The sequence below is a fragment of the Robertmurraya sp. FSL R5-0851 genome, from assembly GCF_038002965.1.
Lineage (GTDB): Bacteria > Bacillota > Bacilli > Bacillales > Cytobacillaceae > Robertmurraya_A > Robertmurraya_A beringensis.
This window is the reverse complement of the sequence record NZ_JBBOOE010000001.1, coordinates 1,381,029-1,437,731: the sequence shown is the minus strand read 5'-3', so window position 1 is coordinate 1,437,731 and position 56,703 is coordinate 1,381,029. Positions and strand designations below refer to the sequence as shown.

General features: G+C 36.8%; 64 protein-coding genes and 1 pseudogene (2 of these 65 running past the window's edge). 23 read left to right on the top strand and 42 right to left on the bottom strand.

Annotated elements, in window-relative coordinates; genetic code table 11:
* A protein-coding gene (locus MKX65_RS07495; protein ID WP_160548572.1) for a peptidyl-prolyl cis-trans isomerase crosses the window boundary here: on the top strand, window positions 1–122 show its end. The gene continues 376 nt to the left of window position 1, outside the view; 122 of the gene's 498 nt are visible here — the last part of the coding sequence; its start codon lies beyond the left edge, outside the window; its stop codon occupies window positions 120–122.
* Window positions 123–197: 75 nt separating this feature from the next.
* On the opposite strand, the gene MKX65_RS07490 is transcribed toward MKX65_RS07495, so the two are convergent.
* A complete protein-coding gene (locus tag MKX65_RS07490; RefSeq protein WP_340903082.1) occupies window positions 198–1,577 on the bottom strand; it encodes a PhoH family protein in 1,380 nt (459 codons plus the stop codon).
* A 120-nt stretch (window positions 1,578–1,697) separates the two neighbouring features.
* Here MKX65_RS07490 and MKX65_RS07485 point away from each other — a divergent pair, with 120 nt between their 5' ends.
* A complete protein-coding gene (locus tag MKX65_RS07485) occupies window positions 1,698–2,297 on the top strand; it encodes a YhcN/YlaJ family sporulation lipoprotein (RefSeq protein WP_160548570.1) in 600 nt (199 codons plus the stop codon).
* Between the two features lie 28 nt (window positions 2,298–2,325).
* Here MKX65_RS07485 and MKX65_RS07480 read toward each other — a convergent pair whose 3' ends face one another.
* A complete protein-coding gene (locus MKX65_RS07480) occupies window positions 2,326–2,781 on the bottom strand; it encodes a pyridoxamine 5'-phosphate oxidase family protein (RefSeq protein WP_160548569.1) in 456 nt (151 codons plus the stop codon).
* A gap of 142 nt (window positions 2,782–2,923) precedes the next feature.
* On the opposite strand from MKX65_RS07480, the gene MKX65_RS07475 reads away from it, so the two are divergent.
* Window positions 2,924–3,124 (top strand): YlaI family protein, encoded by a 201-nt coding sequence (locus MKX65_RS07475; protein WP_119707401.1) that lies wholly within the window; start codon window positions 2,924–2,926, stop codon window positions 3,122–3,124.
* 55 nt (window positions 3,125–3,179) lie between these two features.
* Here the strand turns inward: MKX65_RS07475 and MKX65_RS07470 are convergent, their stop codons facing one another.
* Genes MKX65_RS07470 through typA form a run of 3 tightly spaced genes read right to left on the bottom strand, consistent with a single transcriptional unit; the run spans window position 3,180 to window position 5,653 of the window.
* Window positions 3,180–3,467: a hypothetical protein gene (locus tag MKX65_RS07470; RefSeq protein WP_160548568.1), complete on the bottom strand. Its 288-nt coding sequence runs from the start codon at window positions 3,465–3,467 to the stop codon at window positions 3,180–3,182.
* Between the two features lie 4 nt (window positions 3,468–3,471).
* A complete protein-coding gene (locus tag MKX65_RS07465; RefSeq protein ID WP_340903078.1) occupies window positions 3,472–3,792 on the bottom strand; it encodes a YlaH-like family protein in 321 nt (106 codons plus the stop codon).
* A 22-nt stretch (window positions 3,793–3,814) separates the two neighbouring features.
* Window positions 3,815–5,653: a translational GTPase TypA gene (gene typA / locus MKX65_RS07460; protein WP_160548587.1), complete on the bottom strand. Its 1,839-nt coding sequence runs from the start codon at window positions 5,651–5,653 to the stop codon at window positions 3,815–3,817.
* Between the two features lie 181 nt (window positions 5,654–5,834).
* On the opposite strand from typA, the gene MKX65_RS07455 reads away from it, so the two are divergent.
* On the top strand, window positions 5,835–6,020 hold the full coding sequence (locus tag MKX65_RS07455) for a YlaF family protein (protein WP_160548567.1): 186 nt from the start codon (window positions 5,835–5,837) through the stop codon (window positions 6,018–6,020).
* 32 nt (window positions 6,021–6,052) lie between these two features.
* On the opposite strand, the gene MKX65_RS07450 is transcribed toward MKX65_RS07455, so the two are convergent.
* From MKX65_RS07450 to MKX65_RS07440, 3 genes are all read right to left on the bottom strand, one after another.
* On the bottom strand, window positions 6,053–6,517 hold the full coding sequence (locus MKX65_RS07450; protein WP_340903074.1) for a GNAT family N-acetyltransferase: 465 nt from the start codon (window positions 6,515–6,517) through the stop codon (window positions 6,053–6,055).
* The gene (locus MKX65_RS07445) at window positions 6,504–7,301 is read right to left on the bottom strand and encodes an inositol monophosphatase family protein (RefSeq protein ID WP_340903072.1); all 798 of its coding nucleotides are present in this window, start codon (window positions 7,299–7,301) and stop codon (window positions 6,504–6,506) included. Before MKX65_RS07445 ends, MKX65_RS07450 begins: the two co-directional genes overlap by 14 nt.
* 181 nt (window positions 7,302–7,482) lie before the next feature.
* Window positions 7,483–7,677, bottom strand: coding sequence for a hypothetical protein (locus MKX65_RS07440; RefSeq protein ID WP_066059919.1), 195 nt, complete (start codon window positions 7,675–7,677; stop codon window positions 7,483–7,485).
* A gap of 198 nt (window positions 7,678–7,875) precedes the next feature.
* On the opposite strand from MKX65_RS07440, the gene MKX65_RS07435 reads away from it, so the two are divergent.
* A complete protein-coding gene (locus MKX65_RS07435) occupies window positions 7,876–8,496 on the top strand; it encodes a DUF1054 family protein (protein WP_160548564.1) in 621 nt (206 codons plus the stop codon).
* Between the two features lie 80 nt (window positions 8,497–8,576).
* On the opposite strand, the gene MKX65_RS07430 is transcribed toward MKX65_RS07435, so the two are convergent.
* A complete protein-coding gene (locus MKX65_RS07430) occupies window positions 8,577–8,846 on the bottom strand; it encodes a UPF0223 family protein (protein WP_160548563.1) in 270 nt (89 codons plus the stop codon).
* Window positions 8,847–9,032: 186 nt separating this feature from the next.
* On the opposite strand from MKX65_RS07430, the gene MKX65_RS07425 reads away from it, so the two are divergent.
* Window positions 9,033–10,502, top strand: a complete 1,470-nt coding sequence (locus MKX65_RS07425) for an aminotransferase class I/II-fold pyridoxal phosphate-dependent enzyme (protein ID WP_160548562.1) — start codon at window positions 9,033–9,035, stop codon at window positions 10,500–10,502.
* A gap of 76 nt (window positions 10,503–10,578) precedes the next feature.
* Here the strand turns inward: MKX65_RS07425 and MKX65_RS07420 are convergent, their stop codons facing one another.
* Window positions 10,579–10,707: a GapA-binding peptide SR1P gene (locus MKX65_RS07420; protein WP_160548561.1), complete on the bottom strand. Its 129-nt coding sequence runs from the start codon at window positions 10,705–10,707 to the stop codon at window positions 10,579–10,581.
* Window positions 10,708–10,885: 178 nt separating this feature from the next.
* Window positions 10,886–11,185 carry a DUF3055 domain-containing protein gene (locus tag MKX65_RS07415; protein ID WP_119707390.1) on the bottom strand — a complete coding sequence of 100 codons (300 nt, stop codon included), beginning with the start codon at window positions 11,183–11,185 and terminating at the stop codon, window positions 10,886–10,888.
* Between the two features lie 170 nt (window positions 11,186–11,355).
* On the opposite strand from MKX65_RS07415, the gene MKX65_RS07410 reads away from it, so the two are divergent.
* Window positions 11,356–11,790, top strand: coding sequence for a DUF1885 family protein (locus tag MKX65_RS07410; protein ID WP_340903065.1), 435 nt, complete (start codon window positions 11,356–11,358; stop codon window positions 11,788–11,790).
* Window positions 11,791–11,842: 52 nt separating this feature from the next.
* Here the strand turns inward: MKX65_RS07410 and MKX65_RS07405 are convergent, their stop codons facing one another.
* Window positions 11,843–12,085 carry a hypothetical protein gene (locus MKX65_RS07405; protein ID WP_160548559.1) on the bottom strand — a complete coding sequence of 81 codons (243 nt, stop codon included), beginning with the start codon at window positions 12,083–12,085 and terminating at the stop codon, window positions 11,843–11,845.
* A gap of 171 nt (window positions 12,086–12,256) precedes the next feature.
* Between MKX65_RS07405 and MKX65_RS07400 the strand changes: the two genes are divergently transcribed.
* Complete coding sequence (locus MKX65_RS07400) at window positions 12,257–12,634, top strand: small peptidoglycan-associated lipoprotein (RefSeq protein ID WP_160548558.1); 378 nt, start codon at window positions 12,257–12,259, stop codon at window positions 12,632–12,634.
* 33 nt (window positions 12,635–12,667) lie between these two features.
* Here the strand turns inward: MKX65_RS07400 and lpdA are convergent, their stop codons facing one another.
* The 5 genes from lpdA to MKX65_RS07375 all read right to left on the bottom strand — a co-directional run bounded on the left by lpdA (window position 12,668) and on the right by MKX65_RS07375 (window position 18,691).
* Window positions 12,668–14,077, bottom strand: a complete 1,410-nt coding sequence (lpdA, locus tag MKX65_RS07395) for a dihydrolipoyl dehydrogenase (protein WP_160548557.1) — start codon at window positions 14,075–14,077, stop codon at window positions 12,668–12,670.
* 4 nt (window positions 14,078–14,081) lie between these two features.
* The gene (locus MKX65_RS07390; RefSeq protein WP_160548556.1) at window positions 14,082–15,395 is read right to left on the bottom strand and encodes a 2-oxo acid dehydrogenase subunit E2; all 1,314 of its coding nucleotides are present in this window, start codon (window positions 15,393–15,395) and stop codon (window positions 14,082–14,084) included.
* Between the two features lie 92 nt (window positions 15,396–15,487).
* Window positions 15,488–16,465 (bottom strand): alpha-ketoacid dehydrogenase subunit beta, encoded by a 978-nt coding sequence (locus MKX65_RS07385; protein WP_160548555.1) that lies wholly within the window; start codon window positions 16,463–16,465, stop codon window positions 15,488–15,490.
* A 3-nt stretch (window positions 16,466–16,468) separates the two neighbouring features.
* A complete protein-coding gene (pdhA, locus tag MKX65_RS07380; protein ID WP_160548554.1) occupies window positions 16,469–17,584 on the bottom strand; it encodes a pyruvate dehydrogenase (acetyl-transferring) E1 component subunit alpha in 1,116 nt (371 codons plus the stop codon).
* A gap of 438 nt (window positions 17,585–18,022) precedes the next feature.
* The gene (locus MKX65_RS07375) at window positions 18,023–18,691 is read right to left on the bottom strand and encodes a YkyA family protein (protein WP_160548553.1); all 669 of its coding nucleotides are present in this window, start codon (window positions 18,689–18,691) and stop codon (window positions 18,023–18,025) included.
* Window positions 18,692–18,938: 247 nt separating this feature from the next.
* Between MKX65_RS07375 and def the strand changes: the two genes are divergently transcribed.
* The 3 genes from def (at window position 18,939) to rnjA (ending at window position 21,888) form a co-directional block, all read left to right on the top strand.
* Window positions 18,939–19,493, top strand: a complete 555-nt coding sequence (gene def / locus MKX65_RS07370; RefSeq protein ID WP_160548552.1) for a peptide deformylase — start codon at window positions 18,939–18,941, stop codon at window positions 19,491–19,493.
* Window positions 19,494–20,004: 511 nt separating this feature from the next.
* Entirely contained in the window at window positions 20,005–20,217 is a 213-nt protein-coding gene (locus tag MKX65_RS07365) for a DNA-dependent RNA polymerase subunit epsilon (protein WP_160548551.1), read from the top strand.
* 3 nt (window positions 20,218–20,220) lie between these two features.
* Entirely contained in the window at window positions 20,221–21,888 is a 1,668-nt protein-coding gene (rnjA, locus tag MKX65_RS07360; protein WP_160548550.1) for a ribonuclease J1, read from the top strand.
* Between the two features lie 41 nt (window positions 21,889–21,929).
* Here rnjA and MKX65_RS07355 read toward each other — a convergent pair whose 3' ends face one another.
* The 10 genes from MKX65_RS07355 to MKX65_RS07310 all read right to left on the bottom strand — a co-directional run bounded on the left by MKX65_RS07355 (window position 21,930) and on the right by MKX65_RS07310 (window position 31,994).
* Window positions 21,930–22,589, bottom strand: coding sequence for a potassium channel family protein (locus tag MKX65_RS07355; protein WP_160548549.1), 660 nt, complete (start codon window positions 22,587–22,589; stop codon window positions 21,930–21,932).
* 682 nt (window positions 22,590–23,271) lie between these two features.
* Window positions 23,272–25,098, bottom strand: a complete 1,827-nt coding sequence (locus tag MKX65_RS07350; RefSeq protein WP_340903058.1) for an ABC transporter ATP-binding protein — start codon at window positions 25,096–25,098, stop codon at window positions 23,272–23,274.
* Between the two features lie 10 nt (window positions 25,099–25,108).
* On the bottom strand, window positions 25,109–26,863 hold the full coding sequence (locus MKX65_RS07345; protein WP_340903057.1) for an ABC transporter ATP-binding protein: 1,755 nt from the start codon (window positions 26,861–26,863) through the stop codon (window positions 25,109–25,111).
* A 146-nt stretch (window positions 26,864–27,009) separates the two neighbouring features.
* Entirely contained in the window at window positions 27,010–27,465 is a 456-nt protein-coding gene (locus tag MKX65_RS07340) for a redoxin domain-containing protein (protein ID WP_160548723.1), read from the bottom strand.
* Window positions 27,466–27,546: 81 nt separating this feature from the next.
* Window positions 27,547–28,089 (bottom strand): peroxiredoxin, encoded by a 543-nt coding sequence (locus MKX65_RS07335; protein WP_340903054.1) that lies wholly within the window; start codon window positions 28,087–28,089, stop codon window positions 27,547–27,549.
* A 186-nt stretch (window positions 28,090–28,275) separates the two neighbouring features.
* Window positions 28,276–29,397 carry an N-acetyldiaminopimelate deacetylase gene (locus tag MKX65_RS07330; protein ID WP_340903052.1) on the bottom strand — a complete coding sequence of 374 codons (1,122 nt, stop codon included), beginning with the start codon at window positions 29,395–29,397 and terminating at the stop codon, window positions 28,276–28,278.
* 61 nt (window positions 29,398–29,458) lie between these two features.
* A complete protein-coding gene (gene dapD / locus MKX65_RS07325) occupies window positions 29,459–30,169 on the bottom strand; it encodes a 2,3,4,5-tetrahydropyridine-2,6-dicarboxylate N-acetyltransferase (RefSeq protein ID WP_119707373.1) in 711 nt (236 codons plus the stop codon).
* Between the two features lie 73 nt (window positions 30,170–30,242).
* Window positions 30,243–31,121, bottom strand: coding sequence for a LysR family transcriptional regulator (locus tag MKX65_RS07320; RefSeq protein ID WP_340903049.1), 879 nt, complete (start codon window positions 31,119–31,121; stop codon window positions 30,243–30,245).
* A 68-nt stretch (window positions 31,122–31,189) separates the two neighbouring features.
* Window positions 31,190–31,633: a cyclic-di-AMP-binding protein CbpB gene (gene cbpB, locus MKX65_RS07315; protein WP_340903048.1), complete on the bottom strand. Its 444-nt coding sequence runs from the start codon at window positions 31,631–31,633 to the stop codon at window positions 31,190–31,192.
* Between the two features lie 124 nt (window positions 31,634–31,757).
* Window positions 31,758–31,994: a YkuJ family protein gene (locus MKX65_RS07310; protein ID WP_340903047.1), complete on the bottom strand. Its 237-nt coding sequence runs from the start codon at window positions 31,992–31,994 to the stop codon at window positions 31,758–31,760.
* Window positions 31,995–32,171: 177 nt separating this feature from the next.
* Here MKX65_RS07310 and MKX65_RS07305 point away from each other — a divergent pair, with 177 nt between their 5' ends.
* Both MKX65_RS07305 and MKX65_RS07300 read left to right on the top strand, forming a co-directional pair.
* Window positions 32,172–33,128 (top strand): MBL fold metallo-hydrolase, encoded by a 957-nt coding sequence (locus MKX65_RS07305; protein ID WP_340903046.1) that lies wholly within the window; start codon window positions 32,172–32,174, stop codon window positions 33,126–33,128.
* A gap of 14 nt (window positions 33,129–33,142) precedes the next feature.
* Complete coding sequence (locus MKX65_RS07300) at window positions 33,143–33,388, top strand: glutaredoxin family protein (protein WP_340903044.1); 246 nt, start codon at window positions 33,143–33,145, stop codon at window positions 33,386–33,388.
* A gap of 14 nt (window positions 33,389–33,402) precedes the next feature.
* On the opposite strand, the gene MKX65_RS07295 is transcribed toward MKX65_RS07300, so the two are convergent.
* The 3 genes from MKX65_RS07295 to MKX65_RS07285 all read right to left on the bottom strand — a co-directional run bounded on the left by MKX65_RS07295 (window position 33,403) and on the right by MKX65_RS07285 (window position 35,796).
* Window positions 33,403–34,038 (bottom strand): DUF3993 domain-containing protein, encoded by a 636-nt coding sequence (locus MKX65_RS07295; protein ID WP_340903043.1) that lies wholly within the window; start codon window positions 34,036–34,038, stop codon window positions 33,403–33,405.
* A gap of 231 nt (window positions 34,039–34,269) precedes the next feature.
* Window positions 34,270–34,500: a hypothetical protein gene (locus tag MKX65_RS07290; protein WP_160548716.1), complete on the bottom strand. Its 231-nt coding sequence runs from the start codon at window positions 34,498–34,500 to the stop codon at window positions 34,270–34,272.
* Window positions 34,501–34,581: 81 nt separating this feature from the next.
* On the bottom strand, window positions 34,582–35,796 hold the full coding sequence (locus MKX65_RS07285) for an EAL domain-containing protein (protein ID WP_340903042.1): 1,215 nt from the start codon (window positions 35,794–35,796) through the stop codon (window positions 34,582–34,584).
* 189 nt (window positions 35,797–35,985) lie between these two features.
* Between MKX65_RS07285 and MKX65_RS07280 the strand changes: the two genes are divergently transcribed.
* Window positions 35,986–36,609: a C39 family peptidase gene (locus MKX65_RS07280; RefSeq protein ID WP_340906177.1), complete on the top strand. Its 624-nt coding sequence runs from the start codon at window positions 35,986–35,988 to the stop codon at window positions 36,607–36,609.
* 40 nt (window positions 36,610–36,649) lie between these two features.
* On the opposite strand, the gene fadH is transcribed toward MKX65_RS07280, so the two are convergent.
* A complete protein-coding gene (gene fadH / locus MKX65_RS07275) occupies window positions 36,650–37,414 on the bottom strand; it encodes a 2,4-dienoyl-CoA reductase (RefSeq protein ID WP_340903040.1) in 765 nt (254 codons plus the stop codon).
* 191 nt (window positions 37,415–37,605) lie between these two features.
* Between fadH and MKX65_RS07270 the strand changes: the two genes are divergently transcribed.
* Complete coding sequence (locus MKX65_RS07270; protein WP_340903038.1) at window positions 37,606–38,487, top strand: metallophosphoesterase; 882 nt, start codon at window positions 37,606–37,608, stop codon at window positions 38,485–38,487.
* A 13-nt stretch (window positions 38,488–38,500) separates the two neighbouring features.
* Here the strand turns inward: MKX65_RS07270 and MKX65_RS07265 are convergent, their stop codons facing one another.
* The 3 genes from MKX65_RS07265 to ppx form a co-directional block, all read right to left on the bottom strand.
* Complete coding sequence (locus MKX65_RS07265) at window positions 38,501–40,612, bottom strand: putative bifunctional diguanylate cyclase/phosphodiesterase (RefSeq protein WP_340903037.1); 2,112 nt, start codon at window positions 40,610–40,612, stop codon at window positions 38,501–38,503.
* 146 nt (window positions 40,613–40,758) lie between these two features.
* The gene (locus MKX65_RS07260; RefSeq protein WP_340903035.1) at window positions 40,759–42,849 is read right to left on the bottom strand and encodes an RNA degradosome polyphosphate kinase; all 2,091 of its coding nucleotides are present in this window, start codon (window positions 42,847–42,849) and stop codon (window positions 40,759–40,761) included.
* A 14-nt stretch (window positions 42,850–42,863) separates the two neighbouring features.
* Window positions 42,864–44,384 carry an exopolyphosphatase gene (gene ppx, locus MKX65_RS07255; RefSeq protein ID WP_160548709.1) on the bottom strand — a complete coding sequence of 507 codons (1,521 nt, stop codon included), beginning with the start codon at window positions 44,382–44,384 and terminating at the stop codon, window positions 42,864–42,866.
* Window positions 44,385–44,573: 189 nt separating this feature from the next.
* Between ppx and MKX65_RS07250 the strand changes: the two genes are divergently transcribed.
* Window positions 44,574–45,038 (top strand): YkyB family protein, encoded by a 465-nt coding sequence (locus tag MKX65_RS07250; RefSeq protein ID WP_160548708.1) that lies wholly within the window; start codon window positions 44,574–44,576, stop codon window positions 45,036–45,038.
* 39 nt (window positions 45,039–45,077) lie between these two features.
* Here MKX65_RS07250 and MKX65_RS07245 read toward each other — a convergent pair whose 3' ends face one another.
* Window positions 45,078–45,983 carry a chemotaxis protein CheW gene (locus MKX65_RS07245; RefSeq protein WP_160548707.1) on the bottom strand — a complete coding sequence of 302 codons (906 nt, stop codon included), beginning with the start codon at window positions 45,981–45,983 and terminating at the stop codon, window positions 45,078–45,080.
* Window positions 45,984–46,267: 284 nt separating this feature from the next.
* Between MKX65_RS07245 and MKX65_RS07240 the strand changes: the two genes are divergently transcribed.
* A complete protein-coding gene (locus MKX65_RS07240) occupies window positions 46,268–47,422 on the top strand; it encodes an aminotransferase A (protein ID WP_160548706.1) in 1,155 nt (384 codons plus the stop codon).
* Between the two features lie 38 nt (window positions 47,423–47,460).
* Here MKX65_RS07240 and MKX65_RS07235 read toward each other — a convergent pair whose 3' ends face one another.
* The gene (locus MKX65_RS07235) at window positions 47,461–48,336 is read right to left on the bottom strand and encodes an NAD(P)-dependent oxidoreductase (RefSeq protein ID WP_160548705.1); all 876 of its coding nucleotides are present in this window, start codon (window positions 48,334–48,336) and stop codon (window positions 47,461–47,463) included.
* A 67-nt stretch (window positions 48,337–48,403) separates the two neighbouring features.
* Window positions 48,404–48,853 (bottom strand): hypothetical protein, encoded by a 450-nt coding sequence (locus tag MKX65_RS07230; protein ID WP_160548704.1) that lies wholly within the window; start codon window positions 48,851–48,853, stop codon window positions 48,404–48,406.
* Window positions 48,854–48,988: 135 nt separating this feature from the next.
* Here MKX65_RS07230 and MKX65_RS07225 point away from each other — a divergent pair.
* A pseudogene (locus MKX65_RS07225) lies at window positions 48,989–49,665 on the top strand (GNAT family N-acetyltransferase).
* A 24-nt stretch (window positions 49,666–49,689) separates the two neighbouring features.
* On the opposite strand, the gene ptsP reads toward MKX65_RS07225, so the two are convergent.
* Both ptsP and MKX65_RS07215 read right to left on the bottom strand, forming a co-directional pair.
* On the bottom strand, window positions 49,690–51,405 hold the full coding sequence (ptsP, locus tag MKX65_RS07220) for a phosphoenolpyruvate--protein phosphotransferase (RefSeq protein ID WP_340903032.1): 1,716 nt from the start codon (window positions 51,403–51,405) through the stop codon (window positions 49,690–49,692).
* 2 nt (window positions 51,406–51,407) lie between these two features.
* On the bottom strand, window positions 51,408–51,671 hold the full coding sequence (locus tag MKX65_RS07215; RefSeq protein ID WP_160548702.1) for a phosphocarrier protein HPr: 264 nt from the start codon (window positions 51,669–51,671) through the stop codon (window positions 51,408–51,410).
* A 467-nt stretch (window positions 51,672–52,138) separates the two neighbouring features.
* Here MKX65_RS07215 and MKX65_RS07210 point away from each other — a divergent pair, with 467 nt between their 5' ends.
* The gene (locus MKX65_RS07210) at window positions 52,139–52,522 is read left to right on the top strand and encodes a PilZ domain-containing protein (RefSeq protein WP_340903030.1); all 384 of its coding nucleotides are present in this window, start codon (window positions 52,139–52,141) and stop codon (window positions 52,520–52,522) included.
* A gap of 29 nt (window positions 52,523–52,551) precedes the next feature.
* On the opposite strand, the gene MKX65_RS07205 is transcribed toward MKX65_RS07210, so the two are convergent.
* Together MKX65_RS07205 and MKX65_RS07200 are read right to left on the bottom strand one after the other, a co-directional pair.
* The gene (locus MKX65_RS07205; protein ID WP_340903028.1) at window positions 52,552–53,283 is read right to left on the bottom strand and encodes an SDR family oxidoreductase; all 732 of its coding nucleotides are present in this window, start codon (window positions 53,281–53,283) and stop codon (window positions 52,552–52,554) included.
* A 15-nt stretch (window positions 53,284–53,298) separates the two neighbouring features.
* The gene (locus MKX65_RS07200) at window positions 53,299–53,469 is read right to left on the bottom strand and encodes a hypothetical protein (protein ID WP_445677947.1); all 171 of its coding nucleotides are present in this window, start codon (window positions 53,467–53,469) and stop codon (window positions 53,299–53,301) included.
* Window positions 53,470–53,683: 214 nt separating this feature from the next.
* Between MKX65_RS07200 and MKX65_RS07195 the strand changes: the two genes are divergently transcribed.
* The 3 genes from MKX65_RS07195 (at window position 53,684) to MKX65_RS07185 (ending at window position 55,374) form a co-directional block, all read left to right on the top strand.
* Complete coding sequence (locus tag MKX65_RS07195; protein ID WP_066058257.1) at window positions 53,684–53,872, top strand: YkvS family protein; 189 nt, start codon at window positions 53,684–53,686, stop codon at window positions 53,870–53,872.
* A gap of 155 nt (window positions 53,873–54,027) precedes the next feature.
* Complete coding sequence (locus MKX65_RS07190) at window positions 54,028–54,639, top strand: CPBP family glutamic-type intramembrane protease (protein ID WP_160548698.1); 612 nt, start codon at window positions 54,028–54,030, stop codon at window positions 54,637–54,639.
* Between the two features lie 78 nt (window positions 54,640–54,717).
* Window positions 54,718–55,374: a hypothetical protein gene (locus MKX65_RS07185; RefSeq protein WP_340903021.1), complete on the top strand. Its 657-nt coding sequence runs from the start codon at window positions 54,718–54,720 to the stop codon at window positions 55,372–55,374.
* A gap of 23 nt (window positions 55,375–55,397) precedes the next feature.
* Here the strand turns inward: MKX65_RS07185 and MKX65_RS07180 are convergent, their stop codons facing one another.
* Window positions 55,398–56,444: a YkvI family membrane protein gene (locus tag MKX65_RS07180; protein ID WP_340903019.1), complete on the bottom strand. Its 1,047-nt coding sequence runs from the start codon at window positions 56,442–56,444 to the stop codon at window positions 55,398–55,400.
* Between the two features lie 210 nt (window positions 56,445–56,654).
* Here MKX65_RS07180 and MKX65_RS07175 point away from each other — a divergent pair, with 210 nt between their 5' ends.
* Window positions 56,655–56,703, top strand: partial view of an ATP-dependent Clp protease ATP-binding subunit gene (locus tag MKX65_RS07175; RefSeq protein ID WP_340903018.1) — the 5' portion only. It continues 2,093 nt past the right edge of the window; 49 of the gene's 2,142 nt are visible here — the first part of the coding sequence; it begins with the start codon at window positions 56,655–56,657; the stop codon falls past the right edge of the window.

Genomic DNA, 56,703 nt, shown 5'->3' with positions numbered 1-56,703 from the left:
TCTTGGGTTTTTCAAAGGATGGTAAGCCATTAAAAGAAGATGGCCCCGTGTATGCCTTTTACGGAGATGGATCTAATAAACATCAACCAATAAAAAATATTCGTGCGGTGGCTATCGAATAAAAGAAGGGCGCGCCTTCTTTTATTCGATAGCTTGTTAATGCTTGTGCTACTTAAGGGTAAAAAAAATCACTATTCTTATAAAAGGTCAGCTGCTAGTTGTGCAAGACCAGACCTCTCTCCCTTAAATAACTTCACATGGCCGGATATCGATTGGTCCTTAAATCTCTCGACTACATATGTAAGGCCATTGTTATATGCGTCAAGATAAGGATGATCAATTTGCTCAGGGTCCCCCATCAATACAATTTTGCTTTTTTCGCCAACTCTCGTAAGAATGGTCTTCACTTCATGTTTTGTTAAATTTTGAGCTTCATCAATAATAATAAATTGTTCCGGTATACTTCTTCCCCTAATATAAGTTAGAGCCTCTACTTCAATTGAACCCATGCCTGCTAGAATCGCATCAAGCTCCCCAGGCTTTTTCACATTAAACAGATATTCTAAATTGTCATAAATTGGCTGCATCCATGGCCGAAGTTTTTCTTCCTTTTCACCAGGTAAGAATCCAAGATCCTTCCCTACAGGAACAATCGGTCTAGCCACCAATAACTTCTTATACTCCCCATAATCCTCGGTTTGCATCAACCCTGCTGCAAGAGCAAGAAGAGTCTTCCCTGTTCCCGCCTTACCAATTAAAGTCACTAGCGGAAGGTCTTTTCTCAAAAGCAACTCAATCGCCATAGTCTGTTGAACATTTCTTGACCGAATTCCCCATATATGATCATGATCGAATACAAGCTTTTTTATCTTCTGTCTCTTTGAATCGACCATACCAAGTGCGGATTGAGAAGATCCCATTGCATCCTTAAGGACTAAGAACTGATTTGGATAAAAAGAATAAGTAGAAAATAATGATATAGGAATTTCTCCCTTTTCGTAAAACTGATTTAATACTTCTACGGCTACAAATAACTCTGCATACCCAGTATAAATGGCATCATTTTCAATTACACGATCACTTAAAAAATCCTCTGAATTCAAACCGATTGCATCAGCTTTCACTCGTACTAATGCATCTTTACTGACCAAGATCACTAAGCGGCCGTTTTCTTTTGTTTCCTCTTCTAACGATAAATTTTTGGCTACTGCGAGTATTCTGTTATCATTTGTTTTCTCAACAAAAATATCCTGGAGTTGATGAAAGGATCGGTGATTCAATTCAATTCTCATCACTCCACCATTTTCTAGTGGAATTTTTTCATGTAATTTTCCAGTTTGTCTTAAATTATCAATGAGCCTTGATACTTGTCTTGCGTTTCTTCCAATTTCATCCATATACCTTTTTTTCGAATCCACTTCCTCTAGAACTACGGCTGGTATTACTACCTCATTGTCCTCAAAGGAAAAAATGGAATATGGGTCTTGTAACAAGACATTGGTATCTAATACGTAAATTTTACTCAAACTGATGCCTCCTGCTCCTCTTAATTCTATAGTAATTTGAATTAACCACATGTCCTTGCCAAAATTTCTGCTTAAGAAAAGAGCTTTGGTAAACTATATGTTTTCTTGTATAAAGATAGAAGAATTTTTGCACAATAAACGGTAACCAAACATTATTCGGAGGTGTACTTTATGAAGAAAACCCTTGTTATACTGACATTCAGCTTATTACTTTCCGCGTGCGGTACTCAAGATAATACGACATCTAAAGCAAACCAGAACGAAGAACCACGTACCATAAATGTCAAAAATAGTACCATACCTAATATTGATCGTGAAACAGGCCAAGAAGTTTCAAAACACTTAGTTGATTTAGCTACTTCCATTCCAAGTGTGAATGATGCAACTGCAGTTGTTTTGGGAAGATATTCGATTGTTGGTATCGATGTAAATGAAGACATTGACAGATCAGAAGTAGGATCGATTAAATATACTGTTGCTGAAAGTTTAAAGAATGATCCTCATGGTGCAAGAGCAGTGGTTATCGCCGATCCGGACATGACCGCGCGATTAAGAGAAATACAAGAAGACATACAGAGTGGTGCGCCTATTCAAGGCATTGTAAATGAATTAGCTGATATATCCGGACGCTTAATGCCAGAGGTTCCAGCAGATATTATCGATCCAAATGCAAATAAAGCGACCGAAAAATCAAAACGTAAGCTGGATGAAGGAGAAACGAAAGAATTAGATAAAACACAGGAAAAACAATCACATGGCCATAAGGACTAAAAAAACAACAAAAGCTTAGCCCATTAGGCTAAGCTTTTCTCATTGCATCCATTACTTGATTATCTAGACGTGTTGCTGCCGCTTTATCATAGGTTTTATCGTATTCTGGCTCTACAGTTATTTTTGAACCGTAGAACATAACATCACGCACTTCTTTAATGGAGATTTCAATTAAAGCAAGCTTTAGGGGTACATCGTTTAGCTTTTCCATCTTAACACTTGCTTCTCCACTTATTGAATAAGTCGATTCATTCACAATTAGGTTTACAACGACCTGATTGTTTTTTTGAATGTTTTGCACAATTCTCGAGCGATTATCCACAGCAAAATAGATTTTTTCATCCGTCTTTGCTAAAATCCAAGAGATAGCACTTACATTCGGTCCCCCTGTTTCAAAGTCTACTGTTGAAAGAGTCACAAAACGCTCTTTTTGCAAAGCATCAAAAAGTGGCTGAATTAATTTTTGTTCAACTTGGTTAGGCATACCATTCCCTCCTTATATTTCTATCTTATAACTACTTAATGGTAGTTTCAACCTTGAAGCCTATTTTGTACTGCTGGTCCTATCCATATAGATAATTTTACTATACAATATAGAGAGAAGATAAACTTTGAGGTGTACGATTATGAGAGTAAAATGTGTAATTTGCGATAAAATTGAATCATTACCAGGCGACTCCTTTCAAGCAAAAAGACTTCGAAATCGTCCGATACATACCTTTATGTGTAAAGAATGTGAAGAAAGAATTGCTACTCGAACTAAAGAAAGAATAGCTACCGGAAACTTTAGGTTATATAAACCGAAGGATGAAGAGGATGATTGGTAAAAAAAGTTAATATCACGAAAAAATCCGCCCCGTTATTAGTAACGGAGCGGATTTTTTATTCTGGGTAATTGGCGTATCTTTCTGGAGACTCATTGATTTGGTTAAGCATGACTTCAATGAGCTCTCTTGGGAAGCGGTTTGACTTTCTTTCCCCATCTAAATCGTAATGAACGTAATACATAACTGCATCAGTCGTAACCTCAATATTTTGTATACCTTGGTCTTCAACAAGCATATCATAAAACATTTTCTCTGTATCAACTGCAGCAGAGTCGTCCGGACGTTCATCAACCACAACTTTAATCGTTAGCCAGTTATAGAGTGTATCTTGTAATGATTTCATCTGATTACTCCTCTACATCCACTTGAGTATGCTTTTTCTCTTGATGAAGGCGGATTTTATATATGATGAGAATGAGCGCTGCTACAGCTAATCCCTCCACAATTGGAAGCCCGTAGGAGAATATCAACAAAACAAAGCAGCCTAAAACTAAACAAGTGTAAATGACAACATTTTTTAAAATTGACAATTTCTTTGCAAAACCTAATTTGTAAACAATAATTGTCAAAATAATTAATGTCACAAACTGAAGCCATGTACCCGTTTTTACATCAGTTAGTTCGATAAAAAATCTAAGACTAGGTGAAAACCCTTGTAGTTCTTCCACGCTACCCCTCTCCTTTAATAGCTTAGCTCATTTCCGCCATTTTTTTCTTTTTAGCGATTCTTTCTCTCTCGTTCTTATCAAGAATCTTTTTGCGGAGACGAATTGATTCAGGAGTTACTTCACAATACTCGTCTTCATTTAGGTATTCAAGTGATTCTTCAAGTGTCATTATTCTTGGCTTCTTCATTGTTGTTGTTTGATCTTTATTGGCAGAACGAATATTTGTTGCTTGCTTTACTTTCGTGATATTAACCGTAATGTCATTTTCACGAGTATGCTCACCTACAATCATTCCTTCATAAATTTCCGTACCTGGTTCAACGAAAATTGTACCACGGTCTTCAACACCCATAATACCGTAAGAAGATGCTTTACCTGATTCCATAGAAACAAGTACTCCTTGACGTCTTCCACCTACTTGACCTTGTGCCATTGGTTGATAGCTGTCAAAGCTATGGTTGATGATTCCGTAACCGCGAGTTAATGTTAAGAATTCAGTTGTATAACCGATTAATCCTCTAGCAGGAACCATAAATATTAAACGTACTTGTCCGCTACCATTGTTAATCATGTCTACCATTTCACCTTTACGAGCACCCATTGATTCCATAATCGCACCAGTATGTTCCTCAGGTACGTCAATTTGAACACGTTCTACCGGTTCACAACGGACACCATCTATGTCTCTTACGATTACCTCAGGCTTTGATACTTGTAGCTCATAGCCTTCACGACGCATGTTTTCAATCAGAATAGAAAGGTGAAGCTCCCCACGACCAGAAACAACCCATGCATCAGGTGAATCGGTGTTGTCTACTCGTAAGCTCACATCTGTTTGAAGTTGTGCACGAAGTCTTTCTTCAATTTTACGAGCAGTAACGAATTTCCCTTCTTTTCCAGCAAATGGACTATTATTTACAAGGAAAGTCATTTGAAGTGTTGGCTCGTCTATTCGTAACACAGGAAGTGGCTCTTGATGCTCTACTGGACATACCGTTTCTCCGACGTTAATATCTTCCATACCTGAAACAGCGATCAGATCTCCTGCGAAAGCTTCTTGGATTTCCTGACGCTTTAGCCCGAAGAAACCAAAGATTTTTGTAACGCGGAATTGCTTTACTGAACCATCAAGCTTCATAAGTGCTACCTGTTGTCCAACCTTCATCGTCCCACGGAACACACGGCCGATACCAATTCTTCCAACATAGTCATTGTAATCTAATAGTGCTACCTGGAATTGAAGAGGTTCCTCACGGTTGTCAACTGGAGCAGGAATATTCTCAACAATTGCCTCATATAAAGATTCCATGTTCTCATCCTGCTTGTCAGGATTTACACTTGCTGTTCCATTAATGGCTGAAGCGTAAATAACAGGGAATTCTAATTGTTCTTCTGTAGCTTCTAATTCAATAAATAAATCAATTACTTCGTCAATAACTTCAGCTGGACGAGCGAAATCACGGTCAATCTTATTAACAACTACAATTGGTGTAAGATTTTGCTCTAATGCTTTTTTCAATACAAAACGTGTTTGCGGCATACAACCTTCATATGCGTCAACAACAAGTAGTACACCATCAACCATTTTCATGATACGTTCTACTTCTCCACCAAAGTCAGCATGTCCTGGTGTATCAAGGATATTGATTCGAGTATCTTTATATTGGATTGCTGTATTTTTAGCAAGGATCGTAATACCACGTTCTCTTTCTAAGTCATTTGAATCCATCGCACGCTCTTCCACGTGCTCATTTGTACGGAACGTTCCTGATTGTTTTAATAATTGGTCAACCAGTGTTGTTTTCCCGTGGTCAACGTGGGCAATAATCGCAATATTTCTAATGTCTGTTCTTAAATTCAACATGTTCACTCCTACATTTTTATATAAACTTTATTTAGCTTTTTAAGTCATAACTGAAACATTATATCATATTCGAAGTGGAAACCTAGTAATATTTTGTGTAAAATAATGAATGGAGCGTATATCTTTTATTTTTTACAAAACAAATACATTCTAATACCTCGCCCGAGGAGGTTTTATCTTGAAATCAATTAAGTGGCCCTTATTATTTTTTGCTTTAGCTTCAGCAGCCTGCATGATGGGGACAGGAATAGCGATCAGTTACCGTAGTATAGGGGGTATCCTTGCTTCGTTAGCTGCACTTGTAATCGTAATGGGATTTGGATTTACGACAAAGAAAAAAATGCGAGAACAAGGAAAACTTTAAAAGGGCTGGCATATTTTGCCACCCCTCCTTTTTTATTGCAACGGAGAAACCATAATTAAGAACATTTGATTTTGGTCGTCTTTTTCAATCTTGAATTGCTCGAAATAACAATCGGACATAAATTGAATCCAAATATCAGCCTCAACTGGTACTCCAGCAAAAATTGCCTTATGGCCTTTTTCTCGCAATTCTTTTTTTAAATGTTTTACTACTTGTGTACCTAAACCTTGCCTTCGCTCGTTTGGGTTAATAATAACCGTACCTAACCATGGTTTATTGTTTGATGGTGCATGATCCAAATGATAAGTAATTGCTACATCCTTATTATTTTGCTGCCAAACTCTCCATTCCCCGAGAATATATTTGTTTATATATTCTTTTGCTGTCAATGCATCCATTTCAATTGATTTCCATAAGGAATCAAACGTTGTAAAAGCCTTTAATAATGAAACATCCGATTCAATCATTTTTCGGTATTGAAGATTACCAGTTGCCATTATGCAAAAAATCCTTTAGCACCGCATCGTGGAAGCTTGCATTCGCTATAAAAACAGAATTTTCTCCGAGCAAGTTAAGCTTTTCTCCCTTTAAAGTCGTACACACTCCTCCAACCTCTTCTACCAATATAATACCTGCTGCGAAATCCCAGGGAGATAACCGAAGAGTCATATATGAATCCAGTCTCCCAGCAGCCACATAAGCCATCTCTAACGCTGCTGAACCGTATGATCTCGTTCCTCTCACCGCTCTGACAAGTGGAGACAGAATACTGCTATCAATTCTTCGGTTCTGAGTGACCCACGTACTATTTATCCCAATGACTGCCTCCTCTACCTTCACATGTGGAAGGGGAGAAAGTGGTTTATCATTAATGTAGGCACCTTGCCCCTTCTTAGCATGATACAATTCGTCATGGACAACATCATATATGAGCCCAATCTTACCCACACCATCTTCATAAATACCAACAGATATAGCAAAGTTTCTTTGTTGATGAATAAAATTCATCGTACCATCAATCGGATCAATGATCCAAACGACACCAGAGAGTTCTTTTGGATTACTGCCTACTCCCTCTTCTCCTAATACACGATGGTCTGGAAAATGACTATTAAGCTTATGTATGAAATATTCTTCGATCTCCTTATCCATATTTGTAACTAGATCGTTTGCATGCGATTTGGTTTCAATGTTTAATACTTTAGAGAACGATTTTTTTATGATTTCACCGGCTTCTTTAACCAACTCTTTTGCAAATATATCTACTGCATTAATATCCATTTTAATCATCTCTTTCCTATGTAAATATCTTATTCTTATAGAGTAAAACAATTACTTTCAACAAACAACTGATAAGAATGTGAGAAATAAAATAGGCGATCACAAGTATGCACTTAATGTTCGCCTTTATGATTCCCATAGTATTTTTTTAAATCCATCCATCTATACCGTCCTTACAAAATTACAATGCCTTTAACTTTACCAGTTCCATTCTAATTCTTTCTAGTTTTTCTTTCACTTGGGTTTTCTTTTTTTCATTTTTCTCCGTCATTGCTTCAAATAATGTAGCAAGTTCATAATCCATTTCCAAACGTAGAACAGCCGTTCTTTCTCTTTCTGCGTTATTCTTTTTCGCTGAGCCAATCAGCTGTTTCATAGTAATACACCCCTTTTGTTAATGATAATTTTCAGATAATTTTTACTATTATAATATGAACAAAATGCTTTTGATGCAACTAATTTGCGCTTTTACCTATCTTTTTTTATTTTTCACACAAAAGTCAACATATTTCTCGTTTTTTCTACCATATGCTACAATTATCTACAGAGAGATTTATTTATGGGAGGAAAAACAATGGAATTTACTGGATTTACTGAAGAGGACTTTGAAGTTTTTACCATAGATGGTTTAGATGCAAGAATGGATGCTTTAAAGACCACAATTAGACCAAAACTTGAAGCGCTAGGAGAACATTTTTCTCCTACATTATCTGCTTTAACCGGAAATGAAATGTTCCCACATGTAGCAAAGCATGCAAGGAGAACGATTAATCCTCCTAAAGATACGTGGGTAGCCATTTCAAGTAGTTCAAGAGGGTATAAAATGCTTCCACATTTTCAAATTGGTCTCTGGGAATCTCATGTTTTTGTTTGGTTTGCCATGATTTATGAAGCGCCAAATAAAGCTGATTTCGGAAAGACATTAGAGAAAAAACTGTCTTCCATTTACAAAAATACTCCTAAACATTTTGTTTGGTCTGAGGACCATATGAAGCCCGGTGCTATTACACATAAGCAACTAAAAAAAGAAGACCTCCGACTATTGTTCGAGCGATTACAGACGGTCAAAAAGGCAGAAATACTATGTGGTATCCATATAGAGAAAAATGATGCGATTAACATGTCAGCTAACGAGTTCCTAACAGAAGTTGAGGGCGTCTTTAACACATTATTACCCCTGTATAAATTAGCGTAAACAGCTTCAGGAAAAATGGGCAAGTTTCATTAAAAAGGGAGCCATGAATGAGTTGATTTCTCCTCAATGGCTCCCTTTGCTTATTTCATTCTTATTTTTTCTGAGTTGCCCTCTTTTGCTTTTTTTACCGTTAAATATGTAGAATATCCACTTGACTCGGCAAATTCATCACAAATCTTCTTTTCTTCTGATTTACTCGGAACAATCTCCTTAAACCTACGATACGATTTCATAAATTCGTCTCGATCTACTCCTTTTTCATATGCAGCCTCAACGAACTCAAAAAATTTAATCACATCGATAATTTCATCAGTTGACCATGTATGGTCAATCGGGTATTGATATTCCAAAATACATTCACTCCGTTACATTTAATTTCTCTTAAAGTGTAACCTAAAAATAAGTTACTTAGCAATCTGACATAATAATGAAAGAAGGATAGGTTTTTCTATGCAACGAAAGTGAATAATGCTATAATTTCACTTGTTTTACAGGTGAAAAAACCTAACTATTAATTAAAGAGGTGTGGAAATACGTTGTCTCAATACGAAACACCGTTATTTAGCGGACTTATAGAGCATGCAAAAAAGGATCCAGTTCAATTCCATATTCCTGGACATAAAAAAGGAACAGGGATTGATCCGGAATTTAGAAATTTTATAGGTGATAATGCGTTGTCGATTGACCTAATAAATATCGGTCCACTCGATGACCTACATCAACCAAAAGGAATGATTAAGCAAGCACAAGACCTCGCCGCTGAAGCATTTGATGCGGATCAAACATTCTTTTCCGTTCAAGGTACCAGCGGAGCTATTATGACAATGGTCATGACGGTTTGTGGCCCTGGAGATAAAATTATTGTACCTAGAAACGTTCATAAATCTGTTATGTCAGCGATTGTTTTCTCTGGTGCAACACCAATTTTTATCCATCCAGCGATCGATGAGAAGCTAGGGATCTCACATGGTATTACAACAGATTCGGTTGCACGTGCGCTAGAAGAGCACCCCGATGCAAAAGGTGTTTTGGTTATTAACCCAACCTACTTTGGAATGGCTGCGGATCTTAGGAAAATTGTTGAAATAGCACATTCATACCATGTACCAGTGCTTGTGGATGAAGCCCATGGGGTACATATCCACTTCCATGATGAGCTTCCTTTATCAGCCATGCAGGCAGGCGCGGATATGGCTGCAACGAGTGTTCATAAGCTCGGAGGTTCCATGACACAAAGCTCTATTCTGAATATAAAAGGTAATCTTATTAATCCAAAACGAGTGCAATCTATTTTAAGTATGTTGACGACTACTTCAACTTCTTATTTATTGTTAGCATCCCTAGACGTAGCGCGTAAAAGACTTGCTACCGAAGGCAATGAGTTGATCAGCCAAACAATTGAGTTGGCTCAATATATTCGTCGAGAAGTCAATACGATCGAACATCTTTTATGCGTTGGAGAAGAAATTCTTCAATTGGATGCTGTGTATGATTACGACCCTACAAAGCTAATTATCTCTGTTAAGGAGCTCGGGCTATCTGGTTTTGATGTAGAAAAATGGCTTCGCGAAAACCATAATATAGAAGTGGAAATGTCTGACTTATACAATATTCTCTGTATTGTCACACCTGGTGACACGAAAAGAGAAGCCGATCTATTGATAAACGCATTAAGAGATCTGGCATCTCAACCAATTAAGAATAATGACTTGGTAAAAGCAGAAGTATTATTACCAGATATACCCTTATTAGCATTGACACCACGTGATGCTTTTTACGCAAAAACAGAGCTAGTACCTTTTGACGATTCAGAAGGTAGAATTATCGCCGAATTTATCATGGTCTATCCACCTGGTATTCCAATCTTTATTCCGGGTGAAATCATTACCGAGGATAACCTAACATATATCCGAAAAAATATGGAAGTAGGTCTTCCAGTACAAGGGCCCGAAGATTTTGACCTTCGATATTTACGAGTAATTAAGGAACAGAAGGCAATTAAATAATATGAAAAGAGAGCGAGGGATTATCCCATCGCTCTTTATTTAATATCACATATTCTTGTGTGTTTTGACATATACTTTACTTCTCTTCTTCCCCTTGAGTATGACAGCAATCTCTACAATGTGACTTCGCATAAAGAACGGTTACTTTTTCATCCTCAAAATGATCAATCGTTGAATTACAAGCCTGACATACGATAATTCCCATTTTCCCATTCCCCTTTATTCGTAATTAATCACAAGTATTGAAAACGCTTTAGTATCTTTATATTCATAATAATATAACATTATTAATTTATCAACCCCAAATTGTATAACACATTAAAAATTTATGTTGAATATATAAACAAAAAAATTACAGACCTAACTGGTCTGTACAAGTCCATTTATTCATATTGTGTTTGAAAAGGGGTTTCTGGCAAAGCCTCAGAAAAGAATTCAACCAAATCTTTTGCTTGTTGGAGATCTTTTATTCTAAATGCTGACTGAATGTATTCGATATCATCGAGGTCTTTAGGGTCGAGGAGTGTTGAGCGGCCAGTTTGCATACAAATCACGAGAGGCTTACCAAAAAACATATCTGTGTAAACAATTCCAAAGTCATAGCGCGTTTGTTCTGTAGCAAAACCGACAAATCGAACTCTGACCTTTTCGTGCTCATCATAGAGCTTATCAAAAAAGTCCATTATTGCCACCTCCAATATTTTCTTAATATTTAGAATTTTATTATATCTTAGCCACCCAGAGAAAAGCAACCACAACTTAATATCTTGTTGTACTTTAATTTTATACAATGCTAGAATGAAGATGAGCAAAGAAATATGTATATTTTCGTACAAATAATGGGGGGATTATGGTGGCTACTAACGCATACATAAAGCTCGTGCCAGCATCATTAAAAGAAAACGTTACCACTGATGAAATAAAGGAGCTCTTTCACTATTATAAGGACATTACTGCAAAGACAGGGAAGCAACTTGATTGGCAGTACGAGGCATCAGCCTTCCCTTATGAAATAAAGGAAGAGCCATCAGGTAAAGGAACTTGGTTTTATTTGTATTCCAATCAGGACAGGTATCATGCCATATTATTAGGAGTTGACCACGAAACCTTAGTAGATTCTGATGGAAATGAGAACATACAAACTTATATTCAAATAACTCTCCCAGAATCATCAACTTTTGGTGATAAAGGAAAAGCAAATGAGTTTTGTAAATTCTTAGCTAAAAAGCTTCAGGCAGAACTTCATTTGTTTAATGGTCGAATCATGTATTATTACCCAAGAAAATAAGAGAAAATGTAAGAGCAAGTAGCTATCCAATTAGCCACTTGCTTTTTAATCATTAATAGACGAAAAAAGACATAGTCAAATGGAAAGAACTATATAGCATCAAGCTAATCATCGTTACAATCATTGTCTTTTTAGGTGAACGAATAATATGGTTTCCAGTTGAAATTGCTATGTAGAAAAAGACAAAAAACATTAAGATATTGTAAATCAGTTGATCATGCTTTGAAAGCCATTCAGTAAGAGTATATCCACTCCAAATCATCAATTGTATGATGATTACAACGTAAATCTTCATACTATTCACCACCGAATCTATTCTTCTAAGCTTACTTGTCCTACCTTATCTTATGTTTAAACTTCTTATTCTATTTTTCATTTCTGTAACAAATAGATAACATTGAATAAAATTTCCCAAATCCATGGTAAAATATGTACGAAAATTACTAAAGAAAATGGAGGCGATAAAATGAAAGGGTTCTCAACGCTAATAGTAATTATGCTCTTACTGATTATCGTCTCCTGTGATTCTTTAAAATCTAGTGATGTTTTACCCTTTGATAAAAATGTCAAACAACTCATTTTTCTTTCTGATGAATCAGAGTATCAATATGAGGCCGCCTATTATGATGCGTTAATAGAATTGAAAAAGACCTACCCTGAGGCCGTAAAAAACATGAAGACGATTAATCCAAATCGCTCTGGAGAGTATCTCGACTTTCTAACCATAAAAGAAAATCCAGCCATAATCGTAGTTTATAATAATGAAATAGTAGCCACTGTGAATGGGGAAGAAACTGTTGAAGAAATTGTCCAGCCCATAGCAAAAGTTCTGGAGGATCAATAAGACCTGCATCCCAATGGAAGCAGGTCTTATTTTTTATTTTACAATATGAATTGGATTTCCAAGTGCCACTTCAGCAGCTTCCATCGTAATCTCACCTAATGTTGGATGAGCGTGGATCGTCATTGCTAAATCTTCTGCGGTCATTCCAGCTTCAATAGCAAGACCTAATTCAGCAATCATATCAGAAGCGCTAGGTCCAGCGATTTGCGCTCCGATAACTAAACCATCTTCCTTACGAGTTACAAGCTTTAAGAAGCCTTCTGCAGCTTCAAGTGCAAGTGCACGACCGTTTGCAGCGAATGGGAATTTCGCAGCAATAATATCGATTCCCTCATCCTTAGCTTGCTTTTCTGTATAACCAACAGAAGCTAATTCAGGATCAGAGAATACTACAGCCGGAATTCCAAGGTAGTCAATCTCAGATGGATGACCAGCAATTGCTTCTGCAGCAATCTTCGCTTCGTATGATGCTTTATGCGCTAAAGGTGGTCCTGGAACAACATCACCAATTGCATAAATATTGCTTACATTTGTACGACATTGCTTGTCAATATTAATGATTCCTCTTTCACCAATTTCAACACCAGCTTGTTCTAACCCAAGCTCATCAGTGTTAGGACGACGACCAACCATTACGAACACATAGTCCGCTTCAACTGATTGCTCTTCTCCTTTTACTTCGTAAGTAACTGTTACGCTGTTTTCTGTTTCCTGTACACCTTTTGCAAGTGCCTTTGTAATAATTTCCGCACCCTTTTTCTTTAGGTTGCGCTTTACGATAGCCGACATTTGCTTTTCGAAACCATTCAGGATTTCGTCTGTACCTTCTAAGATCGTTACTTTTGTACCAAAGTTAGCGTATGCCCCACCAAGTTCTGTACCGATGTATCCTCCACCGATAACAACGATATGGTTAGGGATTTCTTCTAGAGCAAGAGCTCCCGTTGAGTCAAGTACACGCTTTGTGTATTTAAATTGTGGTAACTCAATTGGGCGTGAACCAGTTGCAATAATTGCATTTTTAAACTTATATGTTTGTGCTGAATTTTCATCCATTACACGAACCGTTTCGTTGTCTACAAAGTATGCTTCACCACGAACGATTTCAACTTTGTTTCCTTTTAAAAGCCCTTCAACACCGCCAGTAAGCTTTTTAACAACTCCAGCTTTCCATGCTTGAACTTTAGAAAAGTCAACTTTTACATTATCTGCTGTAATCCCCATTGCATCAGAGTGCTTTGCTGTTTCATAACGGTGACCAGCTGCAATTAATGCTTTTGATGGGATACATCCAACATTCAAACAAACTCCACCAAGAGTTCCTTTTTCTACAATTGTTACTTTTTGTCCTAATTGCGCCGCACGAATAGCTGCTACATAACCACCAGGGCCAGCCCCTACGACAAGAGTATCTGTTTCAATCGCGAAATCTCCAACTACCATTTTTTTACGCCTCCATTAACAATAGTTCTGGATCGTTCAACAAGCGCTTAATATGGTTAAGTGCGTGCTGAGCTGTTGCTCCATCAATCATACGATGGTCAAAGCTTAAAGATAATGCTAATACTGGTGCAGCAACAATCTCACCATTTACAACGATTGCTTTTTCTGCGATACGACCAATTCCTAGAATTGCTACCTCAGGGTGGTTAATTACAGGAGTAAACCATTGTCCACCAGCTGAACCGATATTTGTGATTGTGCAAGATGCACCTTTCATTTCATCAGGAGCAAGTTTTCCATCACGTGCTTTTCCAGCAAGTTCATTAATATCATTTGAAATCGTGAAAAGTGATTTACGATCTGCATCCTTCACAACAGGAACAAGTAATCCTTTTTCTGTATCTGCTGCGATTCCAATATTGTAGTAGTGCTTGTGAATGATTTCGCTTGTTGCATCATCAATTGATGTGTTTAAAGCAGGGAATTCGCGTAATGCACTTGTTAATGCTTTAACTACATAAGGTAAGAATGTTAATTTAATTCCTTTATTTGCTGCCACATCTTTATACTTCTTACGGTGTGCAACAAGTTTCGCTACATCAATTTCATCCATTAATGTCACGTGTGGAGCTGTGTGTTTAGAGTTAACCATAGCTTTTGCAATTGCTTTACGAATTCCACTCATCTTCTCACGAGTTTCTGGATATTGACCTTGTGGAATTGGTGTTGCTGCTTGTTTAGCTGTTTCTTTAGCTGCTTCAGTTGCAACTTCAGTAGCTGCCGCCGGTGCAGTTTCTACTGCAGCTGGTGCTGCTCCACCATTTAAGAATGCTTCGATATCGTCTTTTACTACGCGGCCGTTTTTACCAGAACCAGCAACTAAAGCAATATTTACACCTTTTTCACGAGCATATTTTCTAACTGATGGCATGGCAACCACACGACGATTAGGGTCAACTGAGGCCTGCGTTTCTGCTACACCATTGTTCGTTGTGCTAGCTTCTGCAACAGGAGCTTGCTCTTCTTGCTTTGGTGCTTCCTCTTCGTGATCGTCACCTTTAAATTTAAGGTTTTCATATCCAGGAGCATCAAATGTAATAAGCACTTGACCTACTGTTGCAACTGTTCCTTCACCTACTAGTACTTCTTCAACTGTACCAGCAACTGGTGATGGAATTTCTACTACTGCTTTATCGTTTTGCACTTCACAAAGTACATCATCTTCTTGAACTTTATCGCCAGCTTTTACAAACCACTTAACGATTTCACCTTCATGGATACCTTCACCGATGTCAGGTAATTTAAATTGGAATGACATGTATTCACCCTCCTATAGATACGAGCTTATTCAGATCTTTTCAAATAAGGAAAGGGAAAATGGTGACCCATTCCCCTCTTTTATTAATAATTTTAGAAGCTTAAAACTTTCTTAGCTGTTTCAATTACATCTTTGTAATTTGGTAACCATACTGTTTCCGCTTGAGAGAATGGGTACACAGTGTCAGGACCTGCAACACGTAATACAGGAGCTTCTAAGCTAAGAATTGCACGGTCGTTAATTTCAGCAACCACTTGAGCAGCAATTCCTGCTTGCTTTTGTGCTTCCTGAACAACAATAGCACGTCCAGTTTTCTCTACAGATGCGACGATAGCGTCAATATCTAATGGTGCAAGTGTACGTAAGTCAACTACTTCAACTGAGAAACCTTCTTTTTCAAGCTCTTCTGCAGCTTTTAATGATTCGTGTACCATTGCTCCGTAAGTAATAATAGATAAGTCTTTCCCTTCACGCTTCACGTCAGCTTTTCCTAATGGAATTGTGTACTCCTCTTCAGGAACCTCTTGACGGAATGAACGGTATAGCTTCATATGCTCAAGGAAAATAACTGGGTCATTATCACGAATAGCTGATAATAATAAACCTTTTGCATCATAAGGAGTAGCTGGGATAACAACTTTTAATCCTGGTTGTTGTGTCATTAAACCCTCTAAACTATCAGCATGCAGTTCAGGGGTATGAACGCCACCACCAAATGGAGAACGGATCGTAACTGGAGAATTGTAACGTCCACCTGAACGATAACGCATACGAGCCATTTGACCAGAAATAGAGTCAATTACTTCATAGACGAAACCGAAGAATTGGATTTCCATAATAGGACGGAAACCTTGTAAACCAAGACCGATTGCTAAACCACCGATACCAGATTCAGCAAGTGGTGTATCGAATACGCGCTCTTCTCCGAATTCCTTTTGAAGACCCTCAGTTGCACGGAATACTCCTCCGTTATTTCCTACGTCTTCACCGAATAGTAACACGTTCGGATCATTGCGCAATTCAATACGTAACGCATCCGTGATTGCTTGAATCAATGTCATTTGCGCCATGGCTTACTTCGACTCCTTTTCTTTATAAATAGCATATTGTTCTTCAAGGTTCTTAGGCATTTGCTCGTACATATTTTCCATTAGGTCTGTAACCTTCTGTTTAGGTGCCTCGTCTGCCTTTTTGATTGCTTCTTTAATATCTTCTTTTGCTCTTTCGATTACTTCGTTTTCTTTCTCTTCGTTCCAGATTCCTTTTTTCTCAAGGAATTTACGGAAGCGTACGAGTGGATCCTTTTTCTCCCACTCATTATCTAGATCAGAAGTACGGTATCTTGTTGGATCGTCTCCTGCCATTGTGTGTGGACCGTAACGATATGTTAATGTTTCGATAAGTGTTGGACCTTCACCGTTAATTGCTCTTTCACGAGCCTCTTTTACTGCAGAATAAACAGCAAGTGGATCCATACCGTCTACTTGCACCCCAGGAATACCAGCTGCTACTGCCTTTTGAGCAATTGTCTTAGCTGCTGATTGCTTTTCAACTGGTGTAGAAATTGCAAAACGGTTATTTTGAACAACGAAGATAGCTGGTGCCTTGAATGCACCTGCAAAGTTAATTCCTTCATAGAAATCACCTTGAGAAGCTCCACCGTCACCTGTGTAAGTAATCGCAACAGATTTAGCTCCACGCTTTTTCATACCTAAAGCTACACCAGCAGCTTGGATAATTTGCGCACCGATAATGATTTGTGGAGAAATTACATTTACACCTTCTGGAATTTGATTTCCGTGGAAGTGCCCACGAGAGAATAAGAATGCTTGATACAATGGAAGTCCGTGCCAAATCATTTGAGGAACATCACGATAACCTGGAAGGATGAAATCTTCCTTTTCTAATGCAAATTGTGAAGCAAGTTGTGATGCTTCTTGCCCAGCTGTTGGAGCATAAAATCCTAGACGTCCTTGTCTATTTAAAGAAATGGAACGCTGATCAAGAATTCTTGTATACACCATACGGCTCATTAATTCTTGTAGCTGCTCGTCAGATAGATCTGGCATCGCAGCTTCATTAACTACTTCCCCTTCTTCGTTTAACACTTGAATAGTTTGAAACTGCTCAGAGATTTGCTCGAGTTGCTTCGTTGCATCGAACCCTTGATTCTTCGTTTTAGAAGCCATCGGAGTCACCAATCCTTTCTTTGGTAGAAAAATAATAATAAAAGCTAAAAATACGCACAAAAATTAGGATACCCAAAATCAAATCATCTTAGAAATAATCATCATTCTAAGATTTGACCTGTTCTAAACAGAGAGAAGCTATTATTTATTAAGTAGTTTCCCACAAATCTCGTTTTAAAAAACAAAAATTGTAGATTCAATGCTTATGATATTCTGTATCACTAACTTATGCAACTAAATTGATACAATAAATTGACTCGTTTCTTAGTTTACATCATTAAAAATACCCGCGTCAAATATAAAATCTGTAAGTTTTTAAATATATCCATAGTAATTATTATTTAAATCACATTCACTTTCTGTATCATTCAATAATCCTATCTGTACTATATAACATCTTCCTTTTAACCATCCTGTTATAAAGCAAAAAAGCCGACCTTATTTGGTCGACTCTTCTATATCAAGTCCTGAAAGCTCGTAAAAGGAATGCTTCGTAACATTATACTCCTTAGTAAGCTCATTAAATTTTTCATTTGCTGCGATAACCTGTTCATATATTTGATTTATTTTAACAATTTGTTGCTCTAGTTCTCCTAAAGACCGTTCCTCTGCTTTTAGCATATTATATAGATTTTTGTCCTGCTCGAGGCCTTGAGTATATGCATGATAAAGCTCATCATGGGTCCGATATCTTTCAGTCATTACCGAGTATAATTTATCTGCTTTACTTTTTACTTGTTTCTCATCAATTTTCTCAATTAAAGGTTTCAGACGTTTAAATTCTTCTTCTGATTCCTCAAGGCTTTTTTGTTCATTTTCCATGTGAACTTTTCTTTTGTCTACTGTTTCTATAGCTTCATTAGCCTTATTTACAATATCCTCAATATTCTTAGTTCCAAGTTCCATAATCTCTCCATATATTCGTTGTTCATCCTTTTCTAACTGGACTAATGGTTCCTGCTGTTCTTCAAACAAAGCTTCTTTTTCTACCACATCTTCTAATACTTCGTGAATTTTTTCGGGAGTTGATTGAAAAGGACTACAGCCTGACAAAAATAAGATAAAAGCAAAACAAAAAAGACCTAATAATCGTTGATTTATACGCACAATTTAGCCCTCCTATATCAAATTAACTATATCTAGTAGTGGGATGAATGACAATACTAATACAATGTTTTGTGTTAAAAATGGCTACGCTTGTCCGTTATATTACATCATATTTCTAAACATTCATAAATATGTATTAAATAAGCAAAATCCTGAATCGAATGATTAACTTTTGTTTCAATCTTTGATAGACTATTATCGATAACAAAGGACGAGTGAAAGTCTTGTAACTTAGGAGCGTGTATTTATGATTACAATGGATGATATCATACGGGATGGACATCCAACCTTACGTAAAGTAGCTGAGGAAGTTTCCATGCCTCCCTCTCAAGAAGATATTGAACTGTTAACAAGTATGCATGAATACTTAGTAAACAGCCAAAATCCAGAAACGGCAATGAAATATCAGCTACGAGCTGGAATAGGCATTGCAGCACCACAAATAAACGTTTCTAAAAGAATGATTGCCATTCATGCAAAAGATGAAAAGGACCAACAGCATAGCTATACATTATTTAACCCGAAAATTATTAGTCATTCAGTAGAAAAGGCCTACCTTACTTCTGGCGAGGGATGTCTTTCTGTAGATGAAGCATTCCCTGGGTTTGTGCCAAGATATTCAAAAATTACTGTTAAGGCAATGGATCTTCAAGGAAAAGAAGTTAAGCTTCGATTAAAAGGGATTATGGCAATTGTTTTCCAACATGAAATCGACCACCTTAACGGAGTGATGTTTTATGATCATATTAACAAAAAAGACCCCTATTATGTACCTGACCATTCAATTGCGGTAGAGAGATAAAGTAGCTGCTGGTAAAACTACCAGCACTTTTTTTATGAATTCACTAAAATTCCAACTTTATCCACGAGAAATATTGTAAAAACATCATATAATATAAATAGAAGAAATGCTTCCGGGACAAATTTTCTTTACTTTGGACAAGGATCGTTTAAATATTATTTGTAAGGAGATGATCCACCATGTTAAAGAAGCTTAGAAAAAAGCTTGTTAGGCAGTGGAACGAATTATTACGTAAAAAAACAATTGCTTAGTTTTTAACCTTCCTGGCTTGGGGCTTCCCCAAGCCAGCTCTTATACTGAATATTTTTTCTCAGGAGAAAGCCCTTCTAAACTTGCGAAGGGCTACTTCTTTATTGTAAAGTTAATCATTGTCACTACATATTCTTTTGCAATAATGTAAAAGAATGGTTAATTACACATAATCCTACTATTTAATGAGAAAAAACATGAAATACATGTTATTTTTAGATATAATAGAAAAAGTTACTATCGGAACAAGGAGAGATTTTAAATGATATTTAAAGTTTATTTTCAAGAAGACAAATTACAGGTACCTGTAAGAGAAAAAACTAAAACGGTTTATGTTAAAGCGGATTCAGAACGAGAAGTCCGTACAAAATTGGCAGACCGACCATACAATATCGAGTTTGTTACACCAGTAACGGGTGCTTTCTTAGAGTATGAACAACAAAATGAAGATTTTAATGTATTGGAGATTGATTAATTTATGAAATTCGTTAAAAACGATCAAACGGCCGTGTTCGCCCTTGGCGGCCTTGGGGAAATCGGAAAGAATACGTATGCAGTTCAATTTCAAGATGAAATTATCTTGATTGACGCCGGTATTAAGTTTCCAGAGGACGAGCTACTTGGAATTGACTACGTTATTCCTGATTACACCTACCTGGTGAAAAATGTAGACAAAATTAAAGGCCTTTTCGTTACACATGGACACGAGGACCATATTGGTGGTATTCCTTACTTACTAAGAGAAGTAAATATTCCTATTTATGGTGGAAAACTTGCACTTGGCCTAATTAAAAATAAACTTGAAGAACATGGATTACTTCGCACGGCAAAATTAATCGAGATTAAAGAAGATGACATCATCAAGTTCAGAAAGACATCGGTTACTTTCTTTAGAACTACTCATAGTATTCCGGATTCATATGGAATAGTCGTGAAAACCCCGCCAGGACAAATTGTCCACACAGGAGATTTTAAATTCGATTTCACTCCAGTTGGGGAACCAGCTAATTTAACAAAAATGGCTGAGATCGGTAAAGATGGCGTACTCTGTTTGTTGTCTGATAGTACCAACAGTGAAGTCCCTGATTTTACCATGTCAGAGCGACGTGTGGGTGAAAGCATTCAGGATATTTTTAGAAAGGTAGAAGGGCGTGTTATTTTTGCCACCTTCGCATCTAATATCCACCGCCTTCAACAAGTAACAGAAGCTGCTGTTGCACAAGGCAGAAAAATCGCTGTATTTGGTAGAAGTATGGAAGCAGCGATTCGTATTGGACAAGAATTAGGTTATATTCGTGCACCGAAAGATACATTTATTGAGCCACAACAAATTAATCGAATTCCAGCTAACCAAGTAACGATACTTTGTACAGGAAGTCAAGGGGAGCCTATGGCAGCTCTTTCACGTATTGCCAATGGAACTCACCGTCAAATTCAAATCATTCCTGGAGACACTGTTGTGTTCTCATCTTCGCCAATTCCAGGAAACACGGTTAGTGTAAGTCGTACGATCAACATGCTTTTCCGAGCAGGAGCAGATGTGATTCATGGATCATTAAATGATATTCATACTTCTGGTCATGGTGGACAACAGGAACAAAAGCTAATGTTACGACTGATTAAACCTAAGTTCTTTATGCCAATCCACGGGGAATATCGCATGCAAAAAATGCATGCAAAACTTGCAGTAGATTGTGGAGTAGAAGAAGAAAACTGCTTTATTATGGATAATGGTGAGGTTCTAGCTTTAAGTGAAGATACTGCACAAGTTGCTGGAAAGATTCCATCAGGTAATGTTTATATTGATGGAAGTGGAATCGGTGATATCGGTAATATCGTTTTAAGAGACCGTCGAATCCTATCTGAAGAAGGACTAGTCGTTGTTGTTGTAAGCATTAATATGAAGGACTTTAAAATTGCTGCTGGTCCTGATATCATCTCACGCGGGTTTGTGTATATGAGAGAGTCCGGTGATCTGATTAACGATGCTCAATCACTCATTTCTAAGCACTTAAATAAAGTAATGGAAAGAAAAACAACACAATGGTCGGAAATTAAAAATGAAATTACCGACACCTTATCTCCTTTCCTATATGAAAAAACAAAACGCCGCCCTATGATTTTACCGATCATAATGGAGGTATAAAACATAAAGCCACTCTAAAAATAGAGTGGCTTTTATTTGTATCATTGGATGACTTTCTTCTCAAAACGATTGATATCAACATCCGCCCCAATAACGATTAGGACGTCATTTTCTGCAATGGGTTCATTTGCTTGTGGTGATACAATGATATTATTTCCTCGCTTAATAGCAACAATGTTAATACCGTATTTCGCACGAATATCCAAATCGATAATAGTATTCCCGACAAGACGATCACTTGCAACAATTTCGACAATACTATGTTCATCTGAAAGCTCCAGATAATCTAATACACTGTTCGATATGATATTATGAGCAATTCTTTTCCCCATGTCTCTCTCAGGATGAACCACATGGTCTGCACCAATTTTTCTAAGTACCTTCTCGTGATAATCATTTTGTGCTTTTACCGTAATATTATTTACGCCAAGCTCTTTTAGTATAAGCGTAGTTAAAATACTTGCTTGAATATTATCCCCAATGGCAACAATCACGTGGTCAAAATTACGTATACCAAGACTTTTTAATACTGATTCATCAGTTGAATCCCCTACTACGGCATGAGAAGCAATCATTGAAAACTCATTCACACGGTCCTCACTATTATCAATTGCCATAACCTCCATACCCTCTTCAGCAAGAGCACGGCAAATACTTCCTCCAAAACGACCGAGTCCAATGACAGCAAATTCTTTTTTCATAAAAAGGTTCCTCCGAATACTATTGAAGTATTTTACCATTTTAGCACAAAGGACTAAAAGGAAAAAGCCCCCATCTCAGGGTAAAGAGTTCCGTTTTGAAGTACTTTTCTTAAAATACGTACCGAAATGACGGTCGTATTGGAAAATAAGCGGAGAATTTCCGGTTATTAGTGAAATGGAGCCTTGTTTGGGGGTAAGTAAGGGGAGTTTTTCCGCTTATGCAAAGCAAAATCTCCTATTTTCGAAGTTTTTTAGCCGATAGGCGGAATCTCTCCGTCTATTTAAGCCTTTTTTATTAAAAATTACTAATTAAGCGGAATATCTCCGTCTATTTTGCAGCTCGGGTACTTAACCTGATCCCCAACAGATAAGTGCTTAACCCTCTTGAACCTAGATGTGGAAAACAGTAGCTTTTTATCGAAACGCTTATTTAGATAATAAAATCGGTACTTAAAACGGCACTGCAAATGACATAAGTTTTGAACCTTATTTTTAATTGTACAATACTTATTGTCCATCTTAATAGTGTTGTCAATTGCTAGGTAAAAGTTAATGGGATTTTGTAGAAACGCTAATAAATAAAGAAAGACGTATGCAATTCATACGTCAATTCTTGTGTTTTAATAAGAAAGTACCCGAAAACAGAACCCTTTAATCTCAGGGTGAGCGATAACTAACTCCATTAACTCGCTGTGTTCATGGTAAATTGTGCTCTTACAAGAGAATAGTATTCCCCTTGTAAATTCATTAATTGTTCATGATTACCTTGTTCAATGATTTCACCATGGTCAAGTACAAAGATTTGATCAGCTTCACGTATCGTAGATAAACGGTGAGCGATAATAACAGCTGTACGGTTTTTTAATAAAGTCTTTAGGGCATTTTGAATCTTCTGTTCAGATTCTGTATCTATACTTGCCGTAGCTTCGTCTAGTATAAGAATTTTAGGGTCTGCAAGCAAGGCTCTGGCAAAGGAAATTAACTGTCTCTCCCCTACTGAAAGGACATTTCCTCTCTCTTCTACCTCAGTTTCATACCCATTTGGAAGTCTTTCAATAAACCCATTAGCACCAACAGCCCTTGCAGCTTCTTTTGCCTCTTCCTCCGATGCCTCGGGGTTTCCAAACAATATATTTTCCATAATCGTACCGGAAAATATGAATGTGTCTTGTAGCACTACACCTATTTGTTTTCTTAAGCTCTTTAGCGAAACGTCCTTTAAATCAGTCCCATCAATAGATATAGTGCCACTTGTCGGGTCGTAAAACCGGCTAATTAAGTTTGCAATCGTTGTTTTTCCTGAGCCAGTATGGCCTACAAGGGCAACAGTCTGACCGGCTCTCATTTCCAAGGATATGCCTTTAAGGGCTTTACGATTTGAATCATAGGCAAACTCAACTTGATCAAACTCAATTTGTCCTTGAATATTTTCGAGTTCAATGGCTGTCTCCTTCTGAGACACAATCGGCTTTTCGTCCAAGAATTCAAAAATACGCTCAGAAGATGCCATTCCCATTAACAATTGATTATAAACTTGACCAAGCCTTGAAATGGGCTCCCAAAACATTCCTAGATAAAAGGCAAAGGACACAAACTCACCGATCGTTATTGATTCGTTTTGAATCAAACTTGCTCCAAACCAAATGAGAACCGCAGTCCCTACTGCATTCGTTAATTCGACCATCGGACGGAACATCGCATTTTTTCGAGAAGCTTCTCTCCAACTTTGAAAATTCTCTGTGTTCACACCATCAAAAAACGCCATGTTTTCCTGTTCCTGTGTAAAGGACTGAGTGACTCTTATTCCTTGTATACTTTCATTCAGATGAGAATTTAGTTTTGACTGCTTGAGTCGTACTACCTGCCATGATTTTCTAATATTCCTTCTAAGACTTGTAGAAATAAAGAACATGATTGGTAAAATAACCATAATAGCTAATGTTAATTCTGGACTTAATGTAAATAATATAATCATTACACCTATCAAAAGAATAACATCCATTAATAGATTAATAACTCCATTCGTAAATAGCTCCTGAAGAGAATTGATATCATTCATAATTCTCACAAGAATGGAACCTGCTGATCTCTGGTCAAAGAAGCGATGTGAAAGATTTTGCACATGGGTAAAGAGGTGTTTTCTTAGGTCATATATGACATTTTGTCCAAGCTGATTCATCCATTTTATCCGGAAGAAATTCGCTATGTAAGAAGCCACATATAAACCAGAAATAATAACTACAAGTGTAGTTAGGAGTTTCGCATCCTTATTAACGATTGCTCGATCTAACGTGTACACCCCTATCAACAATGGGATAATGAGTCGTACAGCTGTGTTAATCAGTACCATAATCATGGAAAAGGGAAGTAAATTTTTCCGATATGGTTTCATATAACTGAACAATCGCAGCATCTGACCCCAGTTAAACGGTTTATCAATTATCTGGTCTTGTGAATACTCAAATCTTTTTATTGCATTTTCACTAACACGTGGTTGTTTCTTACTCATATGATCCCCCCTATCCGATATGCGATTGCATAATTTGCTTCTGATCTTGGTATTGAATATCATATACGCGTTGATAAAGTCCGTTTTGATTTACTAGTTGTTCATGGACTCCGCGTTCTACAATTTTCCCTCTATCTAGAACTAGTACTTCATCAGCATGCTTAAGCGATGAAATTCTATGGGCAATGATAAATGTTGTTCTCCCTTTCATAACCTCATGAAGCGCTTGCTGTATTTTATATTCGGTTTCCATATCAACAGCACTTGTCGCATCGTCTAAGATAAGAATACTTGGATTCACACAAATCGCCCTTGCAATAGCAATTCGCTGTTTTTGACCTCCTGATAATCCCATTCCACGTTCTCCAAGCATGGTGTCGTAGCCATCGGGAAGCTCCATAATAAATTCATGTGCTTGAGCCCTTTTCGCTGCTTCAATGATCTCTTCCATTGTTGCCTCAGGTCTTCCATAGGAGATATTTGCTTTAATGGAAGACGAAAACAGAAAGGATTCCTGTAACACAAACCCTATATTGCTTCTTAAAGATTTAAGTGCGTAATTGTTTACCTTCTCACCGTCAATTATTACTTCTCCTTCTGTAACGTCATAAAATCTTGTGATAAGCTGTGTAATGGTGGTTTTACCTGACCCAGTAGCTCCTAGAAGCCCTATTTTCTTTCCAGGCTCAGCCACAAAAGAAACATCGTATAATGCCTCAGAATCATCCACAGTATATTTAAAGGTAACGTTCTTAAATTCTACCTTTCCTAGCAATCTATCAACCATTAATTGCCCATCATTCTCCTCAATCTCTCCCTCTTCTTCAAGGATCTCCAATAGCCTTTCTCCAGAAGCTTTCGATTGAGAAAATAAATTAATCACAAACCCAAGGTTCATAATTGGCCACATAATGTACCAAACCAAACTGTAAAAAGCCACCAACTCTCCAGGTTTAAGCTCCTCCTGAATGACGAGATATCCCCCGTAAGATAGCAATAGGACAACGCTAATATTTCCAAGCAACTCCATTAGAGGAAAATACTTTGCCCAAATATTGGAAGTGAAAATATATTTATCCTTATAGTCACCATTTGAATGGTTAAACTTTCCGATTTCAAAGTCCTCTCTTGACAATGACTTCACCGTATTAATACCACTAATATTTTCTTGAACTTTTGTGTTTAATTTCCCAAAGGATTTTCGAATTCCTCTAAATGCAGGATGAACTGCTTGATCGAATTTATAAACAACAATCGCTAAAAACGGAAGTGTGATCAAAGTAACAATGGTTAGTGGAACAGAGTAGTAAAACATGACACCAAAAGTGATACCAATTAAAACAATAAAGCGAATTAATTCTGAAAACCCAAATGAAAGAAAAAAACGAAACCCTTCTACATCTGCAGTTAACCTCGACATAAGATCTCCCGTTTTAGCATTATCGTAATAGCGGAACGGTAAATACTGCAGCTTCTCGTAAAGACGATTTCTCAATTTATAAACGGAGGTTATTCCAAACAAGTCTCCTGTATATTGGTGAATATACGTTCCAACCCCCTTGATCACCATCACACCAACAAATCCTAAACTAACGATTGGAATCCATTCGTACCTTCCCCCCAGCACAATGTCGTCAATCGTTATTTGAAGAATAATTGGGTATATTACAGTGATCCCTGTAATAAGTAATAGAAATGACATTGACCATAAGAAATAGCTTTTATAAGGCCAGTAAAATTCTTTCAGCTTTTTAAAAACCTCCATGAAAATCCCCCTTCATTTGTCAGAATTTCTAAAATATTCATGAGCATAGTAATAAATATATCGGTTTTCGAAATAAATTTCCACCCTTTTACAACATTTTTTCATATTAAAAAAGACTAGGGAAAATCCCTAGTCTACTAAAAAATCTACTCTGCTTTTTCCATTTCATCTAAAACACGATTGACGCGTTTTTCTAACATTTTCATTCCGCTTCCACCAGCTTGGAAATGACGAAGATTTCCATCTTTATCAAACACATAGTATGCAGGTACATACTGATTTTCAAATGCTTCGGTTAATTTATGTTCACTGTCAACAAAAATTGGTTGTGTAATACCGTGTTCGTCAGCCGTTTTCTTGATTGCTTCAAGATCTAGATCTTCTTCGCTTCTTGGCATATGAACAGCGATAACATTTAATTTATCTTTATAATCATCACGGAATTGATTTACTTGTGGCATTGCCTCTTTACATAAGTAGCAGCTTACTGACCAAAAGTGAATTAGTGTAGGTTTTTCCCCAACTAAATCAGCTTTCGTGATTTCACCATTTAACCATTCGGTTGCACCAGTTAATTCTGGCATTGGCGCTCTAAGTTTCATTTTACAACTCTCCCTGCTCATAAATTTCATAACTTAAAGAAAAGACCTAACTTTACGTTAAGGCCTTTTCCACTTTATTGATTAAAGAGTTTTTTGACCTGGTTTCCAGTTTGCTGGGCAAAGACCACCAGTTTGTAGTGCTTGAAGTACACGTAATGTTTCATCTACGTCACGACCGATATTGTTATGGTTAACAACTGAGTACATCATTTCACCTTCTGGGCTGATGATGAATAGACCACGTAATGCAATACCTTCTTCTTCAATTAAAACTCCATATTCGCGTGAAACAACATGGTTTGTATCAGCAGCTAAAGGATACTTAAGGTCACCAAGTCCGTTTTCTTTACGGTCTGTATTGATCCATGCTAAGTGAGTGTGAATGGTGTCAGTAGATACACCAATTACTTCTGCATCAAGATCTTCGAACTCATCATAACGATCAGACAATGCAGTGATTTCTGTAGGACATACGAAAGTGAAATCCATTGGATAAAAGAAAAGGACAGTCCACTTATCGTTTTTCATGTTTTCTTCAAGACTTACTTTTCCGAATTCCTTATTTGGAAGTACAGCATCCATCGCAAAGCGTGGAGCTTGTTTTCCTACCATACGTTCTGCCATTATAAATCCCTCCGTGTAAAAATATGTAGATATTGTGAAAAAAAATACAAATACAATTATAGTAGTAACTTAATGCTAGAGTCAATTGTTATGAAGGAATAGATGTTAAAAAAGAGTTATTATTAAAATAACACCTAACCCACTATATGGTTTGCCCTTTTTTTTCGTAAAATAAACTCTGTTATTTTAATTTCCTTTATAATTTAAGTAAGCGGTTAGAAGCATAATCGCTTTCTCAATTGCATCTTCATTAGGATTTAATTTTGAATGATGAAGTCCAAACTCAGACTCAACTCCTAGCCAAAACATGAAGCCAGGTATCTTTTCTAACATGTATCCGAAATCTTCTCCTGTCATCGCTTCCTTACATTCAATCACGCGAACTAAGGATTGTTCCTCAACATAATTCATAAATTCTCTTGTTAACGAGTGGTCATTGTATACTTGATGATACATACTACCGTAATCGATCTTTACCTCGCATTCGTATCCAGTAGCTATCCCTTGTACGATAGACTCGATTCTATTCTTTACTTTTTTCATCGAATCAACCGAGAGGGTCCGTATCGTGCCTTCTAGTCTAGCCTTCTCAGCAATAACATTTTGAACGGTGCCTCCAGTAATTTTCCCAATTGTTATAACGGCGCTATCCAATGGGTCAATATTTCTACTGATAACCGTTTGTAGTTGACTTACAAGGCTGCAAGCAGCTATGACCATATCATTCGTTTGGTGAGGATAGGCGGCATGTCCACCTTTACCGACTAAGTCAATAAAGAGTTCAGATGTATTAGCAAATAATAGACCTTCTCTTGTCGCAATTGTACCAACAGGATACTCAGGCGCAATATGAAGGGCAATAATCATATCAGGCTTCCACTCTTCCATTTCCCTAGACTTCAGCATAGGTTCTGCTCCGCCGGGGCCTTCTTCAGCAGGTTGAAATATAAACAGCATGTCATCCTGTATGGGGTGGTGGACGATGTGAGTTAATACTCCTAATCCAATACTCATATGAAAGTCATGGCCACAGGCATGCATTTGTTCCGCGTGAGTAGAGTGAAAAGGAAGCTCAGTTTCTTCTTTTATTGGTAACCCGTCAATGTCAGCACGATAACCTATTATTTTTCTTGGATTTAACCCATGTACCTTTACGAACAAACCCGTTTCCCATTTTCTTACTTCTAATCGTTCTTTTGGTAACGATTCAATATATGATAATAAATATTTCTGCGTTTTAAACTCCTGAAAGCCAAGCTCTGGGATTTGATGCAAGTCTCTCCGAATTTGAACAAACGGATTACTCATTACTTCTCCCCCTTTATTAAGGAGAAAGCGTGGATAGAAATCCACGCTTTCAAAAAATGTATTATAGTTGACGTAATGCTTGGATTACTTCCGTTTTTGATAATGTCTTCTCGTCTGCTTGTTTAATGACACGAGCAGGAACACCGGCAACTACTGCACCAGCGGGAACGTCCTCGATAACAACTGCACCAGCAGCTACACGAGCACCTTTACCCACACGAATTCCTTCAAGTACAACAACGTTTGCGCCAATAACAACATCATCTTCAATTACTACAGGGCTAGCAGAAGGTGGTTCAATAACGCCTGCTAACACAGATCCAGCACCGATGTGACAGTTTTTACCTACAGTAGCTCGTCCACCTAAAACAACGTTCATGTCAATCATTGTTCCTTCACCAACTACTGCACCAATGTTAATAGATGCGCCCATCATGATAACGGCATTGTCACCAATCTCAACCTGATCACGAATGACAGCACCTGGCTCAATACGCGCTTTAATATTTTTCATATCTAAAAGTGGAATGGCTGAGTTTCTTCTGTCATTTTCAACAACATAGTCCTCAATTTTTCCTTTGTTTGCTTCTAACGCTTCACTAACTTCGCTCCACTCACCAAATACAACTCCTGTATTTCCAGTGATAAAGGCCTTTGCACTTGCACCAAAGTCAATTCCTTCAAGATCACCTTTTATGTATACCTTAACTGGTGTCGCTTTTTTGCTATTTTGAATAAACGAAATGATTTCGTTTGCATCCATCATTTTCATATGTTTCCCTCCAATTTATACAATCTAAAAATTACTTTAACAAACAACCGCATTCAAGACAAGTGGGAACCCTTTAGCTTTCGTTAATAAATTCTTTAATAATTTCCACAAATGCTTGAACCTGTTTTAACTTAAAGGATGATTCATATCCCATAAGCCAAGTGTCCCGTTTTAAAGGCATTCCAGCTTCGTCAAGTAACGGAATTTTAAAGATATCCTTATCCATTTGATTCAAAGTAATAGCAGGTAATATCGCAAAACCAATCCCATTCAAGGCCATTTGTTTACATGTTTCAATTTGATCCACGACTAAAGTTCTCTTTGGTGAGGTTTGAAAATTCCGATACCACCAATCTTGGATTTCCTGAAAATAATTGGAATCGCTTTTAAACTGTATAAAAGGGCGATCTGTTTTCAATACCTGCTCCGGGCTAGTGATCACCTTGTCGACTAAATAAAGGCTATCTTCGAACAAGTGCATCTTTACACCCTTCCATTCAGGAGTTCCGCGAATAATTCCAATATGTGCTTGATCTTCATAAAGCGCCTTAGAAATCTCACTGCTCCAGCCAGTTATTAGAGCGATTTTTGCATGAGGATATCTGTTCATGTACTTCTTTAGTACTTTGGGAAGCCAGTTTTGACCTACTATGGAAGCTACAGCGATCTTTAATGTGCCATATACCTCTAAATCAAGACCGTGAATCGCTTCTTTTACTTTTTCTTCTTTCCCTAATACTTCGTTGGCAAACTCAATAACAAGTTCTCCTGCTGGAGTAAGTGTTAATCCCTTTTGTGAACGAATAAATAGCTTAGTTCCCCACTCTTTCTCTATCGTTTGTAATCTTTGGGAAAGAGCAGGCTGAGAAACAAATAATCGCTCTGCGGCTTTTCTCATATTCATTTCAGTTGCTAGTACGGACAATAATTGAAACTCTGATAGTGTAGACACAACATCCCTCAGTTAATAAGTTTTACTTATATTATAATTGAAAAAAGCCCCCAAAAGGGAGCATATCTTTATTTATTTAATTTTTTTACATGCTTATTTAAGTGAAACAACACCGTTCTACGAGTTAAAATTCCTTCAAAAATCCCATCTGCACTTTCAATACAAATAAACGGGTGATCGATAAGAGTTTCAAGAGAGCTTTTGATACTAGCATCAATTGATATCCGAGGAACCTCTTTATTCATGACCTCTTCAACCTTCTTTTCCTCAAGTTTCTCAAACTCAATCCGCTCTAAACCTAATATGGACTCCATAATAATTGGCGTACTTATTAATCCATGAAGCTTATAATGTGGATCCAGAACAGGTATAGCCGTATATCCACTTTTCGTTAACACCAATAAAGCATGCTCTAAATTGTTTTGAACTTGCACATGTGCCACGCGTTCGGATGGTATCATCAAATCTCTAATATTAATTTCTAAAAATTCCCCACTGTGAAGACTTATCATGTCGAAAACTCCTCATCTCTTGTTTTCAGCTATATTTATTTTATCACAGTTTGAAAGGGTTTGCTCTTTTTAACTTCTTTACATACAAAAGGGACCAATAAATGGTCCCTCTATGTATAGGTGGTTACTGTATGAGATCAAAGATTTCAATAGTAATCATATCGATGTTGTCGAATTGGTATCTCTTCGATTTTTCTTTGTCATTGTATACTTCTAGTTCAAATGTTTCTGTTTTTGGGTGAAAAGTAACCTGACACTTTCTTTCTCCATTAACTTCAAAAAAGCGTTGAGCTGGCTCACCTGAACTCGCTTGCTCTTGAAGATTTTTTAAACGTGTAATGATTCCTTGAAGCTGCGACATACTCTCTCTCCTTTCGAAACAAACCTATTGATACTCCTAGGTTTCTCTTTTGACATGTTTCTATACGAAAAAAGAAATCAGAAAATTCTTGCCATCCTTCTTTACATGCCAATATTAACAGCATAAAATAATGATGGGTGTTTGTACAAGGAAAAGTATAAAAAAGGAGGTTTTTTTTTGAAAAATGTAGTGAAACTCCTCGAAAATTTGTACATTATTGACGGTCATGACTTAGGACTTGATAATAGAACGGGTAGCTACCTGCTCGTTGCCGACCAACTTACTATTATCGAAACAAGCGCTAGCCCTTCTGTCCCATTCATCCTTGCTGGATTACAGGAATTAGGATTCACTCCTATTCAGGTCAAGAACATTATTGTAACACATATCCATCTTGATCATGCTGGTGGTGCTGGACTTTTACTACAATCCTGTCCGAATGCAACTGTATACGTCCACCCTGCCGGTAAAAGGCATTTAATTGATCCTACAAGGTTAATTGCGGGAGCAAAAGCGGTGTATGGAGATCGATTCGATAATCTATTTGATCCAATTGTTCCTATCCCTGAAGATCGCATAAGGTCGATGGAGCATGAAGAAAAGCTTCAAATAGGTCCATATCATGTACTTACCTTCTATCACTCACCGGGACATGCGAATCATCATGTTAGTATTTTTGATGAATCCACTAAGGCTCTCTTTACGGGAGATACTGCCGGTATCTGCTATCCGGACTTAGAGGGTACAGGGGTTAAGCTTTATTTGCCATCAACTTCGCCAAATCAATTTCATCCTGACAAAATGCGTCAGTCTCTTAAAATGTTCAAGGAGCTAAAACCTCATTTCCTCTGTTTTGGACATTATGGAATGACTGAGCAACCAAATGAAGTGTTTATACAAGTCTATAGCTGGCTCGATCGTTTTGTAGAGCAGGGAAATAAAGCATATGGAGCCCGTACTTCTTTTGAAGACAGAGTTCAATTAGCCATTAAATACTTATCTGAAATGATACAAGATCATTTAGAATCTTATTCTATTTCAAGAAACCATAAAGTAAATGAGGTCATTTCTTTAGACTTGAGCATATGCGCTATGGGATTAATTGATTTTATCGACAAACAAAAATATACCTAGAATAGAGGAATACAATGAACAAAGTTACCTTATACACCCAGCCAGGCTGTCCCCCTTGTGAGTTTACGAAAAACTTTTTTAATGAACAAAATATCTCTTATGAACTTAAGGATATTAAAAAAGATTCTTCCGCTCGAGATGAATTAATTAAGCTTGGTTCATACTCTACGCCAACCATTGTTATTAATGGAGATGTGATTATTGGATTTGAACAAGAGCGAATTATAGAAGCACTTGGTCTATCAAACAAAAACGAGTAGAGTTTTGTTTCACTCTACTCGTTTCCAAATGCTATATAATGGTTAAAAAAACTCGCGGTCAGTTTTATATGATGAAGAGTGCTAATCATTAATGTTAGAAGAGGATTGTTTTTTTCTAGACTATTCTTTTTTTCCTCTTCTCTTTCAGGAGCAATATCTGTGGATGGATTAAAGTCGTATACATATTCACTTATTTTCCAATCCCTTGTATGCTCTTTTTTCAAAATGATCGCTTCATAATGGTCTTTGTATATGACAGGTCCCTCATTTACCCCTTTAAAAAATTCATACACATAAATATTGTTTTTATTTATGACTATTTCTGTTTGGTCAGAAAATTGAAAAAAAGGAATGTAGTAAGGTGCAAAATCCGTTCCATAGGTAAACTGTAATCCATTCTCTTCCACCATATTTTCCTTTTTAAAAAGCTGATTATAGGAATTCGTAAAGTAAGGCTTTAAAATCGAATTTATTTCTTCTTCTGTTCTTCCTACTTCACTTAACGACACCTGCGCCTGAAACGCTTCATGTAAAAAACCAAGAACATCCTCTCTGGTTTCCATCGTTGTAACAGGGGCAGCTTGTCCAATTAAAGGAAAAAAGAATAGAATGGAAAATACCAATAATAGCATACGTTTGTTTCGACCCATAAGCTCACTTTCCTTTCCTCGTAATAATTTTCATTTTAACAACAATTCAATTCCTTGATGCACGCATTCGTTCGTAAAATAACGTGCTAATCTGACATTTATATTGATGAAGTTACCCTTTATGACAACCGATATAACAATTTATGAAGAAAAAGGCGAAAAAATAAGGAAAAATACCTACACATTTACAAAAAATGATTTTACAAAAAAAAAACCTCTAGCAAGAGGTTTTTACGATAAGTTATAAAATAAAATAATGAGAATCACCAGCAAGAAGAATATCCCATATGTTAGAAAAATAGGGTTTCGCAAATAGATATGCGATTGGACCTTTGTCGGAAGAGGTGTGTCTGCTTCTGGTTTTAATTGCTTTGGTCTTCTTGTTACGGCTAATGTATACCCCAATGAAAAAACGAGGACACCCATGGAAATAAATAATAGGATTGACATATAGGTACTCAAGGAGAACTCCTCCTTTATATTTTGTCATATCTATACGATTCCACAATAGTCCTCGTTTATTCTTTTTATGATTAGGGCAAATTATAACAAACCGTCATTGTCATATAGAAAAGCATACGAAAGGTCAATAAATAGGTAATGCTTTGCACTCAACGGGTAAGAGAAGGTTCGAATGTTATCACCGATTTCGATATCGCTGTATACATCCGATAAAATGCCTTTTTTCTCTAAGCGCATTTTATGAATATTTTCTAAGAAATATGGTCTCCAGCTCCAGTTTTTATTCATATATTCAACTTGGCTAACCCATTCGTTATCCCCTTTAAATAAGTTCGGTGAAACTTGGAACCCATCTTCATCACATATGTATAAGCGAAAAGCGATTGAATCTAATTCCTTCGTTAAGGATCCTAAAAATTCCTCATACTTTTCTTGCTTTTTATATTTGGAAACCAAATCCTGCATTCGGATTTGAAAAGATTCTGTGATTTGATGTAAGGTTTCAATACGTTTTTTCTCGAAAGCAATAAAACGGTGAAATTCTTCCTTTAGTTTATCTTTTAAAATGTTGCGATCCACAAAATCTTTTGCTGGTTTATGCAAGTAAAATCCTTGATAGTATCTTCCTCCATTTTTCCAAGCAAATTGTAGTTGGTAGACCATTTCAATGTTTTCAAAGAGTAAAGTTGCACCAATTTTTCGTGCTAATAGAGAAAGTGAGTACAAGATATCTTGAAACCCTTGCGAAGCACGGTTAGAACGAAGGGCACGCAAGTCCACTTTCAAAATATTAGGAGATAGCTGACCAATTCGATCCAAGTGACTGCTTTCATGTCCAAGTTTATCTATTGCAATTTTTATTCCTAACGTCTTTAAATAATTAAGAAAATGATCTAGTTGATCTAGCTCACCTTTATAATTAGCTTCTGAAATTTCGAGCACATATCTATTTAGCGACAACCCAAGCTCTTCGTATTCGTGCAGAACTTCTAGAAAAGGATCATCTGCTCCCTTCATCAACAAATCCGCATCTCTGTTAATAAAGATTAAGAGGTGTTCATCAACCTCTAGAAAACGATCTAGCGCTTTTTTTAATACCACTTGGTCAACTTCCGTTCGGTATTCTTCGGGAATATTTGAGTCATGGAAAAACGGACCAAGACTTATGTATTCCGAGCCATTATAGTACCTTCCTAATACTTCATAACCAATAACCTGGTGTTCATCCGCACTGAATATCGGTTGAAAAAAAGGCAGTACATTTTCAAGATCTGTTAAGATATCCAATGCATCCAATTACGATCGCTCCTTACATCCATCATTTCATTGATTATACCATAAAAAGGCTTAATATTCCTTTTCCATGAACCTCTTCCAAAAACCTTATCTTATATTTACCTTTCCTTTTTTGCATTCTAAACTTAACCACCGAAAGGAAGGTACCAAATGAAAATAAAAACATTGTTTCTATCCATTCTTTTTGTGATGAGCATACCTTTTTCAACATTCGCACAAAGCAACGCATTGCTAGATGTTCCTTTGATCCATCAAAATCCAGAATTAAGGTATGGTTGTGAGGTTACAAGCCTCGCCATGATGCTGCAATTTGCTGGAGTGAATACAAATAAAATGGATCTATATAATAAAATAAAAAAAGACAATGATCCCTTGGTAAAACAAAATGGTGATATTATTCGTTGGGGAGATCCAGATGTAGGATTTGTTGGTGATATGACTGGGAGAAAAGCTGGATATGCAGTCTTTGATGGACCAATGATCGACTTAATTAATACTTACCTGCCAGGGAAAGCCGTCAATCTTACTAATAGACCGTTTCATGAAATCGAAGCTCATGTTGCAAAGGGCTTTCCTGTTGTAGTGTGGACAACAGGTGATTACCGTTTACCAGACCGTCCAGAATCTTGGATGCATGGCAATAAAAAAATAGTTACACCTCTTGATCTTCATGCGGTCGTTTTAGTTGGCTATGATCCATCGTTTGTTTATTTGAATGATCCTTTATCAGGTAGAAAACAGGTAAAAGTGAATAAGCAACAATTTCTACAGTCTTGGAACGCTTTAAAAAATAGAGCCGTTAGCTATCAATAAGAATCAGCAGGCTAGCTTATTGACTAGCCTGTCTTTATTCTTAAAATGGATGCTGATTAAGCCATTGCCCGCCATCCATCGTAATACATTCTCCGTTAATATAAAGTGCACCTTCTGAGCATAAAAAGAAGGCCAATTCAGCAATTTCTTCAGGGGTACCTAACCTTCCTAGCGGCACGCTTGAAAGCGTTCGATTGGCGGCCTCTTGGGACTCCCATAACCGTTGTGCACCACCTGTTCGTTCAATCGGTCCAGGTGCAATTGCATTCACTCTTATTCCGTATCTCTGCCCCCATTCAACAGCGAGCGTTCTTGTCATGGATAGTACTCCCGCTTTTGCAGCTGCTGAATGAATCACTCCCGCACCTGCATTCCAGGCATATGTAGCAACCATATTGATGATATTCCCCTTTATCCCTTTACTAATCCAATACTTTCCTACCTCGCTACTACAATAAAACGTACCGTTTAGCACAATATTTATCACGGAATTCCATCCATTCACTGATAGCTTTTCAGCTGGACATATAAAGTTTCCGGCTGCATTATTAATAAGAATATCAATCCGACCGAATGTTTCATCCGTCAGCTCGACCATTCTCTTTACATCCTCCACTTCTCTAACATCCATTTTTACAGGTAGAACCTGATTATTTTCTTTCTCAATTTCATTTTTGGCCGCTCGTAGTTTTTCCTCATCTCTTCCTGTAATCACCACATAAAAGCCACTTTCAGCAAACTTTTTTGCCATTGCTTTCCCCATCCCAGATGAACCACCTGTTATGATAACCACTTTCCTCTCCATCTTCCATCCCCCTCATCAAAAAAGAATGAATATTCATTCATTTATATTGTATCATTTTTTATTCTACATCTGTATACATATATTTCATGGACAAGATTTAAATCACGCCTTTTTAGTTCTCATATGTCCCTGATTTTGTTAGTATAGAGTGGATTGTCCTAAATTTAGAAATGAGAATAGGTTGATTAGTAATGAAAACAAAAATGTCGAGAAGACGATTTTTGAAAAGAGGATTGGGCACTTTTATAACGGGAATTGTTGCTGTCTGTGGAGGGGGCTTTTATGCTCGAGAAATTGAGCCAAAGCTATTAACAGTTAAGAAGCACACTATTTCTCACCCGATGATTCCCAATGGTTTCGACGGCTTTAAAATACTTCAATTCAGCGATACGCATATTGGATTTCAATATGATTTATCCCAACTTCAAGAATTGGTCAATAAAATAAATGAACAAAAGCCCGACATGATTCTTTTTACCGGTGATTTAATGGATACGCCTAATCAGTACGCAGATATTCACTCTATTGCACCGATTTTGAAAAATCTCGAAGCTCCGTTTGGTTCGTTTGCTATATATGGGAACCATGATCACGGAGGCTATGGTTCGGATTTATATCAAAATGTTATGACAGAAGCTGGTTTTACCCTTCTTTTGAATGAAGCTCATCAAGTCTCTCTCCTTACAAACGAGAGTTTGTATATCGCTGGGATTGATGATGCCATGTTAGGTAGACCAGATATTCAAGCGACATTGGAAAGCATACCTAATGAGGCATATACCATCCTTTTATCTCATGCACCTGACTTAGCCGATAAGGCTGCTAGCATAGGAAATGTTCAACTCCAATTAAGCGGACACAGTCATGGAGGACAAATTCAAATTCCTTTTTTAGGAGCTATTATAAAGCCCCCGTTTGCCAAAAAATATTTTGAAGGATTTTATCAAATTGATCAGGCAGGTGATCCTTTGACTCTTTATGTAAATAGAGGCTTAGGTACAACAAGGCTTCCCTTTCGGTTTCTCTCTCCGCCCGAAATTACCGTATTTACTCTTCAAACCCTACAAAAATAAAACAGACCGTCCATTATGATTTGGTCGGTCTGTTAAAAATGGTTTGTTCAATATCAATTTTACTCAACGGTTTTGAATAAAAGTAACCCTGCCCTTTATCACAGTTCGTATTTAAAAGAAACTTTGCCTGTGCTTTTTCTTCAATCCCTTCAGCTACTACCGTCATTCCGAGGCTATTTGCTAGGTGGATAATCGTTGTTGTAATGGCAGCATCCTTATCGTTATTATGAATTCCTCGGATAAATGATTGATCTACTTTGAGAACATCAATAGGAAAACTTTTTAAATAGTTTAACGAGGAGTATCCAGTACCAAAATCGTCTATCGCAATGCTAATTCCTAAATCCTTTAAACTTTTAAGTATTGGAGCTGTTTCAGCCGTATCCTGCATTACTCCCTCTGTTATCTCAATTTCGAGCAAGGAGGGATTAATTTGAAACTTCTGAATCGCTTTTTTAATCGTACTGACAAGAGTCCGTTGTTGAAATTGTTTGGCAGATATATTTATCGCAATTGTAATTTCTTCTCCGCGAAGATCATTCCATTCCTTTATTTGCATACAAGCTTGTTCAATCACCCAATTACCGATAGGAATAATCAAGCCCGTATCTTCCGAAAGAGGAATAAATTCTGACGGTGGGACCAACCCAAACTCTATGGAATTCCATCTAATTAACGCTTCAAAGCTTTTGATTTTCCCGCTTCTTAGCTCTACCTGTGGTTGATACAACAGGATAAATTCATCACGCTCTAGAGCTTTTCTAAGTTGAGTTTCTAATGAAACGATATTGGCAAACGATTGCGTTTTATCACTTCGATAAAACTGATAATGAGCTTTTCCTTTCTCTTTTACACGAAACAATGCTTCATCAGCATTTTTGATTAAAGTTTCCGCATCTTTTCCATCCTGAGGATACATGCTTAACCCTATGCTTGGTGAGATATAATATTCATGTGAATCCAAATAAAAGGACTTAGCAAATCGGTTCAAAATTTGTTGCGCCAGTTGGTTAGCACTTTGACGATTTCCTTTTAAAAGAACGATAAACTCATCTCCACCCTGGCGGTATACCTTATATTCATCTGTTCTATCGACACTTAATCGTTCAGCGATCTTTATTAAAATTTGATCACCAGCAAAATGACCTAAAGAGTCATTTAATTGTTTAAATCGGTCAATATCAATGGAAAGAAGACAAAAAGGTTCTTCTTTATTACTTTCTGAATGATTTAAAAGAAGATCTAAATCGCGTAATAAAGCCCTTCTATTATACAACCCTGTTAACTGATCATGAAATGCCATGAACTTTATCGTCTCAGCATTTTGCGACTGCTCTGTAAGATCTCGAAAAATCAAATATATACCTGTAATTTTATTATGAATGGTAAAAGGAACTGTTTTTAATTGGACCGTAATTTTTCTTTTACTGCTGTTAACAATTCGGAAGTCTAGAGTTTCTAAAGATATACCTGAGAGTGAATGCTCGATAAATTCTCGAAATTTATCGACATCGAATTCATCAACAAAATCAAAAATTGATTTCTTCTTTAACTCATCAACTGTATATCCTGATAAAATTTCACTAGCTGGATTGGCGTCTATAATATCTCCTGCTTGAGTCGCGAGAATAACTCCATCAAGATTATGGTCCACAATAGAGCGATAACGCTGTTCCGTCACTTCCAGTCGGCTTTTTTCCGCCTCTAACTCTGTAATATCACGAGTTACAGAAACAACAAATCGGACTTCTTTATTTTCATTAAGGACTGGAGTTAAAATTGACTGCCCATGAACTAGCTTTCCATCCTCTAATGTTGATTGATCAAAAAGCACTTGAAGTTCTTTAGATTCTACTACTTCCATATATGCAGCTTGCAGTCTTTTAGCTGTCTCAACAGGCATTACCTCAAATAAGGTTTTTCCCATCGTTTCCACTGTCAGCCTTGCATGTTTCGCACCAGATTTATTGGCAAAAACGTATCGAAACTGATCTCCATCCACCTTCATAATAAATACCATATCATTGATATGGTTAAGAATAATGTCAAAGATCATCCCTTCAATTTCACGTCTATTTTTATCATTTATCACTTCTCGAGAGATTACCTTTTTAAACTGCTCCATCCCATCATCCTCGTTTGTACCTGAGCATTGGTTGTGTTAAAAACTTCTTAACTTATATTATCCTTAAATATCGATAGAATCGTCAAGTTGTTTTGAAAAGTGTACAACAATATAAAAAGCAAAAAAGAGACACCTAGCGTATCTCTTTATTCTTCATCTTCTCTTAATTGATAGGTTTCTTTCATTAGTTCGACTTGATGATTTAGTAAATTTCCATGGTTTGACGAAATATAAGAGTATTTCCCATCTTGATGCTGTTCTCTTGCTTTTACATTGTCCGAAAGCTGGAGTTTCAATATATGGTTGATTCTGTCTTTGTGATGATTTTCAAAGATTGGAAATAAAATTTCTACTCGTTTCTCCATATTTCTAGTCATCATATCGGCAGAGGACAAATATACCTGCTCCTCCCCGTTATGGTAGAAATAATAAATACGACTATGCTCCAAAAAGCGACCAACAATACTTATAACCCGAATATTTTCACTAACCCTTGGAATTTTTGGTTTTAAGCAGCATATGCCTCGAATAATTAAATCGATTTTCACTCCAGAAGACGACGCTTCATAAAGTTTCATGATTAATTCCTTATCAGTTAGGGAGTTCATCTTGGCTATAATTCGTCCATTTTTGTATTGCTTATGATAGGTGATTTCCTGGTCAATTAATTCAATAAACTTTCCTCTTATATCATACGGTGCAACCACGATATGATTATACTTTGGCTTCTCTGTATATCCGCTCAAAAAATTAAAAAAATTGGTTGCATCGATACCAAATTTTCGTTTGGAAGTTAAATAGCCTAAGTCTGTATAATAATTGGCTGTTTGGTCATTGTAGTTACCCGTCCCTAAATGAACAAATCTTTCTATCGTTTGATTTCTTCTTCTAACTACTAATGTAATCTTACTATGCGTCTTTAAGTGGGTCATACCATATATAACATGACAGCCAGCTTTCTCTAGTTCTTTTGCCCAATGAACATTGTTTTCCTCATCAAATCTAGCTTTTAACTCGACTAGAACAGTCACCTGCTTTCCATTTTCGGCAGCATTCTTAAGAGCCTTAATAATAGGGGAATCACCACTTACACGATACAATGTTTGTTTAATCGCTAAAACATCCGGGTCACTGGCGGCTTCGGTAACAAAGTCGACAACAGGTTGAAACGATTCGTATGGGTGATGCAATAAAACATCTTGTTCAAGTAACTTTGAAAATAGATCTTCGTCAAAATTAAGATCTACTGGCTTTTGAGGAATAAAAGCTTCAAAGCTCAAATGCTCTCTTTTTCTTGATAAATGTTTTGAAAAATTCGCCAAAAATGTATGGTCGAGAGGACCAATAATTTTGTATACATCCTCATCATCTAACTCCAGTTCTTTTGTTAAATGCTCAACTACAGAGTTATCAAAATGGTCATCACTCACTTCTAAACGAACAGCCGCTCCCCACTTCCGTTTTTTTAGGACTTTTTCAATTTCTAATAACAGGTCTCTAGACCCCTCTTCATGAATTGTTAAATCAGCATTTCTCGTTATCCGAAAAGGAGTAACTGATACTACTTTATATCCTTTAAACAACTTATGTATAAAGTAGCAAATCACATTTTCTAATAGAACAAATGAGCTTCCTTCGTCACTAGGTATACTTATAAAACGATTAAGAACTGCTGGAACCTGAACAAAAGCTAGACGGTTACTCACTTGGCTCTCTATGTTTTCTTCTAGTAAAACGGCAAGGTTTAAACTTTTGTTTGATAGCATCGGGAATGGACGATAAGCGTCAATAGCCATCGGAGTTAATACAGGAAAGATTTGTTCTTCAAAATAGTCTTCTAAAAAAGAAAGTTGATTTTTTTCCAAACTAGTAATGGCAAGAAGGTAAATAGATTCCTTTTTAAGTTCCGGGAGCAGAACATTGGTAAAGGTTTCACATTGAGTGTTCACCAGCTTATGAGTAAGCTTAGAAATTTCGTCCAGCTGTTGTTTCGGAGTTAATCCTGCCTTATTTTCTGGCCTATTATATCCTGCATCCACTTGATCCTGTAAACCAGCCACTCTTACCATAAAAAACTCATCAAGATTAGAACTAAATATCGATAGAAATTTAAGCCTCTCAAGAAGTGGATTACTCGTATCAAGTGCCTCTTCTAGTACCCTTTCATTAAAAGCTAACCAACTTAATTCACGATTATTATAATAGGAAGGTAGATTGTATTGCCTTTCACCATTCATTTGGTCTCCCATCCTTATCTATCTGATATGAATTCAAGAATAATTTTATATTTTAAAGACTTCTCTAAATGACGAATCTGCTTTTCCGCTTGATACTGTTCAACAAATGTATTACCCACACAAGATAGTTGAAAAACGAGCTCATCCTGCCTTTTTTGTACTTTTATTTTCTTCACCAGCATACGTTTGGATGAGTCCAATGCAGAAGCAAGCTTCACCATTGAACCAGCTATGCGAATATCCTTTAATTCTCCTTTTGAAAACCATTCGATAAAAGGTGTGGAATATTGCTTTAATAGTGCCCAGTTTTTATACGAAGCAATCAAGGCAAGAATCAGTCTTTCCTTATGTGTAATTCCGTCAATTGATTGATGAGCTAGGAGGTTAAAAGTATGCTGGCTACTAACATCTGAATCGACGTATTGTCCGATATAATAGATACGTGCACTTTGTTCAATTAGACGATCACTATATTCATTTGTTTTATTCCCGAAAACATTAGAAAGTTCGAAGTAAATTTGTTTTGCTAACCAGGCCACATGATCAGAATGGCCCTCCTCAATCCCATAATCTCTAACCAGGTGATCAATACTGTTTTCTAAAATAAAATCAGATGGATTCTTTCCACCGGCTTTTTCTTTGTAGAGGATTCCTTCTCTTAGACCTCTTTTACTAAAAATAAAACGTGTTGCTTGAACATACTTACAAAGCATATCGAATACTTCAATGGCTGGGAGGATAATGTCTGCTCTGTCTTTTGAAAGTCCCTCCAATTTTTCGATCTCAGTAACCTCCATACTCTCCATCATTTGCAATATATTATGTAAATCATCAGGGCTCATACCATACTGATGAATTCCTGCTAATGGATAATTTTTTAAATGTTGATGGACTTGAGCGATGTTTCTCGCGCTACCCCCAATGGCGACAATTGGAATCTGTTTGTTTTTTAGCCAAGGTAATGATTCAAAAGCTTCCAAAACCATTTTTTGCAGAGCCATCCTTTCATCATTAGTCATCCGGCTCCCACCCATAAATTTTTCCTTTAAAGACACGACACCAAATGGAAAACTATGGAATTGAACAAGCTTCTTATTCTCATAATACGTAATTTCTGTGCTTCCCCCACCAATGTCAATGGTCACACCATCTTTTACGGCTGTTGTGTTCACTACGGCTAAAAAACCAAGATAAGCTTCTTCCTCTTCACTTAAAATTTGGATATCAAAACCTAGTACTCCCTTTACCCTTTCTAGAACATCAGACTTATTCACTGCCTGTCGGATCGTTGCCGTGGCCACGCATTTCACTTCATTTATTCCATTAAAGTCAATAATTTCTTTAAAGCCTTTTAAGATCGTTAAACATTTCTGAACTCCTTCATTGGAGAGAACATTCTCTTCATTTAAGTACTTTCTTAGCCTTGCAACAGCCTTAATATTTTCAACTTCCTTGTAGAAATGATTGATGGTTTCTATATAAATCACTAATCGTATCGTGTTCGATCCAATATCGATAACAGCCCATTTTTTCATTTATTCAAAACTCCTTTACTATTCACTATTATATTTATTCTATTCCACGTTTGACATTCCTCTAACCACCCAACCAGCTCAAGTACCTTGTTTTTTTATCATCAATCATTTCAGAACCATTTTCTTTCCAACTAAAAAAAGGTATAATAACCTTACAGTAGTTTGAACGATTGAAAGGAGCTCAAAACCTTGAGTCAGGAAAAATCACATCATCCTCCCTTAAAACCAACGATAGAAAACCTCTCACAGGCAATCTTCATTGTGAATCGTCATGCAAAAACCGCTCCAAATCCAAAATTTTTATACGAATTGAAGCGAAATGCCTTACAAAAGCTTATTAAAGAAGGAAAAGCGAGAAAGGAAGGTTTACACTTCTCAAACAATCCTAAATACAGTCAACAACAATCCGATGTACTCGTTATATGTGGAAACTACTCCTTTCATCTCCCTCCCTCAAAACAGGACTTTGAGAGTCTTCCACACCTAGGTAAATTAGATAATAATATACGAAATCCAAGAGCTGTTCTATCGCTCAATCAGGCAAAGAAGCTTCTATCTAAATACACTGGATTGAAAGAAGAAACGAGAGTTACTTATAAGAAAAAAGAATATGAGAAACCAGTCTTTAAAAAGCTAGGTGAAAGCTATTTTTAAAAAAAGGGTGTCCCTAAACTTAGGAACACCCTTTTGTCATTATAGAATATGCTTGTCAATCAATTGAACTAATTCAGCTATTTCAGGTTTACTAACCTGTGCGTTTGCACCAACCATTTGCCCTTTATGACGAAGATCATCGGTAATTAACGAAGAAAAGATAATAACTGGCAATTTAGCCGTTTGACTATTTTCTTTTATTCTTCTTGTAAAATGATGTCCATCCATTTGTGGCATTTCAATATCTGTGATAACGAGTTGAACTTCATCTGTTATGCTTTTCCCTTGAGAAGTGATGGCTTCTAAATATTGAAGGGCATCTTTTCCATTTTCAAAAAACTCAATATTGGTAAACCCTGCTTCATTTAGTGTGTCATGAAGAAGCTTTCTTAATAGTGGTGAATCCTCTGCAACTACCAATTTCTTTGTTGATCTCTCTCTTTGACCAAGCTTTTTAACTTGTTGTACGTTAATCCCTGTTTCTGGGTTAATTTCAACTACAATCTTTTCAAAATCAAGTAGTAAGATCATTTCACCATGAAGCTTTACAACTCCAATTATTTGACTCTCAGGACCTTGATACATTTCTGAAGGCTTTTCAATTTGGTCCCAAGAAATACGGTGAATTTGTGTAACAGTATGAACATGAAAGACAATTTTTTGTTTGTTAAATTCAGCAACAATAAACTTATCCTGTTCGGGAGATTGTGAAGGAGGGAAACCTAATGCATTAGCCACATTCACTACTGGTAATACTTCCCCTCTTAGCTCAATGATTCCTTCTACATGGGGATGGGAATGAGGTACTTGGGTAACTTGAACGGCATTTATTATTTCTTTCACTTTAATCACATTAATCCCAAATTTATTTTTGCCAATACTAAATTCAACAATTTCTAGTTCATTTGTTCCACTTTCTAATAAAATTCCCTTTTTATTATCCATTAACGGTTCGACCCCTTTTGGCTAGCATTATATCTGTGTTAGCATACAAATACTATACCACGAAACGGTCTAATTAACAGTTAACTTTCATATAAAATATGTTACTTTTCTACCATCTTTAGACAACTAGCATACTATGAAAGTAACACGTCTATTTGATTTTTATGATGATAGTCATGCTGAATGAAGTCTACAAAATATTCACGTATTAATATGAAAATTCAGAGGAATTTTTCACTCTTCTTCCTTCACATGATAAAATAAACCCATAGGAGAGTGATCACTTGGAACATTTGATTAATTCAAAAGTAAAAAACATTGAAATATCAGGAATTCGTAAGTTTTTTAATATGGTTGCAGGTACAAAGGATATGATTTCGCTTACGCTTGGCCAACCAGACTTCCCAACCCCAGAGCATGTGAAAGAAGCAGGAAAAAAAGCAATTGATGAAAATTTCACTACATATACTCATAATGCTGGATACATAGAACTGCGAACAGCAGCTGCCCAATTTGTTCAAACTAAATACGATTTATCTTACAATCCGAACGATGAAATTATTATTACCTCGGGAGCTAGCGAAGCGATAGATATTACGTTTCGGACCATTTTAGAAGAAGGCGTGGAGGTTATTTTACCAGGACCCGTATATCCTGGCTATGAACCAATTATCAAATTATGCGGAGCTCGGCCTGTATATGCGGATACAAGAGAAAACAACTTTCGAATGACCGCGGACATTATTAATAACTACATAACAGATAAAACTCGTTGTATCGTCTTACCTTATCCGTCTAACCCTACTGGAGTGAGCTTAACTAAGGAAGAATTAAGCGCTATTGCAGAATTACTAAAAGACAAAGAAATCTTTGTATTAGCAGACGAAATCTACAGTGAATTAGTATTTGACCATAAACATTTCTCAATTGGCACGATTTTAAAAGAAAAAACGATCGTTATCAATGGTCTTTCAAAATCACATTCGATGACCGGTTGGAGAATCGGTATGCTTTTTGCTCCTAGTTCTATAACTGAACATATTTTAAAAGTACATCAATATAATGTCTCTTGTGCTTCCTCTGTTTCTCAAATGGCTGCACTAGAGGCACTTACTGCGGGCATAAATGATGCTGTTGAGATGAAACAATCCTATATGGAACGAAGAGAATATGTATTTGAGAGATTAACCACCATGGATTTGTCAGTTGTGAAACCAGATGGAGCCTTTTATTTCTTTGTGAAGCTTCCAGAACCGTTTACCAATTCGTTTGACTTTGCCCTACAATTAGTTCGAGAACGAGGCGTAGCTGTCGTACCCGGAAGCGCATTTTCACCCCTTGGTGAGGGCTATATACGAATCTCATTTGCTTACTCAATGGATGTACTTACTGAGGCATTGAATAGGCTCGAGGCATTTTTAAAGGATCATCAGTCATAAAAGTGAAACCCAAGCTCTAATTCAAGCTTGGGTCTCATTTATTTCCAGTTTTTATATAGAGCCTGTGTGCCACTATTTTCCTCGCCTTGTTCCGCTAATTTTTCGTATAGCGATTTGGCAAGAGATAAACCAGGAGTCATCATTCCCATTTGTTCCGCTTCACTTAATGCAATGGTCATATCTTTAATAAAGTGTTTGATATAAAACCCTGGAGAAAAATCCCCTTCTATAATTCTTGGTGCAAGATTTGAAAGAGACCAGCTTCCTGCTGCTCCAGATGAAATACTTTTAAGTACCGTTGTCGGGTCAAGCCCAGCCTTTTCCGCGTATACCACTGCCTCACAAACACCTAGCATATTAGATGCAATCGCAATCTGATTACACATTTTAGTATGCTGACCAGCTCCAGCACTTCCTTGATACACGATATTACTTCCTAACACCTGAAAAATAGGGTTTAATGCTTCAAAAACCTCTTGATCTCCTCCAACCATTATGGAAAGCTTGCCTTCTCTCGCACCAATATCTCCACCTGATACAGGAGCGTCTACAGCATAGATTCCCTTTTTCTTAGACTCGTTATTTATTTTTTTAGCTAATGTAGGTGTGGAGGTCGTCATATCTATTAAGAAAGAACCGGGTCTCGCTGTATGTACAATTCCTTTTTCTCCGAGATATATTTGTTCAACATCTGATGGATAACCCACCATTGTTATGATAATATCAGCCTTTTTAGTCATAGCTTCTGGTGATTCAATCCAAACTACATTATCATCTAAAATATCTAGCGCTTTTTCTTTTGTACGGGTATAGGCAACAACCTCGTAACCTGCTTTTACTAGATTTCTCGCCATACTTTTCCCCATGACACCTAAACCAATAAATCCGATTGTGCTATTTGCCTTCAGTTCCATACTCACTTCTCCCCGTTAGAAATAAGTAGTATTTTATCACTTATTACCAATTTGATCAAAGAAATGACTATAGCTGAGTTTGAAAGTTCTGGACATACCCTGAAACGATCATATCCTCTTCATTAAAAATCTGTACCTTGACTGCATTTTTTTGCTGAATCATCTCTTCTAATACAAATGTATGTAAGTCAATTTGTAAAGGGATAGGATCCATTGATAAATAAATTTCCTCCTGATTTCCTAAATGCAGTAGTTTTCCATCATGAACATATTGGTCACCGTAATATATTTCTGTTGTTCCTAACGCTTTTGCCAACTGTTTATTTTCGATTAAGACCTTTACTTTGTACATTTCTTCTTTAGAAAATAATCGTTCATCAAATTTAAACCGAAACTGAAGTTCATTATTTTTTGTAAGTAATACATCTGCATAATGATTAATAAACGATTGTTTTTGGCTTCCATCACATCCTACTAAAATAAGTGAACAACACAATACGAAAATGGCTTTCTTCATGATCGTCCTCCTTTATCACCTACCATTGCCTAGAAAGGTAATATATAAACGGGTAATAATTAAAGTTTACAATTCATCCTTATTTGACTGCAGAACTCCATTCATTTTACAATCAAGGAAGAAGGGAGAGATATTATGTATTATAAAGAACTGTATGTTTTTAACTCCTCCAAACCAACCAAAGCAATTATTCGCACGTATACAAAAGACGACTTTCAAGAATTAATTCGGATTCAACAGGAGGCGTTTCCTCCCCCCTTTCCTTCTGAGCTTTGGTGGAATGAAGAGCAGTTAACCAATCATGTCGAACTGTTTCCTGAAGGAGCATTATGTGTAGAAGTAGAAGGTGTGATATGCGGTTCGATCACAGGATTGATTACCAATTTTGATAAAAACCATCCAAGCCATACTTGGGAGGAAGCAACTGATAATGGATACATTACTAACCATGCTGAAAGTGGTAATTCCTTGACATAGTCGATATCTGCATTTCACCCTCTTATCGAAAACTAGGGTTAGGAAAATGGCTTATGCAGTCCATGTATGAAACAGTGGTTCAACTTAAGCTCGAGCGATTGCTAGGAGGAGGACGGATGCCCGGGTATCATAAGCATGCGGATCAACTTTCGGTAGAGGAATATGTTGAGAAGTTGATAATAGGAGAATTTCAGGACCCTGTTATCACCTTTTTATTGAGATGTGGAAGAACACCTGTCGTAGCTGTAAAGGATTATTTAGAGGATGAACATTCGTTGAATTACGGACTTCTGATGGAATGGAACAATCCTTTCTTATCAAAAAGACCCAACTGATATGAATCAGTTGGGTCTCTTTTTTTAGCGTTGAGTTGCTTTCGCTACTGCTTCTAACACTTCTTCCGTCGTGCTCATTTGAAGCACTTCTGAAGCTAATGTTTCCATATCTGATTTTGACAGGTTACGGATTTGAGAACGTGCTTTTAGGATAGATGTTGCACTCATAGAGAACTCATCTAAACCTAAGCCGAGAAGAACAGGGATCGCTTGCTCGTCGCCCGCCATTTCTCCACACATTCCAGCCCACTTGCCTTCTTTGTGTGCAGCGTCAATAACCATTTTTACTAAGCGTAAAATAGCTGGATTGTATGGCTGATACAAGTAAGATACTCTCTCGTTCATACGGTCTGCAGCCATTGTGTATTGAATTAAGTCATTTGTTCCAATACTGAAGAAATCAACTTCCTTAGCAAATTGATCTGCAATAACAGCAGTAGAAGGGATTTCTACCATGATTCCAAGTTCAATTTTCTCAGAAACAGCTACTCCTTCAGCTTGAAGCTTTTGACGTTCTTCTTCAAGAATGGCTTTTCCTTGACGGAATTCAGAAAGTGTTGCAATCATTGGGAACATAATTTTTAGGTTTCCATATACACTTGCACGAAGAAGTGCGCGAAGTTGCGTACGGAACATGTCTTGCTCTTCAAGACATAAACGGATCGCACGGAATCCTAAGAATGGATTCATTTCCTTCGGTAAGTTTAAGTAAGGAAGCTCTTTGTCTCCACCAATGTCTAATGTACGAACAACAACTGGCTTTCCATCCATTCCTTCTAGAACAGCTTTGTACGATTCAAACTGCTCTTCTTCAGTTGGAAGTTGGTCACGACCCATGTAAAGGAATTCAGTACGGTAAAGTCCCACACCTTCGCCACCATTGTTAATAACACCTTTAAGATCTTTAGGTGTTCCAATATTTGCAGCAAGCTCCACATGGTGACCATCAGAAGTAACCGTTTGCTCGTTAACAAGCTTTGCCCACTCAGCTTTTTGTGCTTCAAAAGCAGCGTGCTCAGACTTGAAACGTTCAACTTCCTCAGCAGTCGGATTAATATAGACTTGTCCATTTAATCCATCTACAATTACAAGATCGCCGTTTTGGATTTCTTCTGTTGCAGTTTTAGTACCTACAACTGCAGGAATTTCCATAGAGCGGGCCATAATTGCAGAGTGAGAAGTTCTACCTCCGATGTCAGTTGTAAAGCCTTTCACAAATTGACGGTTTAGCTGTGCAGTATCTGATGGTGTAAGATCTTCAGCAACGATAATAACTTCTTCTGAAATCATACTAGGGTTAACAAGTTGTACACCTAGTAAATGAGAAAGAACGCGCTTTGTTACGTCGCGAATATCAGCAGCTCTTTCCTTCATGTATTCATTGTCCATTGACTCAAACATCGCTACAAACATATCCGCTGTTTCTTTTAAAGCAAATTCAGCATTTACTTTATCTGTTTTAATTTTATCTTCAATTGGAGAAACAAGCTCTGGATCACTTAGTACGAGCAAATGCGCTTCAAAAATAGCTGCCTTATCAGCACCTAATTCTACTTTTGCCTTGTCTCTAATACCTTCAAGTTCAACCTTTGATTGATCAAGTGCCGCACGGAAACGATCAATTTCAACTGTATCGTTGTCGATTGACTTTTTTGTAAAGGTTAAATCAGGTTCTACCAAACGGTATGCTTTTGCGATTGCTATTCCGCTAGATGCAGCAATTCCATTTAAAAAGTTCATTTTTATGCTAAACCTTCTTTTTTCAAAGTTTCTTCAAGACTAGCTAGTGCTTCTTGCTCATCTCCACCTACTGCAGAAATAGTAATGTCAGCTCCTTGTCCAACTCCTAGAGACATAACACCCATGATTGACTTAAGGTTTACTTTTTTCCCTTTGTACTCAAGGTTAATATCAGCATCGAACTTGCTAGCTGCTTGTACTAATAATGTTGCAGGACGAGCGTGAATTCCTGTTTCAGCTATAATTTTAAATTGTTTTTCTGCCATGGTTAATCAAACTCCTTTTTCCTATACATATATTTGCTAAGATGTTTCTCGTTAATTGTCTAATTCCTTCACTTTACCTATTCAATCCGACATTGAAAAATATACAGCATACTTTAGTATTTTTTCCACTGTCGTTTTTATTCATTAAATATAGATAGTTAACGCCGACTAAAGTTCTTAGGGTTATCAGACAATCGACATCTCAAAAAAAAGAATAGCATTTCCTTAGCGTGTATACAATGAAAAAGCCACAATTGTAGAGGAAATTTCACAGTTTTTTTATTTAACCGCTTACATTTTTACTCATAATATTCAAATTTTCCAACATGAGTTAGAATGGTAAATATTATCCAATAAAGTGGGTGTTTGATAAAAATCGTGGAAATAAAATACTTGTAATCAATAAATGGTAAATGTATGATTTTAGTAATCAGTTATTTGTTACATTTTCTTACAAGGTGATAAACGTGATTTATAAAAGACAAGAGGCCTTTAGATTTCAATTTCAACAGCCTATTCATGGAACATTTAAAATTGTAAGCATAAATGGAAAGCAAGGGGATGTTAAATCCGCAATTGCTTATATAGTAGATATTAGCCCAAATGGGATCAAATTCAGATCACCGATTAATTTACCCATTGATCAAAATGATTTTTTGCTAGAGATTTCATTTTTATTAGCTGAGCGATTCATTAATGTTCTTGGAAAGCCAAAATGGAAAAAGACCGAAGGCAAAATGTGGGTATACGGATTTACTGGTTTAGATGATAAGGAAACCAAAAAAGAAATCGTCAACGTCCTTAAAATTTACACAAAAATGGTTCACAATGAATCAAAAAATCTAGACTAAAAAGCTACCTAACTTTGGTAGCTTTTTACTTACTCCTCGTAAATCATCTTTTTCGTCATTCCTCCATCAATGGTCATATTTGTACCAGTAATGAAATCATTATTCGGGTCACATAAGAATAAACATCCTCGCGCAATGTCACTTGGCTTACCAACCCTTCTAGAAAAATGCTGTGAATGGTCGATTTCACGAAGCTCATCGTAATGATTCGTTTCTATCCAACCTGGACTTATGCAATTGACTCTCACTTTCTTTTCAGATAATGTAGCTGCTAATGCATGGGTCAATGCTACAATTCCACCTTTTGATGCTGCATATGCTTCCGAATGTGGTTCGGACATATTGGCCCTAGTTGAAGAGATATTAACGATCGATCCTCCTTCTTCAATCACCTTGGCAACCTCCCTCGAACAGAGGAAAACACCCTTTAAATTGGTATTTATTACTCTATCCCATTGTTCCACGGTCATTTCGTAGAAATTTGAAAAAGAGGAAATACCTGCATTATTAATCAGAATATCCACTCGACCGTATCTCTCCATTACAAAAGTAACCAAAGAAACAACTGATTGCTCGTTTGAAACATCAGTTTCAAAAAAACTTACCCTCTCACAGTTATATTTCTTCTCTGCTTGCTTACCATTTTCTGTATTGTAATCAGCAATAACTACCTTTGCACCAGCTTCATAAAAAGCATGAACAATTCCAGCACCAATACCACTGGCACCACCTGTAATAATTACGATTTTTTCATTATACATATTTGTCCACCTTCCCTAGCTTCTAGGTTCTTGTAAGTACTGATAAATCACACCCCCACTTCTTTGGGCAATCCCTCTGAAATGTTTAAAATCTTCCAAAGCTACAATCACAGCCCTTACATCTAGGAATACTTCTTTATCTACATTCCACTCATTTATTTGTCCACTTCTTAATTTTTCAATCATTTCTAAAATCAAATCTTTTTCCAAATACAATCCCTCCCTTATAGATTTATTATATATAAAAGATAAAGGGTTTCAAAATCGACTATACATTCTCTTAAAAACTATTAATATAATAAATAATTATTAAAATTTACAAAAAATTCTTTACGTACAGGAAAAAGTAGTGCAAAATGTTTATAATATCGTCATCTGGAAAGAAAAGGAGAGAGCGACATTGAAAAGAGCTGAAGTGGGGAACGTGATCGAATTTAGAGACGGGTTACAGGGAATTGTTGAAAAAGTAAACGAAAATTCAGTAATTGTAGACCTTACTTATATGGACAATTATCGGGATCTTGAATTAGACCAAAGAACTGTTGTAAATCATAAAAACTATAAGGTTATTAAAGAATCTTCATTTTAGAAACGAACTAATTGGAAGCGCATTCTACATGTTTAGTAGCATCCTTTTTTGTCTCGAAAATAAAAATAGGTTATAATGTGGGAAACCTCTTATGTAAGAGGTTTCTTCTTTTTTTCAATAAATGTAAGACCATGCTTTAGGAAAGGAGCCATAATATGCTTCAGAAAAAATTGGATGCAAGAATAATTTTCGGTATTTTACTTGCCCATGTATTGTTATTCATTACTTTTCAAGAAAAAAATGTGTTTTGGTACCTATTCACAGCTTCGATGCTGTTTCTAATTACTTACACCATTCTTCAAGAGGAAATGGATGACCAGCAACCCATTCAAATTTATTTGACGTATGGTGTGTTATCAGGAGTAAGTTTATTTGGCTTATTTTACCTAGGTAATATCATCATACATATCATTGATCTTCCGTTAAAAGGATCGGTTGCTAAGCTTTATAAACAAATGTCTCCTACTCAAATATGGCAATACATCGTCTTATTTCTTATCATCATTCCTGGGGAAGAAATCTTCTGGCGAGGATTTATTTTAAAACGACTTATTGGACGGTTAAAAATCCTACCCAGTATTTTGCTATCAACTTTATTATATACTTCTGTCAACATATACTCAGGGTCAAGCCACCTGATCCTCGCTTCAATTGTTGCCGGTCTAGTTTGGTCAAGCCTCTACGTTTGGAAGAGGAGCATTCCTTTACTAATTGTTTCACACCTTGTATTTGATTTATTTTTGTTAGTCCTGCTTCCATTAAGTTAGATTGGCTATGTAACCTTTCTAAACCACTTCCGTCTATTATGATAAGACTCTCAAATAAACAATTAGGAGGATATGTAAGTGAAATTTATTAATTTGTATATAACCATTGGCTTACTCGCTGCAGTGTTAACAGCCTGTGGAACTGGAGAAACCAGCCTAGAGGAAGCCAAAAATGGGACATCCCCACAACAGGAAAACGTAGAACCGGAAGAAGGTTCGGTTCAAGAGGATAATAATGAAGAAACTGATCCATCGGATACAATGATTCGCCTTCTTGAAAATAATTTAACCTATACACTAAATGGAGAAACAAAAGAACAAACAGCATTTTTAAAACATAGTGATAATCAAGGATATTCAATGTATATCCTTCCAGATTATGAACTAACAGCAGAAGAACCAAATAAGGACGTAGTCATGCTTTCAAATGATGGTGAAATTTTTATGAGGGTCGAACTCTTACCAAAGGATGTGGACTGGGATTCTACTGAACAGACGGCGGTCGAACAGTTACAGGCTGTAGCTTCTGAAGTAAATGAAATCAACCCACCGGAGCTTGAGTTTTTTGCAAATAGTAAGGTGTATGAAGCTAGGATAAATGAAGAGGTTATTACTTCTTACCTGGTTAAAAACAATGAAGGAGTAATCAAACTAACCTCTTTCACAAAAGAATCTTTAGATTATCGCGACTCATTTATAAAAATGGCAGAAACCATAGTTAACGAAGCCAAATAAGACTCGGAGATTTTTTCCGAGTCTTATTTTTTGACGGAATCCAGAGGCTTCATCCACAAAAGAACAATAAATATGATCGTGACGTAACCAAATATCGGGTATAGGTAGGAAAGCAATGTTCCATAATTTACAAAACTACCTAAGTATGAAATGACAAAAATAATGCATACCCAAACAATGCTAGGAAGTTTTAAGTAATGATTGAGTTGCTTCTCAAGACCATATACATTACCAATAACGGATGTAAAAATCTCTCCATAAATAATCAGTACATAAATCCAATAAAAACCATAAGCTAGATCTTTCATAATAGCAGCCATTGGTATCTCGTATATTTCTAAATTAGGGAGCATGATTAATGTCGCATGACTAGAAAGCAGAATAAGCGTTAACGCAGCACCCCCAATAATTCCCCCCCACTTTACCGTATCTTCATCTTCTATTTCTGCTGCAACTGGGACAAGCACCGCTTGGGCAAGCCCAATATTAAAAGCCGTATAGGAAAACGGGTTAACAACAGACTTCCATCCATCGTCAGCCGGAGGAATAAACAAAAGCTGTTCAAGAAAATGAGGTTGCTGAATCGTAACCAAAAATAACATAAAACTAAAACAAATCATCATCGGTACCACAAAAGTATTAACGGCAAATAAACCTTTGGTTCCAACAATCATGACGATAAAAGAAAGAGCTATCGTTAGCATGATTCCTAAACTTCTCGAAAGACCTAGCTGCTCCTGAAAAACGGCACCGGCACCGCTTAACATAACAGCACTCACTCCGAGTAACATGAATAACATTAAAATATTTATAGCCCCGCCTAAATAAGGGCCGAACAAAAATGTATTTAACTCCTGATATGATTTAGCTCGCATTCTTGCTGCTAGCCGCATGAGTTTAGAGCCTAAAAAGATAAAAATATAACCACTAATTAAAATCCCTATTAGTCCAATAAAACCAAATCGGGAGAAAAACTCTACGATTTCCTTTCCTGTGGCAAACCCAGCACCTACAACAGTTCCTACGTAAACTGCAGCAAGCTGAAGCGCTGCCCCCCACTTCTTTTTCACCCCATCTCCCCCCTTCCTTTTAATTATATGAAAAGAAGGACAAACAATGACGAGCTTTTTCAGGATGAAAAGAATATCAACCATCCTTGGAACAATCTTACAAAAAAAATGTAATCAAAATACTTGAAAGTCAAAAAAGGTCAAAGTATAATCAAAATACAAAAGGTCAAAGTTAGTCAAAGTCAACTTTAAAAATAGGAGGAGAAATGTATGCTTTGTCAAACATGTCAAATAACAGAAGCAACTATTGCTGTAAGAA

What these genes read in the sequence shown, in the direction of transcription:
- MKX65_RS07490 (WP_340903082.1), bottom strand. Translation starts at nt 1,577, where the DNA reads ATGTGGTTAATTCAAATTACTATAGAATTAAGAGGAGCAGGAGGCATC.
- MKX65_RS07485 (WP_160548570.1), top strand. Translation starts at nt 1,698, where the DNA reads ATGAAGAAAACCCTTGTTATACTGACATTCAGCTTATTACTTTCCGCG.
- MKX65_RS07480 (WP_160548569.1), bottom strand. Translation starts at nt 2,781, where the DNA reads ATGCCTAACCAAGTTGAACAAAAATTAATTCAGCCACTTTTTGATGCT.
- MKX65_RS07475 (WP_119707401.1), top strand. Translation starts at nt 2,924, where the DNA reads ATGAGAGTAAAATGTGTAATTTGCGATAAAATTGAATCATTACCAGGC.
- MKX65_RS07470 (WP_160548568.1), bottom strand. Translation starts at nt 3,467, where the DNA reads ATGAAATCATTACAAGATACACTCTATAACTGGCTAACGATTAAAGTT.
- MKX65_RS07450 (WP_340903074.1), bottom strand. Translation starts at nt 6,517, where the DNA reads ATGGCAACTGGTAATCTTCAATACCGAAAAATGATTGAATCGGATGTT.
- MKX65_RS07445 (WP_340903072.1), bottom strand. Translation starts at nt 7,301, where the DNA reads ATGGATATTAATGCAGTAGATATATTTGCAAAAGAGTTGGTTAAAGAA.
- MKX65_RS07440 (WP_066059919.1), bottom strand. Translation starts at nt 7,677, where the DNA reads ATGAAACAGCTGATTGGCTCAGCGAAAAAGAATAACGCAGAAAGAGAA.
- MKX65_RS07435 (WP_160548564.1), top strand. Translation starts at nt 7,876, where the DNA reads ATGGAATTTACTGGATTTACTGAAGAGGACTTTGAAGTTTTTACCATA.
- MKX65_RS07420 (WP_160548561.1), bottom strand. Translation starts at nt 10,707, where the DNA reads ATGGGAATTATCGTATGTCAGGCTTGTAATTCAACGATTGATCATTTT.
- MKX65_RS07415 (WP_119707390.1), bottom strand. Translation starts at nt 11,185, where the DNA reads ATGGACTTTTTTGATAAGCTCTATGATGAGCACGAAAAGGTCAGAGTT.
- MKX65_RS07405 (WP_160548559.1), bottom strand. Translation starts at nt 12,085, where the DNA reads ATGAAGATTTACGTTGTAATCATCATACAATTGATGATTTGGAGTGGA.
- MKX65_RS07400 (WP_160548558.1), top strand. Translation starts at nt 12,257, where the DNA reads ATGAAAGGGTTCTCAACGCTAATAGTAATTATGCTCTTACTGATTATC.
- lpdA (WP_160548557.1), bottom strand. Translation starts at nt 14,077, where the DNA reads ATGGTAGTTGGAGATTTCGCGATTGAAACAGATACTCTTGTCGTAGGG.
- MKX65_RS07390 (WP_160548556.1), bottom strand. Translation starts at nt 15,395, where the DNA reads ATGTCATTCCAATTTAAATTACCTGACATCGGTGAAGGTATCCATGAA.
- MKX65_RS07385 (WP_160548555.1), bottom strand. Translation starts at nt 16,465, where the DNA reads ATGGCGCAAATGACATTGATTCAAGCAATCACGGATGCGTTACGTATT.
- pdhA (WP_160548554.1), bottom strand. Translation starts at nt 17,584, where the DNA reads ATGGCTTCTAAAACGAAGAATCAAGGGTTCGATGCAACGAAGCAACTC.
- def (WP_160548552.1), top strand. Translation starts at nt 18,939, where the DNA reads ATGATTACAATGGATGATATCATACGGGATGGACATCCAACCTTACGT.
- MKX65_RS07365 (WP_160548551.1), top strand. Translation starts at nt 20,005, where the DNA reads ATGATATTTAAAGTTTATTTTCAAGAAGACAAATTACAGGTACCTGTA.
- rnjA (WP_160548550.1), top strand. Translation starts at nt 20,221, where the DNA reads ATGAAATTCGTTAAAAACGATCAAACGGCCGTGTTCGCCCTTGGCGGC.
- MKX65_RS07355 (WP_160548549.1), bottom strand. Translation starts at nt 22,589, where the DNA reads ATGAAAAAAGAATTTGCTGTCATTGGACTCGGTCGTTTTGGAGGAAGT.
- MKX65_RS07350 (WP_340903058.1), bottom strand. Translation starts at nt 25,098, where the DNA reads ATGAGTAAGAAACAACCACGTGTTAGTGAAAATGCAATAAAAAGATTT.
- MKX65_RS07345 (WP_340903057.1), bottom strand. Translation starts at nt 26,863, where the DNA reads ATGGAGGTTTTTAAAAAGCTGAAAGAATTTTACTGGCCTTATAAAAGC.
- MKX65_RS07340 (WP_160548723.1), bottom strand. Translation starts at nt 27,465, where the DNA reads ATGAAACTTAGAGCGCCAATGCCAGAATTAACTGGTGCAACCGAATGG.
- MKX65_RS07335 (WP_340903054.1), bottom strand. Translation starts at nt 28,089, where the DNA reads ATGGCAGAACGTATGGTAGGAAAACAAGCTCCACGCTTTGCGATGGAT.
- MKX65_RS07330 (WP_340903052.1), bottom strand. Translation starts at nt 29,397, where the DNA reads ATGAGTAATCCGTTTGTTCAAATTCGGAGAGACTTGCATCAAATCCCA.
- dapD (WP_119707373.1), bottom strand. Translation starts at nt 30,169, where the DNA reads ATGAAAATGATGGATGCAAACGAAATCATTTCGTTTATTCAAAATAGC.
- cbpB (WP_340903048.1), bottom strand. Translation starts at nt 31,633, where the DNA reads ATGATAAGTCTTCACAGTGGGGAATTTTTAGAAATTAATATTAGAGAT.
- MKX65_RS07310 (WP_340903047.1), bottom strand. Translation starts at nt 31,994, where the DNA reads ATGTCGCAGCTTCAAGGAATCATTACACGTTTAAAAAATCTTCAAGAG.
- MKX65_RS07300 (WP_340903044.1), top strand. Translation starts at nt 33,143, where the DNA reads ATGAACAAAGTTACCTTATACACCCAGCCAGGCTGTCCCCCTTGTGAG.
- MKX65_RS07295 (WP_340903043.1), bottom strand. Translation starts at nt 34,038, where the DNA reads ATGGGTCGAAACAAACGTATGCTATTATTGGTATTTTCCATTCTATTC.
- MKX65_RS07280 (WP_340906177.1), top strand. Translation starts at nt 35,986, where the DNA reads ATGAGCATACCTTTTTCAACATTCGCACAAAGCAACGCATTGCTAGAT.
- fadH (WP_340903040.1), bottom strand. Translation starts at nt 37,414, where the DNA reads ATGGAGAGGAAAGTGGTTATCATAACAGGTGGTTCATCTGGGATGGGG.
- MKX65_RS07270 (WP_340903038.1), top strand. Translation starts at nt 37,606, where the DNA reads ATGAAAACAAAAATGTCGAGAAGACGATTTTTGAAAAGAGGATTGGGC.
- MKX65_RS07265 (WP_340903037.1), bottom strand. Translation starts at nt 40,612, where the DNA reads ATGGAGCAGTTTAAAAAGGTAATCTCTCGAGAAGTGATAAATGATAAA.
- MKX65_RS07260 (WP_340903035.1), bottom strand. Translation starts at nt 42,849, where the DNA reads ATGAATGGTGAAAGGCAATACAATCTACCTTCCTATTATAATAATCGT.
- ppx (WP_160548709.1), bottom strand. Translation starts at nt 44,384, where the DNA reads ATGAAAAAATGGGCTGTTATCGATATTGGATCGAACACGATACGATTA.
- MKX65_RS07245 (WP_160548707.1), bottom strand. Translation starts at nt 45,983, where the DNA reads ATGGATAATAAAAAGGGAATTTTATTAGAAAGTGGAACAAATGAACTA.
- MKX65_RS07235 (WP_160548705.1), bottom strand. Translation starts at nt 48,336, where the DNA reads ATGGAACTGAAGGCAAATAGCACAATCGGATTTATTGGTTTAGGTGTC.
- MKX65_RS07230 (WP_160548704.1), bottom strand. Translation starts at nt 48,853, where the DNA reads ATGAAGAAAGCCATTTTCGTATTGTGTTGTTCACTTATTTTAGTAGGA.
- ptsP (WP_340903032.1), bottom strand. Translation starts at nt 51,405, where the DNA reads ATGAACTTTTTAAATGGAATTGCTGCATCTAGCGGAATAGCAATCGCA.
- MKX65_RS07215 (WP_160548702.1), bottom strand. Translation starts at nt 51,671, where the DNA reads ATGGCAGAAAAACAATTTAAAATTATAGCTGAAACAGGAATTCACGCT.
- MKX65_RS07205 (WP_340903028.1), bottom strand. Translation starts at nt 53,283, where the DNA reads ATGTATAATGAAAAAATCGTAATTATTACAGGTGGTGCCAGTGGTATT.
- MKX65_RS07200 (WP_445677947.1), bottom strand. Translation starts at nt 53,469, where the DNA reads ATGATTGAAAAATTAAGAAGTGGACAAATAAATGAGTGGAATGTAGAT.
- MKX65_RS07190 (WP_160548698.1), top strand. Translation starts at nt 54,028, where the DNA reads ATGCTTCAGAAAAAATTGGATGCAAGAATAATTTTCGGTATTTTACTT.